Source organism: Flagellimonas sp. 389 (assembly GCF_018449435.1).
Taxonomy (GTDB): domain Bacteria; phylum Bacteroidota; class Bacteroidia; order Flavobacteriales; family Flavobacteriaceae; genus Flagellimonas.
Window position 1 is genome coordinate 1 of the sequence record NZ_JAHCMU010000021.1, and the last position, 57,671, is coordinate 57,671.

62 protein-coding genes and 1 tRNA gene (1 of these 63 running past the window's edge) are annotated in these 57,671 nt (G+C 39.1%); 42 read left to right on the top strand and 21 right to left on the bottom strand.

Annotated features, from left to right (window positions below):
• The first annotated feature begins 527 nt into the window (after positions 1-527).
• Positions 528-1,769 carry a gliding motility-associated C-terminal domain-containing protein gene (locus tag KIM67_RS16490; RefSeq protein ID WP_213832658.1) on the top strand — a complete coding sequence of 414 codons (1,242 nt, stop codon included), beginning with the start codon at positions 528-530 and terminating at the stop codon, positions 1,767-1,769.
• A 26-nt stretch (positions 1,770-1,795) separates the two neighbouring features.
• Positions 1,796-2,734: a type IX secretion system membrane protein PorP/SprF gene (locus tag KIM67_RS16495; protein WP_213832659.1), complete on the top strand. Its 939-nt coding sequence runs from the start codon at positions 1,796-1,798 to the stop codon at positions 2,732-2,734.
• A gap of 112 nt (positions 2,735-2,846) precedes the next feature.
• Here the strand turns inward: KIM67_RS16495 and KIM67_RS16500 are convergent, their stop codons facing one another.
• The 7 genes from KIM67_RS16500 to KIM67_RS16530 all read right to left on the bottom strand — a co-directional run bounded on the left by KIM67_RS16500 (position 2,847) and on the right by KIM67_RS16530 (position 7,793).
• Positions 2,847-3,086, bottom strand: a complete 240-nt coding sequence (locus tag KIM67_RS16500; RefSeq protein WP_213832660.1) for a hypothetical protein — start codon at positions 3,084-3,086, stop codon at positions 2,847-2,849.
• Positions 3,087-3,139: 53 nt separating this feature from the next.
• Positions 3,140-3,814 (bottom strand): ZIP family metal transporter, encoded by a 675-nt coding sequence (locus KIM67_RS16505; RefSeq protein WP_213832661.1) that lies wholly within the window; start codon positions 3,812-3,814, stop codon positions 3,140-3,142.
• A 140-nt stretch (positions 3,815-3,954) separates the two neighbouring features.
• Positions 3,955-5,034: a zinc-binding dehydrogenase gene (locus KIM67_RS16510; protein WP_213832662.1), complete on the bottom strand. Its 1,080-nt coding sequence runs from the start codon at positions 5,032-5,034 to the stop codon at positions 3,955-3,957.
• 106 nt (positions 5,035-5,140) lie between these two features.
• Complete coding sequence (locus KIM67_RS16515) at positions 5,141-5,584, bottom strand: nuclear transport factor 2 family protein (RefSeq protein ID WP_213832663.1); 444 nt, start codon at positions 5,582-5,584, stop codon at positions 5,141-5,143.
• Positions 5,585-5,603: 19 nt separating this feature from the next.
• Positions 5,604-6,017 (bottom strand): nuclear transport factor 2 family protein, encoded by a 414-nt coding sequence (locus tag KIM67_RS16520; RefSeq protein ID WP_213832664.1) that lies wholly within the window; start codon positions 6,015-6,017, stop codon positions 5,604-5,606.
• A gap of 119 nt (positions 6,018-6,136) precedes the next feature.
• A complete protein-coding gene (locus KIM67_RS16525; protein WP_213832665.1) occupies positions 6,137-7,141 on the bottom strand; it encodes an NAD(P)-dependent alcohol dehydrogenase in 1,005 nt (334 codons plus the stop codon).
• 73 nt (positions 7,142-7,214) lie between these two features.
• Positions 7,215-7,793 carry a TetR/AcrR family transcriptional regulator gene (locus tag KIM67_RS16530; protein ID WP_213832666.1) on the bottom strand — a complete coding sequence of 193 codons (579 nt, stop codon included), beginning with the start codon at positions 7,791-7,793 and terminating at the stop codon, positions 7,215-7,217.
• Between the two features lie 286 nt (positions 7,794-8,079).
• On the opposite strand from KIM67_RS16530, the gene KIM67_RS16535 reads away from it, so the two are divergent.
• From KIM67_RS16535 to KIM67_RS16590, 12 genes are all read left to right on the top strand, one after another.
• A complete protein-coding gene (locus tag KIM67_RS16535; protein WP_213832667.1) occupies positions 8,080-8,718 on the top strand; it encodes an NAD(P)H-binding protein in 639 nt (212 codons plus the stop codon).
• A gap of 762 nt (positions 8,719-9,480) precedes the next feature.
• Positions 9,481-10,701, top strand: a complete 1,221-nt coding sequence (locus KIM67_RS16540) for a site-specific integrase (protein ID WP_213832668.1) — start codon at positions 9,481-9,483, stop codon at positions 10,699-10,701.
• A 998-nt stretch (positions 10,702-11,699) separates the two neighbouring features.
• The gene (locus KIM67_RS16545) at positions 11,700-13,163 is read left to right on the top strand and encodes an arginine decarboxylase (RefSeq protein WP_213832669.1); all 1,464 of its coding nucleotides are present in this window, start codon (positions 11,700-11,702) and stop codon (positions 13,161-13,163) included.
• A 13-nt stretch (positions 13,164-13,176) separates the two neighbouring features.
• Entirely contained in the window at positions 13,177-14,115 is a 939-nt protein-coding gene (speB, locus tag KIM67_RS16550; RefSeq protein WP_213832670.1) for an agmatinase, read from the top strand.
• The gene (locus tag KIM67_RS16555; protein WP_213832733.1) at positions 14,102-15,079 is read left to right on the top strand and encodes a deoxyhypusine synthase family protein; all 978 of its coding nucleotides are present in this window, start codon (positions 14,102-14,104) and stop codon (positions 15,077-15,079) included. The genes speB and KIM67_RS16555 overlap by 14 nt, the downstream gene beginning before the upstream one ends.
• Before the next feature lie 2 nt (positions 15,080-15,081).
• Positions 15,082-15,348: a hypothetical protein gene (locus KIM67_RS16560; RefSeq protein ID WP_213832671.1), complete on the top strand. Its 267-nt coding sequence runs from the start codon at positions 15,082-15,084 to the stop codon at positions 15,346-15,348.
• 41 nt (positions 15,349-15,389) lie between these two features.
• Positions 15,390-15,698 (top strand): hypothetical protein, encoded by a 309-nt coding sequence (locus KIM67_RS16565; protein ID WP_213832672.1) that lies wholly within the window; start codon positions 15,390-15,392, stop codon positions 15,696-15,698.
• Between the two features lie 54 nt (positions 15,699-15,752).
• Positions 15,753-16,205 (top strand): NUDIX domain-containing protein, encoded by a 453-nt coding sequence (locus KIM67_RS16570; protein WP_213832673.1) that lies wholly within the window; start codon positions 15,753-15,755, stop codon positions 16,203-16,205.
• Positions 16,171-16,584, top strand: a complete 414-nt coding sequence (locus KIM67_RS16575) for a VOC family protein (RefSeq protein WP_213832674.1) — start codon at positions 16,171-16,173, stop codon at positions 16,582-16,584. Before KIM67_RS16570 ends, KIM67_RS16575 begins: the two co-directional genes overlap by 35 nt.
• Positions 16,585-16,646: 62 nt before the next feature.
• Complete coding sequence (rimK, locus tag KIM67_RS16580) at positions 16,647-18,071, top strand: 30S ribosomal protein S6--L-glutamate ligase (RefSeq protein ID WP_213832675.1); 1,425 nt, start codon at positions 16,647-16,649, stop codon at positions 18,069-18,071.
• A 1-nt stretch (position 18,072) separates the two neighbouring features.
• Positions 18,073-18,444, top strand: a complete 372-nt coding sequence (locus KIM67_RS16585; protein ID WP_213832676.1) for a hypothetical protein — start codon at positions 18,073-18,075, stop codon at positions 18,442-18,444.
• A gap of 24 nt (positions 18,445-18,468) precedes the next feature.
• Positions 18,469-19,053, top strand: coding sequence for an SET domain-containing protein (locus tag KIM67_RS16590; protein WP_213832677.1), 585 nt, complete (start codon positions 18,469-18,471; stop codon positions 19,051-19,053).
• Between the two features lie 26 nt (positions 19,054-19,079).
• On the opposite strand, the gene KIM67_RS16595 is transcribed toward KIM67_RS16590, so the two are convergent.
• The 4 genes from KIM67_RS16595 to rseP all read right to left on the bottom strand — a co-directional run bounded on the left by KIM67_RS16595 (position 19,080) and on the right by rseP (position 23,522).
• On the bottom strand, positions 19,080-20,231 hold the full coding sequence (locus KIM67_RS16595) for a DUF819 family protein (RefSeq protein WP_213832678.1): 1,152 nt from the start codon (positions 20,229-20,231) through the stop codon (positions 19,080-19,082).
• Positions 20,224-21,741, bottom strand: coding sequence for a M20/M25/M40 family metallo-hydrolase (locus tag KIM67_RS16600; protein ID WP_213832679.1), 1,518 nt, complete (start codon positions 21,739-21,741; stop codon positions 20,224-20,226). The genes KIM67_RS16595 and KIM67_RS16600 overlap by 8 nt, the downstream gene beginning before the upstream one ends.
• Before the next feature lie 253 nt (positions 21,742-21,994).
• A tRNA-Asn gene (locus KIM67_RS16605) sits at positions 21,995-22,068 on the bottom strand.
• A gap of 137 nt (positions 22,069-22,205) precedes the next feature.
• Positions 22,206-23,522 carry an RIP metalloprotease RseP gene (gene rseP, locus KIM67_RS16610; RefSeq protein ID WP_213832680.1) on the bottom strand — a complete coding sequence of 439 codons (1,317 nt, stop codon included), beginning with the start codon at positions 23,520-23,522 and terminating at the stop codon, positions 22,206-22,208.
• A 155-nt stretch (positions 23,523-23,677) separates the two neighbouring features.
• Between rseP and KIM67_RS16615 the strand changes: the two genes are divergently transcribed.
• The 8 genes from KIM67_RS16615 to KIM67_RS16650 all read left to right on the top strand — a co-directional run bounded on the left by KIM67_RS16615 (position 23,678) and on the right by KIM67_RS16650 (position 30,868).
• Positions 23,678-24,352: an SCO family protein gene (locus tag KIM67_RS16615; protein WP_213832681.1), complete on the top strand. Its 675-nt coding sequence runs from the start codon at positions 23,678-23,680 to the stop codon at positions 24,350-24,352.
• Positions 24,353-24,440: 88 nt separating this feature from the next.
• On the top strand, positions 24,441-24,683 hold the full coding sequence (locus KIM67_RS16620; protein WP_213832682.1) for a FeoA family protein: 243 nt from the start codon (positions 24,441-24,443) through the stop codon (positions 24,681-24,683).
• Positions 24,680-26,917: a ferrous iron transport protein B gene (gene feoB / locus KIM67_RS16625; protein WP_213832683.1), complete on the top strand. Its 2,238-nt coding sequence runs from the start codon at positions 24,680-24,682 to the stop codon at positions 26,915-26,917. Before KIM67_RS16620 ends, feoB begins: the two co-directional genes overlap by 4 nt.
• Positions 26,918-27,276: 359 nt before the next feature.
• Positions 27,277-27,801: an RNA polymerase sigma factor gene (locus KIM67_RS16630; protein ID WP_213832684.1), complete on the top strand. Its 525-nt coding sequence runs from the start codon at positions 27,277-27,279 to the stop codon at positions 27,799-27,801.
• A gap of 2 nt (positions 27,802-27,803) precedes the next feature.
• On the top strand, positions 27,804-28,595 hold the full coding sequence (locus KIM67_RS16635; RefSeq protein ID WP_213832685.1) for a zf-HC2 domain-containing protein: 792 nt from the start codon (positions 27,804-27,806) through the stop codon (positions 28,593-28,595).
• A gap of 44 nt (positions 28,596-28,639) precedes the next feature.
• Complete coding sequence (locus tag KIM67_RS16640; protein WP_213832686.1) at positions 28,640-29,392, top strand: hypothetical protein; 753 nt, start codon at positions 28,640-28,642, stop codon at positions 29,390-29,392.
• 65 nt (positions 29,393-29,457) lie between these two features.
• Positions 29,458-30,123: an ankyrin repeat domain-containing protein gene (locus KIM67_RS16645; protein WP_213832687.1), complete on the top strand. Its 666-nt coding sequence runs from the start codon at positions 29,458-29,460 to the stop codon at positions 30,121-30,123.
• Positions 30,124-30,154: 31 nt separating this feature from the next.
• Entirely contained in the window at positions 30,155-30,868 is a 714-nt protein-coding gene (locus tag KIM67_RS16650) for a hypothetical protein (RefSeq protein ID WP_213832688.1), read from the top strand.
• A gap of 8 nt (positions 30,869-30,876) precedes the next feature.
• Here KIM67_RS16650 and KIM67_RS16655 read toward each other — a convergent pair whose 3' ends face one another.
• The 4 genes from KIM67_RS16655 to KIM67_RS16670 are packed head-to-tail and all read right to left on the bottom strand — an operon-like array spanning position 30,877 to position 34,220.
• Entirely contained in the window at positions 30,877-31,269 is a 393-nt protein-coding gene (locus KIM67_RS16655) for a DUF423 domain-containing protein (RefSeq protein WP_213832689.1), read from the bottom strand.
• Between the two features lie 25 nt (positions 31,270-31,294).
• Positions 31,295-31,702, bottom strand: coding sequence for a DUF2141 domain-containing protein (locus tag KIM67_RS16660; RefSeq protein ID WP_213832690.1), 408 nt, complete (start codon positions 31,700-31,702; stop codon positions 31,295-31,297).
• A gap of 51 nt (positions 31,703-31,753) precedes the next feature.
• On the bottom strand, positions 31,754-32,188 hold the full coding sequence (locus KIM67_RS16665; RefSeq protein WP_213832691.1) for a hypothetical protein: 435 nt from the start codon (positions 32,186-32,188) through the stop codon (positions 31,754-31,756).
• Positions 32,181-34,220, bottom strand: coding sequence for a S9 family peptidase (locus tag KIM67_RS16670; RefSeq protein WP_213832692.1), 2,040 nt, complete (start codon positions 34,218-34,220; stop codon positions 32,181-32,183). The genes KIM67_RS16665 and KIM67_RS16670 overlap by 8 nt, the downstream gene beginning before the upstream one ends.
• A gap of 117 nt (positions 34,221-34,337) precedes the next feature.
• On the opposite strand from KIM67_RS16670, the gene KIM67_RS16675 reads away from it, so the two are divergent.
• From KIM67_RS16675 to KIM67_RS16690, 4 genes are read left to right on the top strand one after another with little or no spacing between them, the layout of a single operon-like run.
• Complete coding sequence (locus KIM67_RS16675; RefSeq protein ID WP_213832693.1) at positions 34,338-35,099, top strand: DUF6090 family protein; 762 nt, start codon at positions 34,338-34,340, stop codon at positions 35,097-35,099.
• Between the two features lie 25 nt (positions 35,100-35,124).
• Positions 35,125-35,883: an SDR family NAD(P)-dependent oxidoreductase gene (locus tag KIM67_RS16680; protein WP_213832694.1), complete on the top strand. Its 759-nt coding sequence runs from the start codon at positions 35,125-35,127 to the stop codon at positions 35,881-35,883.
• A 9-nt stretch (positions 35,884-35,892) separates the two neighbouring features.
• On the top strand, positions 35,893-36,372 hold the full coding sequence (locus tag KIM67_RS16685) for a hypothetical protein (protein ID WP_213832695.1): 480 nt from the start codon (positions 35,893-35,895) through the stop codon (positions 36,370-36,372).
• Between the two features lie 58 nt (positions 36,373-36,430).
• On the top strand, positions 36,431-37,123 hold the full coding sequence (locus KIM67_RS16690) for a DUF4386 domain-containing protein (protein ID WP_213832696.1): 693 nt from the start codon (positions 36,431-36,433) through the stop codon (positions 37,121-37,123).
• 43 nt (positions 37,124-37,166) lie between these two features.
• Here the strand turns inward: KIM67_RS16690 and KIM67_RS16695 are convergent, their stop codons facing one another.
• The 3 genes from KIM67_RS16695 to KIM67_RS16705 are packed head-to-tail and all read right to left on the bottom strand — an operon-like array spanning position 37,167 to position 39,183.
• Positions 37,167-37,676, bottom strand: coding sequence for a nuclear transport factor 2 family protein (locus KIM67_RS16695; protein ID WP_213832697.1), 510 nt, complete (start codon positions 37,674-37,676; stop codon positions 37,167-37,169).
• 29 nt (positions 37,677-37,705) lie between these two features.
• Positions 37,706-38,527, bottom strand: coding sequence for a ZIP family metal transporter (locus tag KIM67_RS16700; RefSeq protein ID WP_213832698.1), 822 nt, complete (start codon positions 38,525-38,527; stop codon positions 37,706-37,708).
• Positions 38,527-39,183 (bottom strand): metal-dependent transcriptional regulator, encoded by a 657-nt coding sequence (locus KIM67_RS16705; protein WP_213832699.1) that lies wholly within the window; start codon positions 39,181-39,183, stop codon positions 38,527-38,529. Before KIM67_RS16705 ends, KIM67_RS16700 begins: the two co-directional genes overlap by 1 nt.
• A 196-nt stretch (positions 39,184-39,379) precedes the next feature.
• Here KIM67_RS16705 and KIM67_RS16710 point away from each other — a divergent pair, with 196 nt between their 5' ends.
• Together KIM67_RS16710 and KIM67_RS16715 are read left to right on the top strand one after the other, a co-directional pair.
• Positions 39,380-39,682: an antibiotic biosynthesis monooxygenase gene (locus KIM67_RS16710; RefSeq protein ID WP_213832700.1), complete on the top strand. Its 303-nt coding sequence runs from the start codon at positions 39,380-39,382 to the stop codon at positions 39,680-39,682.
• 26 nt (positions 39,683-39,708) lie between these two features.
• Positions 39,709-40,851 (top strand): lycopene cyclase family protein, encoded by a 1,143-nt coding sequence (locus KIM67_RS16715; protein WP_213832701.1) that lies wholly within the window; start codon positions 39,709-39,711, stop codon positions 40,849-40,851.
• On the opposite strand, the gene KIM67_RS16720 is transcribed toward KIM67_RS16715, so the two are convergent.
• A complete protein-coding gene (locus KIM67_RS16720; RefSeq protein ID WP_213832702.1) occupies positions 40,848-41,831 on the bottom strand; it encodes a polyprenyl synthetase family protein in 984 nt (327 codons plus the stop codon). The two genes, KIM67_RS16715 and KIM67_RS16720, sit on opposite strands and share 4 nt — an antisense overlap.
• A gap of 122 nt (positions 41,832-41,953) precedes the next feature.
• Between KIM67_RS16720 and KIM67_RS16725 the strand changes: the two genes are divergently transcribed.
• From KIM67_RS16725 to KIM67_RS16755, 7 genes are all read left to right on the top strand, one after another.
• Entirely contained in the window at positions 41,954-42,493 is a 540-nt protein-coding gene (locus tag KIM67_RS16725) for an RNA polymerase sigma factor (RefSeq protein WP_213832703.1), read from the top strand.
• A gap of 12 nt (positions 42,494-42,505) precedes the next feature.
• Positions 42,506-42,901: a hypothetical protein gene (locus KIM67_RS16730; RefSeq protein ID WP_213832704.1), complete on the top strand. Its 396-nt coding sequence runs from the start codon at positions 42,506-42,508 to the stop codon at positions 42,899-42,901.
• Between the two features lie 232 nt (positions 42,902-43,133).
• A complete protein-coding gene (locus KIM67_RS16735) occupies positions 43,134-43,739 on the top strand; it encodes a TetR/AcrR family transcriptional regulator (RefSeq protein ID WP_213832705.1) in 606 nt (201 codons plus the stop codon).
• Positions 43,740-45,098, top strand: a complete 1,359-nt coding sequence (locus tag KIM67_RS16740; protein ID WP_213832706.1) for a TolC family protein — start codon at positions 43,740-43,742, stop codon at positions 45,096-45,098. It begins immediately after the preceding gene.
• A 23-nt stretch (positions 45,099-45,121) separates the two neighbouring features.
• Entirely contained in the window at positions 45,122-46,297 is a 1,176-nt protein-coding gene (locus tag KIM67_RS16745; RefSeq protein ID WP_213832707.1) for an efflux RND transporter periplasmic adaptor subunit, read from the top strand.
• Positions 46,298-46,315: 18 nt separating this feature from the next.
• Complete coding sequence (locus KIM67_RS16750) at positions 46,316-46,690, top strand: four helix bundle protein (protein ID WP_213832708.1); 375 nt, start codon at positions 46,316-46,318, stop codon at positions 46,688-46,690.
• A 31-nt stretch (positions 46,691-46,721) separates the two neighbouring features.
• Positions 46,722-50,231, top strand: coding sequence for an efflux RND transporter permease subunit (locus KIM67_RS16755; RefSeq protein WP_213832709.1), 3,510 nt, complete (start codon positions 46,722-46,724; stop codon positions 50,229-50,231).
• An 80-nt stretch (positions 50,232-50,311) separates the two neighbouring features.
• Here the strand turns inward: KIM67_RS16755 and KIM67_RS16760 are convergent, their stop codons facing one another.
• The gene (locus KIM67_RS16760; RefSeq protein ID WP_163416941.1) at positions 50,312-50,662 is read right to left on the bottom strand and encodes a toxin-antitoxin system YwqK family antitoxin; all 351 of its coding nucleotides are present in this window, start codon (positions 50,660-50,662) and stop codon (positions 50,312-50,314) included.
• Between the two features lie 372 nt (positions 50,663-51,034).
• Here KIM67_RS16760 and aspS point away from each other — a divergent pair, with 372 nt between their 5' ends.
• The 6 genes from aspS (at position 51,035) to KIM67_RS16790 (ending at position 56,588) form a co-directional block, all read left to right on the top strand.
• Entirely contained in the window at positions 51,035-52,783 is a 1,749-nt protein-coding gene (aspS, locus tag KIM67_RS16765) for an aspartate--tRNA ligase (RefSeq protein WP_213832710.1), read from the top strand.
• 117 nt (positions 52,784-52,900) lie between these two features.
• The gene (locus tag KIM67_RS16770; protein WP_213832711.1) at positions 52,901-53,440 is read left to right on the top strand and encodes a hypothetical protein; all 540 of its coding nucleotides are present in this window, start codon (positions 52,901-52,903) and stop codon (positions 53,438-53,440) included.
• Positions 53,412-54,242 carry a tetratricopeptide repeat protein gene (locus KIM67_RS16775; RefSeq protein ID WP_213832712.1) on the top strand — a complete coding sequence of 277 codons (831 nt, stop codon included), beginning with the start codon at positions 53,412-53,414 and terminating at the stop codon, positions 54,240-54,242. Before KIM67_RS16770 ends, KIM67_RS16775 begins: the two co-directional genes overlap by 29 nt.
• Positions 54,243-54,270: 28 nt before the next feature.
• Positions 54,271-56,052, top strand: a complete 1,782-nt coding sequence (locus tag KIM67_RS16780) for a chloride channel protein (RefSeq protein WP_213832713.1) — start codon at positions 54,271-54,273, stop codon at positions 56,050-56,052.
• A complete protein-coding gene (locus tag KIM67_RS16785) occupies positions 56,049-56,312 on the top strand; it encodes a hypothetical protein (RefSeq protein WP_213832714.1) in 264 nt (87 codons plus the stop codon). The genes KIM67_RS16780 and KIM67_RS16785 overlap by 4 nt, the downstream gene beginning before the upstream one ends.
• An 81-nt stretch (positions 56,313-56,393) precedes the next feature.
• On the top strand, positions 56,394-56,588 hold the full coding sequence (locus KIM67_RS16790; protein ID WP_213832715.1) for a cold-shock protein: 195 nt from the start codon (positions 56,394-56,396) through the stop codon (positions 56,586-56,588).
• Positions 56,589-56,638: 50 nt separating this feature from the next.
• On the opposite strand, the gene KIM67_RS16795 is transcribed toward KIM67_RS16790, so the two are convergent.
• On the bottom strand, positions 56,639-57,088 hold the full coding sequence (locus KIM67_RS16795) for a nucleoside deaminase (RefSeq protein ID WP_213832716.1): 450 nt from the start codon (positions 57,086-57,088) through the stop codon (positions 56,639-56,641).
• Between the two features lie 85 nt (positions 57,089-57,173).
• On the opposite strand from KIM67_RS16795, the gene KIM67_RS16800 reads away from it, so the two are divergent.
• Positions 57,174-57,671, top strand: partial view of a 1-deoxy-D-xylulose-5-phosphate synthase gene (locus tag KIM67_RS16800; protein WP_213832717.1) — the 5' end (the start) only. 1,278 nt of this gene lie beyond the right edge of the window; only the first 498 of its 1,776 coding nucleotides appear in the window; it begins with the start codon at positions 57,174-57,176; its stop codon lies off the right edge, out of view.

Consider the following 57,671-nt stretch of genomic DNA (forward strand, 5'->3'; position numbering starts at 1 on the left):
ACGGCGATGAGGACACCGCGGGGACAGATCCCTACAACGCGGACTCCGATGGCGACGGCATAAACGACGATACCGATACAAGTCCTTCCGACCCTTGCCTGCCGGCTCAGTCAGCGGGATATACAGGATACGACAGCACCAATGCCACATGGGCGGCGGCGGACTGCGACGGGGACAACGAGACCAACGGCGATGAGGACACCGCGGGGACAGATCCCTACAACGCGGACTCCGATGGCGACGGCATAAACGACGATACCGATACAAGTCCAAGCGACCCTTGCCTGCCGGCACAGTCAGCGGGATATACCGGGTACGACAGTGCCAATGCCACATGGGCGGCGGCCGACTGTGACGGCGACGGCACCGACAACGGCACCGAGGACACCAATGGCACGGACCCCTATGATGCGGACTCCGATGGCGACGGTATCAACGACGATACCGATACAAGTCCAAGCGACCCTTGTCTGCCGGCACAGTCAGCGGGATATACAGGATACGACAGCACCAATGCCACATGGGCGGTGGCGGACTGCGATGGTGATGGAAATCCAAATGGAACGGATCCCAATCCATATGCAGCCATATCCAATGATGATGTCGTCAATGCCAATGTGGGAATCATAAGTACCATAGATGTACTGGACAACGATGACTTTCCAGTTGGGAGCACAATTACGAATTTAGGTACAGGAACCGCTTCTGGTGCCATTACGGTGAACCAGGCATCGGGAGAAATCACATACATCCCGCTTGCAGGAGAGAACTCAAGTACGGTCACCATCGACTACCAGGTATGCAATGGTCCGGTATGCGAAACAGCCTCAATATTGATCTCGGTCCTTGATTGTGTCGATAGTGATGGTGATAATATCTGTGATTCCTTGGATACTGCCCCCAACGATCCTTGTATTCCCGATACCGACCCCAATTGGCGACCGGTTCCCTCCAGCGATTGTGACGGGGATGGTCTCACGTTCAACGAAGAAAGCAATATTGGGACCGACCCGACAACCGCCGATACCGATGGCGATGGAATTGACGATGGACAAGAGGTCAATATAGACAATACGGACCCATTGGATACCTGTGATTCCATCGGGGGCACTCCATCGGACCCCTCCAATTGTGATAGGGACTCGGACGGTCTCACCAATGACGAGGAAAATATGCTCGGGACCGATCCCTATGTGGCCGATACCGACGGTGACGGCATCATGGACGGCCAAGAGGTTTTGGACAATACCGACCCATTGGATGATTGTGACTCGGATAATGGAGTTCCTCTTGCAACGAGCGATTGCGACGGGGACGGACTGACAGCGGGCCAAGAGGAATCTTTGGGTACCGATGACCGGATTTCCGATACGGACGGGGACGGAATTTCAGATGGCCAGGAAGTCGAGGACGGTACCGATCCCCTGGATGCTTGTAGTTCACAGGGAGGAAGCCCTCCTGAAAGTGCGTCTTGCGATATCTCCATCGAAAGCGATCTGATAGATCTTAATTCCGGTAATGTCTTCCGGATCGTGAATATTGAATCCTTTCCCGACAATACCGTCAAGATATACAACCGATGGGGAGTGTCGGTTTTCGAGACAATGGGGTATGATAACAATGGGAACGCCTTCCATGGATTATCGAACGGTAGGGCGACATTAAAAAAGAGTGATGAGCTTCCGGCGGGTGTATACTTTTATGTAATCAGCTATGTGAGTGGGGACCGCACCCTTTCTAAAAATGGATATCTGTATATAAATAGATGATGACAAAGCCACCGTATTTCCAAAATATGAAAAACCTGATTGTACTATCATTTATTCTGTTAATTTCCACTACAGGTGTAGTGGCCCAACAGGATGCCCAATATACGCAGTACATGTACAATACCATTTCCATAAACCCGGCATATGCCGGCTCGAGGGGGGTGCTGAGTATTGCGGCACTCCATCGTTCCCAGTGGGTGGGTTTGGACGGAGCACCGACAACCCAGACCCTTAACGTGCATTCGCCCGTTTCGGAGCGAGTAGGATTGGGCCTGTCCATAGTAAACGACGAAATCGGGAATGGTACCAATCAAGACACCTATTTTGATGCCCATTTCTCTTACACAGTCCCCTTGTCCCCGATGGAAAACTTGTCCTTTGGGATAAAAGCGGGCGGACATTTGCTCAATATCGATTTTAACAGATTGAGAAACTACGATCCTTCTTTGACCCCTGCTGGCCAAGCCAACATAGACCGAAGGTTCTCCCCCAATTTCGGGGCTGGCGTCTACTATCATACCGAAAAGTTCTATGCTGGAGTTTCAGTACCCAACTTCCTGCAGACCGAACATTTTGACAACTCCGGTGAAAGCAGCTCGTTTTTGGCCAGGGAACGGATGAACTGGTACCTTATTTCGGGATATGTATTTGACCTAAATATCGATTGGAAATTTAAGCCTGCGGTGCTGTTCAAAGCGGTACAAGGGGCACCGATACAGGCCGACCTTTCCGCAAACTTTTTATATAGAGAAAAATTCTCTTTCGGTCTGGCTTATCGGTGGAGTGCCGCCATCAGTGCTTTGGCCGGCATACAACTAACGGAGAAACTGATGCTCGGACTGGCCTATGACCGCGAAGTGACGGAACTTGGCGGTTCACGCTTCAATGACGGTTCCTTTGAGGTATTTCTTCGTTATGAGATCTTTTCTTTGAAAAACCAAGTATTGGATCCTCGGTTCTTTTAAGGAAAATACAAAGCATCATTCCATATTTTCCGACCTGGACCACTGACTGCTCCACCCATATTCTGTCCAATCAAGATAACAAAATGTCATGGAATTATTGTAGGGGTCAAGCCTATTCCAGATGATAAATCCACAAGGCTCTTTGCTCCGATATCAATTCATCGTCGCCTTTAAAGGTTTTGCTCAAATCACCTTCATCAAAAGGGAAAAATACCCCATAATCGCCAAAAACCAAATCCTTGGCGATTTTAAATGGAAAATCAAAAATATTCCCATAGATTAAAGGGTGTCCCCGATTACACGATGGCCCCGGGTTCGTTAAAAGGCCATTTTCTTGGAAGTAATCATCCAAAGCTAGTCCATCACTCTTGTCGTAACTTATTTTGGCCCTCCTTTTGAGATTATCTAAATAAAATGGGCAATTGAAATACCCAAAAATATCGTTACCAGCTTGGACAGGTTGAACTTATGGCCTTCACCTGTTTCAAATAAAATAGTTGTAGAAATATGTAAGAAGACACCAATAACCAAAGCATTAACGATATCCAAATATTTTGTGGCCAATATCGTACTATTGGATATAAAGGTGCCCAAAGGGGTCATTACCGCAAATACGATCAGGAAACCAGCAATTTGAACTTTGCTATAGTTGGACCGGAATAAAAATGTGGTCAACAATGCCGCTACAGGAACCTTATGAATCAATACACCATACATCATGTCATTATGTTCGTGTATCGGGAACCCTTCCAAAAAGCTATGGATACAAAGACCGATGAAAAGCAACCATGGAAACCCTTTGTCTTTACTATGTACATTATCATGGCCATGCTCGGCCCCTCCAGAGAAAAATTCCAAAACTATTTGCAACAAAATACCCAACATTATAAAAAGTCCGGTCTGGTCGGCCTCTAAATGATGGTACACCTCTGGCAATAGATCAAAAAGTGTTAATGCCAAAAGAAATGCACCACTAAATGACAATAAGAGCTTTGTGCCTATAGATTTTTGTTTTTTGGTGATAATGGCAATGACTATACCAATGAAAATGGCAATGACCGGGAGTAAATACTTGTTCATGGGAATACTACTTAAAGTTTTAATCGAACGTTATGACGATATGATTTTTGTAATTAAAAGAGTGTCAAAAAAGATTCTTTTTAAAATCTTTTTCGACACATCGATTTTGTAGTTGCTTTGAATTTCCAATGCGAAAAGTATTAGGGACGCAGTGCCACTTTAAGTGTTCCCGATGTCCGGTCGCGCATTAAATCATATCCCTTCACTGCCTCCGACAATGGCAAAATATCGGTAAAGATCTTACTAGGGTCAATAATGCCCCTTTCAACTATTGGAAGTAATTTTTTCATATAGGCCGCTACGTTTACAACACCTGTGTGTATTGTTATGTTCCTAAACAATGCTGATGAATACGGCTGCTCGACTTGTTCATAAAGATGGCCAAACCCAAGAACGCTTATCGATGCTCCGGCTTGGGTCATTTCCATACCTTGTGCGATTGCTGTCTTGTTACCGACCGAATCGATAACAGAGTTTGCACCCCTTCCCTCAGTCAGTGACTTCACGAAAGCCACAGGGTCTTCATTTTTAGAGTTCACCACATGGGTTGCCCCAATGGTTTTTGCCAATTCCAATCGACTATCGTGACGCCCAACAAGGATAATGGTAGAGGGGCCAAATAATGTAGCGGCCATTACCGCACTTAGGCCTACAGCACCATCACCGATGACCACTACGGTCTCACCTGTTTTGATATTTGCGTTCAATGCCCCGTGATAACCGGTGGCAAAATTGTCCCCCAATGGAAGAACCTTGGTATCATATTCATCCCCGGTCAAACCTTTTGGAAGCTTGAACAGTGTGGAATTACCGTAAGGAACACGTATAAATTCAGCCTGTCCTCCTTGAATATCATCACCTCCGTGCTGTGCAAAAAGCGGTGTCCCAAATAATCCTCCATGGTCGCATGCCGAAGGTAGGTCACGTTTACAATAGTAACAATCCCCGTCCACGAACATGGCGGAGGCTATAACGCGGTCACCGACTTTCAAGGTATGGATGTCCTTACCTACCTGGTCTACGACACCCACAAATTCATGACCAATTCGCATCCCTTCAAATAGGACCATTTCTGGACCGTTTTGGGTGAATTCGAGATCCGCTCCGCAAATACCAGCAAGTGTGATACGTACGATTACGTCATCATCTTTTAATAATTGAGGTTTTGGTATATCCACGACCTCGATTTCTGCTCTTTCTTTATAAACTACTGCTTTCATAATTACTTATTTATTTTGTTTTTGCTGTGATCAGATTTTAAAAGAAAGCCCGAACGTGATCAAGCATCTTTCGGGCCTTCCTGTTGATATCAAATTGTTTCATGTATTAGTTGCGTGAATGCGAATCATAAACCTTTCCACTGATTTTCCATTTCCCGTCCTTTTTGTAAAGGACAAAGAAGTCGGTAAAACGGAATCCGCCCCAGTCGTAGAATTCAACTTTGGCCGCTGCAGCCGGTCCTGAAATATCGATCCATGCAATATGGTGCCCGACATTCTCGGAAGGCCCGCCTTCATCGACAATACCTTCAAACTGATCCGCGGTCACATTATATACTTCCCCGTCCACTGATCCCACAACATGGGCATGGGCATAGAATGCCGAACGGCTTAATTTGCCATCGCCTGTCTTGGCACTCTCTATGTAAGGCTGTAGGGCCTTTGCCACCTCCTTGTACGCATCAAAGCTCTGTTTTTCCTGCACTGTTCCCTTTTGTGCAAATGTGTTAAGGGCAATAAGGGAAAATACCACTATACTTAAGGTTCTCATCTGAATTTAGTTTTATGGATTAATTGTTTGCGTGCGAATCGTACACCTTTCCACTAATTCTCCATTTCCCGTTCTCCTTGTAAAGGACAAAGAAATCGGTGAACCTTAGCCCGGCCCAATCGATGAACTCTACCTTGGCCGCAGCTGCCGGCCCTGATATATCTATCCAGGCGATGCAGCTTTGTACTTCAGCGGATGGCCCACCCTCGTTTACCACTGCCTCAAATTCATCAGCCGTCTGGTTGTATAGTGTTCCGCCCACTGACCCAAGGATATGGGCATGGTCAAAGAATGCCGAACGGCTCAACTTTCCGTCACCTGTCCTGGCACTCTCGATGTAGGGCTGCAAAGCCTTTTCAACTTCCTTGTATTCATTGAAGCTTTGAACTTCATCTGCCTTTGTTTCTTTTGTCAATTCTGTAACTGTTTCCATTTTTCTTATTATTTATTGTTGTATTAATATTTACTATTTGAACTTTCGTTTAAAAGATGTTTTAAACCCTTAGTGCACTATCACCGTAATGAGTGTGATTTTTCTTTTTTTATGATTTATCAGTTTTTAAGGACTATCCGAAAGCGTGCTTTGCCCGCCTCCAGGTGCTGCATCGCCTCATTTACTTTTTCCATGGGAAACTCTTCCACCGTGGGGTAGATTTCATGCCTTGCACAGAACTCTAGCATTGTTTTGGTCAACTCGGGACTTCCAACGGTACTGCCGCCTACCGTTTTATCTCCAGCAATTAAACTAAAGGCCGGAATTTCCATGGGTTCCAATACCGCTCCAACGGTATGTAGTTTTCCTTTTTTTGAAAGTGCCGATAGATAGGCATTCCAATCCAGGTTGACATTTGTGGTATTCAGGATAAGTTTGAGTTTCCCCTGTACCGCTTCCAATTCTTTTGGATCTCTGGAGTTGATTACCTTGGACGCCCCCATGGCCAGGATTTCTTCTTTTTTATCTGGATTAGAAGAAAAGGCGATTACCTCACATCCCCAGGCTTTCAAGAACTTAAGGGCCAAGTGCCCAAGTCCTCCGATACCGATTACCCCAACAGCATCGGTAGGCTGTACACCTGCAATAACTATCGGGTTGAATACTGTGGCGCCACCACAGAACAATGGGCCTACCTTGCTCGAATCCATTCCTTTGGGAATTGGGATTGCCCATGACCAATGTCCACGAACATGGTCTGCAAACCCGCCGTGTCTGCCCACTATGGTCTGTTCTGCGGTATCACACATATTGTGGTCCCCGCCCATACAACTGGAGCAGCTCATACAGGAGCCTGAAAACCAGCCCATGCCCACTGTTTGCCCCACTTTCACGTTTTTTACTGAACTTCCTATAGCAATGACCTCACCCACTATTTCGTGACCAGGCACCAGGGGATATTCGGTCATGCCCCATTCGTTGTTCATCATGCTCAGGTCCGAATGGCAAACCCCGCAATGGGTAACTTTGATATCGACGTCTTCCGCCCCGATTTCACCTAGTTCATAGGTGTACGGTGTCAATTTTCCATTGGGCTCTTGAACTGCGTATGCATTTACTTTCATCTAATTCTATATTATTTATGATTGTATTTCTATTTATTATTAGAACGTTCGTATATTAAATATCAAAAAAAAATCAGCACTCGATCATTTTCGTCATAAAGGATTTGAACAGCCGGTATGACTCATCTTTTCCAGCAGCCTTCATGCGTGTCATCACGCCCTGTCTACTTGTTAAAAAGAATACGGCCATTTCTGAAGCTTTAAAATCTTTGGAAAAAGCTCCGTTCTCTTGGCCTTCCAAGAAAAAACGCTCAAATATGTCCTGCCATTTTTTGTAATTGCCATCGGCCACCTTCTGGATGAACTCGTTCTGTCCGGCTATCTCACTGGTGAGGGTACCGACCATACATCCTTCCTTGCATGCCGTGGACTCCAATCGCTCCAATTCCTCATTGAAAACGGTTTCCAATCTCGTTTTATGCGGTGCATCACTTTCCAGTAACCTCAAAGTAAAGTAAGCGGCTACCTTGTCCCCATAATGTTCAAGTACTTTGGCGGCAAAGTCTTCCTTGCTCTTGAAATAGTAGTAAAATGAACCACTTGGAATCTCGGCGTTTTCCAAGAATTCCCTAAGTCCAAGATTGTGGTACCCTTTCTGGCTCAAAACTTTTACCCCGGTCTCCAAGGCCCTATGTATATTCTCTTTTTTCATTTTAATATTCGAACAGTCGTATACAAATCTATGCGCTTACAAAAGAAATAAAAAAATGTTTGTTTTTTTTCCCATTTGCAACTTTTCATATTCAAGGGTTGTCCGTAATGGCATGGATAAAAACACGACAGAAGTCGGTAGCTATCTCAAAAAAACACATATATATGATTAACTATCAAAGGTTTACTTTAATGCCTCGTTGAAAAGGGTTATTGTAGAGGCTTAGATAAACTTATGTGGTTTTTAGGAAAAAGTTAAAAAAAATTAGGAACAAAAAAAAATTGAAATGAAAGTATTGGTAATAGGATCAACGGGCAGGGTCGGCCGTTTGTTGACCGAAAAGTTACTTGAACAGGGCCATACCGTTGTGGGGACTTCAAGAGGGGAAGAAAGACTGTTTGAATCGGATAATTATAACCAGATCAACCTGAACCTGCTCGACGATACAAAGGACATCGTGAACACGATTCCCAAGGATGTAGGGGCGGTTTATTTTGTGTCGGGCTCACGTGGCAAGGATTTGTTTCAGGTAGACCTGCACGGTGCCATTAAGACCATGCAGGCCGCCGAAGAACTCAACATACCCCGCTATATTTTATTGAGCACCCTTTTTGCGCTCGATACTTCCAAATGGCACATTGGCGATATTGACCAGCTTAGGGATTATTATGTTTCGAAACATTATGCTGACCAATGGTTGACCAAGAACACTGGGTTGAACTATTCCATATTGCAGCCCGGAAACTTAAAAGAGGTTCCAGGTACTGGCAGGATCGATACCAACGTGGAAGAAATGGGCGACAATTCCATTACGGATGTGGCAGATACCTTGGCCGAGCTATTGGAAGCTCCATCCTCGTACAAAAAAGTGATTACGATGCACAGCGGGAAAACACCTATAGCACAGGCCATCGGAGAACTGTAACGTTCATCTATCCTATCGGTCCTTTATCCCCCAAGAGGATATCCAAAGTAAAAGGGAATATTGAGAAAAAGGTCGAGTTGATGGCTACTTTTAAGAAGCAACAAGTAACGGGGTGACGGTATCCGATAAAGGAAGATTATACGAGACCATTCCCCACTTCTACCTAAATGATCCCGCCAAAAATTGTGAAGTAATAATCTCTTCTCTCCAATTAACAATTATCAATAACATTTAATTGGAATTTGATTGAAAACAATAAGAGGTTAAATATAACATGCCAAAGTCTATTTAATTTTGAAATATTTGGGTAAAGTTAAGGTTGTTGGAATTTAATAGGGCTTCTGAATTCTTCGAAGGCCCTATCTTTATTGCTCTGTTTCTATTACTTTGTTCGAATTGAAGACCCCCTGAATAAAGTCAGTTTAACATTGGTAATATCCTATCATCTATTATTTATTAACTTATTGTATATCAATTATTTGAAAAATATCTTTCATTTAAAAATCATATATTTTTATGAAAATAAAAAAGGCTTCAGAGATGAAAACACCCTAAAGCCTTTTGTTTGCTAAGCTCTTCCTCTTGGGCTCGAACCAAGTACCCTCTGATTAATAGAAGTCAGATTTTATTAATTAATTAGTTCAATACAAATTATAAATAATTGATTATAAATAATTTAATATTAATTAAACTGAATTACATTCGTTTTATATCAAAGAAGTATGTGCAAATTATGTGCAATTTTTTATATACTTTTAAAGTATGAGAACAAGCTTAAGTTTAACCTTGGATACAAGACGGGAACGAAAAGACAGTTCATTTCCAATTATCATAAGGGTTGGTCATTTTCAAAGAACCACCTCTATATCCACCGGCCAATCTGTTCCAAAAATGTATTGGGACAATTCAAAAAAGCAAGTTAGAAAGTCTTATAAGGGTGCTATTTCGGTTTCTTTTCTAAACAATCTCCTAAAAGCGGAATTGGCAAGGGCTCAAGAAATTGTTAATCGGCTCCATTATAATGGCGAGCTGGATTTCTTGTCCATAAAACAGTTAAGGGAAAAAATAATTAAGCAATCAAAGTATGAGTCATTTTTTGAATTTGGCACGTCCAAAGTTAAAGATCTAAGAACTGCTCAGCGTTTTGGTACTGCTAGAAATTACGAGGGAGTATTAAATATTCTGAAAGTCTTCCTCAAGGGAAGGGATTTAAAATTTAATGAAATAAACCATGATTTTTTGAAGCGTTTTGAAAACTACCATCTTTCAAAACCAAACAATACTCAAAATGGGCTCGCTTCCTATATGCGTACCATAAAAGCAATCTATAATAGGGGAATAAAAGATGGCATTGTTGACAGAGAGTCATATCCCTTTTATAACTATCAAATTAAGACTACACCCACAGAAAAGAGAGCTATTAAATTAGAATACATTAAGAGAATTCTTGAACTTGACCTTAACGAAGAGCATGAACTTTTTCATTACAGGAATTATTTTCTATTATCATATATGACAATGGGCATGTCATTTATCGACATAGCCTTTCTAAAAAAAAGTAACATCATTGATGAACGGATTAAGTTCCAACGCAAAAAAACCTCTAAGAGGTATGACATCAAAATAACTGCTCAGATGATGTCCATACTTAAATATTACATTGAGGGAAAGAAAAGTACTGAGTTTATTCTACCAATATTAAAAAGGGATAGCCTTGAACTTCAGTACAAGGATGCTCAGTGGGCCTTAAAGAGATATAACAAAGGCTTAAAGGCAATAGCCCAGCTTTGCGGTATTGAAGAACGTTTGACCTCATATGTTTCCAGACATAGTTTTGCCACCCACGCCATGCTCAAAAACATTCCTCTTCCTGCAATATCTTCAATGTTAGGTCACAGTAAATTATCCACTACACAAGTTTATTTAAAATCACTCCCTAATGAGATTCTTGATGCTTACCATGAGGAGCTTGTCATAAATTAAATTTCTTTTGTTCGTATACGAAAGATATCATTCTTGGGGTATACCAAACTGATAATGAAAGGTGATTGTCCCATTTCTTACCTTAAAACTTTGTGCATGGATCCTGTTTTGATTTTATAGCGTTCCGACAGATAAGCGTTGAGTAAAATCAAAATAGGGCACATCTACAATGCCATTAATATCTTCTTATGAAGTCAGGGTGAACTTAAATTTTTCCCTCTTCAAATAGCAACAAACAACATCAAATTTTATTTGAAGGAAAAAGTCCATGAAATGGAAACAAATTGAAGTAAATAATATTTTTTACAGTAAAAAAAACCAGTGTTTACTGGGCTTCCCGAACTTTTTACAGTAAAAAGTCTTCTTTGTCAAATTTTACAACTATATAATTTATTGAAAATCAAATAGTTAAAAATTGTAACATCGCTTTAGCGTGTTACCCTCTTGCTTTACATTCTTCGTCCTGCAAGCAGGACAAAAAATGCAAACATCGAGTATTTTCCGCATCAATCATATTCATCTAAAACACTTCACATATTATTGATTTCTATGACTTGAAAAATATAGTCTTATAACGATTACGAATGAAGTCATTTGATATTAATCGAAGCCAAATTCTTCAAAGAATAGAGCATGAGCATCTAACAAACTGCCTTATGAATAATCAACTTTTGAAAATATTAATATGAAAAAGTTTGAGGATTGATTTTTTTACTAAGTTTACTTTAAGTAAATGAGTCCAACTAATCGGACGCATTGCCTTTTGTTTTGAAAACTTTTTTCAAGTTCGGGCCAATGGGGATAAGGAAGTCTACCCAAGAAGCCGTCTTAGGGATAGGACACCGAATAATAGGGCTGACTTCCGAAATGTTTTCTTCTTATCGTAAGTTGTATTTACGAATCTTTGGTTCTACACCTGACCGGTTTTTTGTATTCCGTATTTGAGTATGGATTGTTAGCTCAGTCCTTAAATACTCTTTTACAAACACAAAATGCAGATGAAGACCAAATACATCGATTTGATCGAACAGACTTTTGATTTTCCACAAGAGGAGTTTCAACTTGTGGAGAACAACTTACATTTTCATGGAATTGACCTTATGACATTAATTCGCCGTTATGGGTCACCACTTAAGTTTACCTATCTTCCCAAGATTTCAAAAAACATACAGCGTGCCAAAAAGTGGTTTGCCGCAGCTATGGACAAACATGGTTACGGAGGTAAATACTATTATAGCTATTGTACAAAAAGCTCACATTTTGAGCATGTTCTGAATGAAGCCCTCAAGAACAATATCCATATTGAGACTTCCTCAACCTTCGATATTGATATTGTGGAACACCTAAAAGCTGAGGGCAAGATTTCAGATTCTACTTATGTGCTATGTAATGGCTTCAAAAGGGATGAATATGTTGGAAAAATTGCCCGTCTCATAAACAATGGCCACAAAAACTGCATTCCCATCATCGACAATTATGAAGAACTCGATTTACTTGGAAATGATATTCATGGAAATTTCAAGGTAGGTATCCGGATTGCTTCTGAAGAAGAACCCAAGTTTGAGTTTTATACTTCAAGATTGGGCATAGGATACAAGAACATAGTTCCTTTTTATGAAAATGCAATTAGGGAGAATCCTCAGGTCGAGCTAAAAATGCTACACTTTTTCATTAATACTGGGATTAGAGATACGGCCTATTATTGGAATGAACTTTTAAAGTGTCTAAAAGTTTACATCAACCTAAAGAAGATATGCCCAACGCTCGATAGCTTAAACATCGGCGGAGGATTTCCCATAAAAAACTCCTTGGCTTTTGACTACGATTACGAGTATATAGTTGATGAAATCATTAACCAGGTAAACCAGGCGTGTACAGAAGCCAACGTAGCTGTTCCAGATATTTTCACGGAATTTGGAAGTTTTACTGTAGGGGAAAGTGGTGGTGCGATTTATGAGATTTTATATCAAAAACAGCAGAACGATCGGGAGAAATGGAATATGATCAACTCCTCGTTTATTACCACCATGCCTGATTCTTGGGCCATCAACAAGCGTTTCATTATGCTAGCTATTAATAGGTGGAACGAAGAATACGAAAGGGTTTTATTGGGAGGACTTACCTGTGATAGTGACGATTATTACAACTCGGAACAACACTTGAACGCCATCTATTTGCCAAAATTCAAAAAGGACAGGCCCCTATATGTCGGCTTTTTCAATACCGGAGCGTATCAGGAATCCATTGGTGGATTTGGTGGACTTCAGCATTGCTTGATTCCACAGCCTAAGCACATATTGATAGATAGAGATTCTGAAGGAAATCTAAACACCCGTGTTTTTGCAGAACAACAAACCGCTGGTGATTTTTTATCAATCCTCGGCTATAATAAACCTAAAGTTGTTCAATCAAAAAATATGAGGAAAAAACCAATGGTTAATCGACCATTGGCAATCAAATAAGAATTAAATAGAGATGGAATCAAAAGGAACATATGCAGGGATACCAGAAGAATATGCCATTTCGGATAAATCTAAGGTAGTACTTATTCCGGTTGCTTATGATGGCACAAGCACTTGGGGAAAAGGCGCTGATGATGGCCCTAGGGCATTTTTAGAGGCTTCGGAAAATATGGAACTCTATGACATTGAAACTGATAGTGAGGTATACCGGGAAGGAATTTATTTAGTTGAAACATTGGAGGGTTTCGATTCTCCTGACACCATGGTGGAAACCGTCCACAAAATCGTTAAGGAATACGTCAGCCGAAAAAAGATAGTAACTATGGTTGGTGGAGAGCATTCCGTTTCTATAGGAGCTATTAGGGCCTTCAATGAAACCTATCAAGGACTCACGGTACTCCAAATAGATGCTCATGCAGATTTGAGAAAGGAGTACAACGGTTCCAGGTACAACCATGCCTGTGCCCTGTATGAAGCTTCACAAACAACCAACCTTGTACAGGTAGGGATTCGAAGTATGGATATCTCTGAGGTGACGGTAATGAATCGTGACAATGTATTTTTTGCCCATGAAATGGTCACGGATGATTTTTGGATGGACAATGTTCTGGATTTGATGACGGAGAACGTCTATATAACCTTCGACCTGGACGCTCTAGATCCCTCGATTCTTCCATCTACCGGAACGCCAGAACCTGGTGGGCTTTTTTGGTACGAGACCCTTGAATTTTTAAAGCGGGTCTTTAACGAATGTAATGTAGTAGGTTTTGATATTGTGGAGCTCTGCCCTAATAAGAAAGAGAAATCTTCCGATTTCTTAGCAGCTAAATTGTATTACAAAATGTTGAGCTACAAATTCGAACAGAATTTGGACGAAATAGAGGATGAATATGAACAGTCGGAAAGTTTTGAAAAATTTGAAAGGAATGGTGACGAATATGACGAAAAGTAAAGGGGAAATATCCCAGTTTTTGGAGAAGCACTTTTTACATTTTAATGCAGCGTCACTGGTCGATGCAGCAAAAGGGTATGAGGTGCAATTGGAAAAAGGTTCTAAAATGCTGGTTTCACTGGCCGGAGCAATGAGCACGGCAGAACTCGGCAAGATTTTTTCCGAAGTGATTCGCACAGAAAAAGTACATATCATTTCATGCACCGGAGCCAATTTGGAGGAGGACATTATGAATCTAGTGGCCCACTCCCATTATAAAAGGGTTCCCAATTATAGGGATTTGACCCCACAAGACGAATGGGATTTGTTGCAAAAGGGTTTAAATAGGGTAACGGATACCTGTATCCCTGAGGAAGAGGCATTCCGAAGATTACAGGAACATATCTTCAAAATATGGAAACAGGCTGATGAAAATGGGGAACGGTTGTTCCCGCATGAGTTTATGTACCGTCTTTTATTATCTGGCGTTTTAGAAGAACATTACGAAATCGATATACAAGATTCATGGATGTTTGCTGCTGCACAAGCCAATTTGCCAATGGTAGTGCCTGGATGGGAGGACAGTACCATGGGCAATATTTTCGCCAGTTACGTTATTAAAGGAGAGCTCAAGGCCAGTACCATGAAATCAGGCATTGAGTATATGACTTTTTTGGCAGAGTGGTACAAAAACCATAGTAAGAATGGCATAGGTTTTTTTCAGATAGGTGGCGGTATCGCAGGAGACTTCCCAATTTGCGTTGTACCCATGCTCTATCAGGATTTAGAGGAAACCGATACGCCGTTTTGGAGCTATTTCTGCCAGATAAGCGATTCCACTACCAGCTATGGTTCGTACTCCGGTGCCGTGCCCAATGAAAAAATAACTTGGGGCAAGTTGGATATTGAAACACCAAAATTCATTATTGAAAGTGATGCCACTATTGTGGCTCCATTAATTTTTGCTTACCTATTAAACATGTAATTATGAAAAGAGTCATTGTAGATTATAAAAAGCTTGATTCGTCTTTATTGGATATGTTGGTGGAAAAATACCCAGACGGTTATGGAGATGGTGACATCATCAGTTTTAGAAATGCGCAAGGAGATTGGGTTGAATGTATTGAAGTTACAACTGAGGACACCATGTACCTGGTAAAAGTGAGCAAACGACTCACAACGGCTATGGAAGAATATGATTCCGATGAGGATGAAATTGAAATTAATGAGGCCAAAAATTTTGAAGAGGAATAAGTTATTGTGTTAACCATAATGAATATTTAAAATAAGGAAATATGAAAACAGTTTTTATCATTTTTATGGCACTGGGAATATCAATTTCTGTGCCTATACAACAGGAAGAGTTCATTATTGAAGCCACTTATATTGGTGTGGAAGAAGGCATTTACACCTTTATCGACGATGACGAGTTGGAATACGAGTTTTCAGATATCGACATAAAAGCTTCTAAGAAGTATGACTTGGATTCTGGCAAGTTTATTGGGAAGAAATTTGAGGTTACTTATTGGATGGATACGGAAACCGATGAAAATGATGACGAATATGATGTGTATATCATCGTCGGGCTCGATTTGATTAACTAGCTCAAACTTTGGGGGTGGGAAAACGACCCATCCCCTTTTTATCCTTTAGAAGGAATGAAGAAGATAATAAAATCTCGATTACTTGCTGTTTCAGGGCACAAGGTGCTAGTACTTGAAAAAGTAGGGAAACCCTTAAGGTATACGCTCCCAGGAGGTGTGAAAAAGCGAAAAGAAACTGAAAAACAAACCCTTATCAGGGAAACGGCAGAAGAAATAGAGCTCCAATTGACAGAGGAGCAAGTACATTTTTATATGTCGCATATAAATAAAATGGAAACAGGGGTGGTTATCAAAAACTATTACCATGTCCATTTTGAACCCTTAAAAATCAAAGTATTGGAAAAGCATAAGTTTCAATCCGCACTTTGGTTGAACTGGAAGAAAGTGATCGGGTTTATGGATAAATCAGATAGGTTGGCCGTAAAGGCATATTTTAAAAATTTAAAAACAAAGAACAAAAACATGAGTAAAAATGAACGCACAATTTCATCTCGCATTGCCATGTAAGAATATAGAAGAGACTAGAAAGTTCTATGCTGACATAATTGGAGCAAACATAGGCAGGAATACCGAGAAATGGATTGATATAAATCTTTTCGGAAATCAGCTAACATTCACTGAATCGGGTCATTTTAATTTTGACTTTAAAAGTTACAAACTTGATGACTATGTTCTGCCAACTTTTCATTTTGGCATTATTGTTCCCATTGAAGCATGGGGAGAGTTCTATGGACGACTTTTTCAGATGGACCTGGAAGTTACCACAGAAGCCACATTTATGCACCAGAAAGTTGGAGAACATCTTTCATTCTTTGTTCAAGACCCAAATGGCTTTATGCTAGAATTCAAAAGTTTTAAGGATTCAGGAGAGGTTTTCTCCAAGTAGTAAATAATGAAATAGGGCACTGAACTTCAGTTGCTCGTTCAAATATTATAAGCAAACGCGTTTTGACAGAAATAGATTTTTTGGGAAGTGAGGAATGGTGCCAACTAGAAGAGTTGGGTATACCTGCGGTTAAGGCAAGAGTGGACTCTGGAGCCAAGACTTCCTCAATTCAAGCTAATAAGATTAAGATTTTTAGCAAGGATTTGGAAGAATGGGTAAGATTTGAAGTCAACCCTATCCAAGATAATCGAAGCATATCAATTTTATGCCAGGCCAAACTTGTCGATATCCGCAATGTTAAAAGTTCGGTTGGTATTTCGGAAGAGAGACCAGTAATTAAAACCAATTTAAAGTTAGGCGGAAAGAGCTTTGAGATTGAGGTCACTTTGGCAAATCGCAATGCCATGGAATATAGGATGATTTTGGGAAGAGAAGCGATTAATGGACGATATGTAATAGATTCATCCAAAGGGTTCTTTCAAGGTAATTTTTCCGATGAAGGGATAAAGGAGCTATATCGACCTTTTGAAAATAACAAGCAGGGTTTGACCATAGGGTTATTGGCCAGTAATCCAAACTTATATAGCAACAAAAGACTGATTGAAGCTGGTGAGGCAAGAGGCCATGAAGTTATTTTTCTTAATGTTGAGAATGCGTACATGAAGTTGGATGCCAGCTCACCAGAGGTTAGATATCGTGGAGGCAATATTCTGGATAAGTTTGATGCGGTAATACCCCGTATTAAACCATCTATAACTTTTTATGGATGCGCCTTGCTTCGTCAGTTTGATAACTTGGGGGTTTATTGTCTTAACTCATCAGACGCGATAAGTAAATCCAGGGATAAATTATATGCTTCACAGCTTTTCTCAAAAAACGACATACATATTCCAATTACTGGATTTGCCAAATCCCCGATGGATACCAAGGATTTGATACGTATGGTCAATGGGGCACCTCTAATTATAAAATTACTTGAGAGCACCCAAGGAGTGGGGGTTGTACTGGCAGAGACCAATAAGGCGGCGGAAAGTGTCATTAACGCGTTTAAAAGTGTACAAACCAACATCTTGGTTCAAGAGTTCATAAAAGAGGCCAACGGTCAGGATATTCGATGTTTTGTAGTCAATGGCAAGGTTGTGGCGTCTATGCAACGACAGGCCCAAAAAGGTGAGTTTAGGGCGAATATACATCAAGGTGGAAAGGCGTCTTTGATTAAAATTACTTCGGAGGAGCGAAAATTGGCAGTTAAATCTGCTAAAATGCTAAATCTTGATGTAGCTGGGGTAGACCTTATCAGGTCAAACAGAGGGCCCCTTTTGTTAGAAGTGAACTCGTCCCCCGGATTGGAAGGAATTGAAAGTGCTACTGGTTTAGACATTGCCAATGTTATGATAGAGACCATTGAAAAAAAATTAAACTACGGCCGATTAAACAGTGCCGATAAACACCCAAAAAAGTATGTAGAACCTCAAAAATCAGCTTAAAATGAACCAAAATTACGATAAGGACTATTACTCAAACCTATCTTATGAGATTAGAAGTTGGAAGTCCTCATTAAAGCATCTTGAGAATGAATTGATGTTCATTGAAAGGCAGCTGGAACAAACGGATTCCCCAGCGGTGAGTATAATACTGGCAATGAAGAAAAGAACAAAAAGCTTAAAAAATTTGTTGCAAAACTTGAAGCTTGAAGTCATTTCCTATGAACACCTTTCTGAAAGTGGTTTCAAAAATAGCTCGATTGCCCCTAAAGATTTAATTGAAGAGGAGCAGATGGATTTGCGCAAGAAATTAGAAGAGTTTCAAAAGAGCTTCAAGTTTCATAAGGCGAGAGTACTACGTTTTACGGGGAGGTAATATTCTAATTTCAATTTAGTTAAAATGATACATCCAGATACTGAAGTAAAATTTATCAGTAGTGAGGTGGGGTACGGATTGGTTGCCAAAAAATTTATCCCCATGGGAACCATTACCTGGGTTATGGATAAGTTTGATCAGGTTATTCCCCAAAAGATTTTTCATTCCCTGGAAACAAAGTATAAGGAAATTCTAGACACATATGCTTTTAGAGATTATAAGGGCAACCATATCCTATGTTGGGATAATGCTAGATACGTTAACCATAGCTTTAAAGCTAATTGCTTGAGCACTGCCTACGATTTTGAGCTGGCCATTAGAGATATTTACCCTGGGGAAGAATTGACCGATGACTATGGGTACTTGAACATAAATGAACCTTTTCGCGGTCGAGATGAAGGCACAAAGCGAAAAATTGTGTATCCCGATGATGTGGTGAAGTACTATAAAATCTGGGACAAAAAGCTGGCAAAAGCGTTCATCAAGATTTCAAAAGTGAATCAACCGCTTCGTTATATGATATCCCCAGGAAAATGGTCAGAGATCAATCAAATCGAGAAGGGGCAAAAAGAAATGGATTCAATTTTAAGGTGCTATTTTAAAAGCTAAATTACTGATTGTAAGTCATTTTTTATTTAGAATAACTGAAATAAAAATATGGTCAGCATTCCCCAGCCAGTTCCTGTTACCATGCTCAAAATGGCTAGGACTATGGCATGTGGCATCAATTCCTTTTTATAGGCCGAGGTTACCGCTGGAGCAGTTGAAATGCCGCCCAAATTGGCCATACTCCCAATAGCAACCCAAGCAATATTGGTTTTAAGCAAACGAGCGGTAAATAACATGGCCAAAAAATGAAAGACCAACCAAAGTACTACCAAAAAGACCAAAACTGCTGGAAGCGACAGATTGTCAAAGTTTAGCTTCAAGCCTAAAATGGCCATAATTAGTACAATGCAAAATCCTGCCATTTTTAAAACAAGGTTATGGTTCCAGATGGGCATAACATTTCCCAAAATCAATCCAACTATCGATAAAACAACTACACTTGCCAAGAAAGACAATGAAAGAAATGATGTCATAAACATTATTGACAAAATCGTACCAATGGTTAAAGTATTTACTGTCCATGGACTATTATTTCCAGAATATTGAGGAATCTCAACGATAGGAAAGTTAGGGTCGATTCCCCATAGTTTATTAAGGCGATTACTTCTTTTGATGAACTGAAACATCAATATCGTCCAAATATTGACCAAAATATTATCGAGTACCAAAATGGAAAGGAAAAGTGCTTCAGGTGTTTCAGCTAGTTCCTTTAAAACCAGTTGACTGGTACTGCCACCAATCCAACCACCTACTATGGGAACAAGTCCCTTCCAATATCCCTCCGTGATAAAAAGCACGGTATTCGATTCATTGAAAACTCCGAACAAGATGACCAATAATACTGGTAAAGTTGCAATCACCAAAGACCCGACTCCAAAGACTACAATTGGTTTTACTCCGACAATTTTAAGCTGTTTAATGGACAGGGCACTCATCACTGTAAGTATGGTAAATGGAATGACCCATGATTTACTTAGGTCATGGAGTGCAACTTTTGATAAATCGATACCTGAAATATGGGTGAATGTTGCCGGCAGCACATAGGCAAAGAGGATTGCTGGGAACCAATCAAGTATCAGCGTTATCCATCTATTTTTTATTTTGCCAACCCAAAGAACGAACAAAACGGTGACCAGTACCACTATGGTTGCAATCCAAAACAAGTTTGTACTAATCATATTTCTGTGTTAGGGTACCCAAGCACATTTTTAGTCCTTCATGAAAATTCCCCAAACGCAGATTTTCATTAGGTGCATGGATGCTATTATCTGGATTGGGTATGCGAACCGATATAGCGGGAATGCCCAATTCAGAAATAAAAGGAGCAATAGGCTGTGAGCCTCCAGTGGATTGCATGCGGATAAAGTTGCCTTCGCCAAAAACATGGGCCATGGCAGACCCTAGCCAATTTCCAAGATGGGAATCCAATGGGGTTCTAAATGGCCGGGACCCAATCCGGGATTCGATTTTAATTAGTTTCGCATATTTCTTTCTCTCATCTTCTGTAGGTTCTTGATCAAGAATGTGAAATTCTTTTGAGCGTATGAAATCTGTTACCAGTTGAATTTGTCGTTCCGCAGGTGTTTCGGGAACCAGTCGCATATCAATTTCAGCCAAAGCTTCCGAAGGAATTATGGTGCGTACCTCGTCTTCTACCCAAGCGGCACGTAATCCACGAACATTAAGTGAAGGATACTGAAGGGCTTCTTGGTAGGTTTTTCCGATGGCTTCATTTTTCGCTATCCCCAAAGTGGTCAACAATTCTTCTTTATTTTCAGGAACGGTATTGATCAGGTTTTTTTGGTCTTCCGTAAGCTCAATACCATCATAATAGCCAGGAATCAACACACGTCCCTCTTCGTCTTTCATTGAACCTAACAACCTTGATAGGTTAAAAACGGGATTCGGAGCATAATTCCCATATTGACCCGAATGTAGATTTTTATAGGCTCCGTAAACGGTTAACCTCATTGTTGCAATACCTCGTGCCCCAAAGGTGAGCGTAGGAAGGTTGGCAGGCGGGCGAGTACCGTCCATGATCAGCATGGCATCTGCGCTTAATCTGTTCCGATTATTTCTAACGAGTTCAGGTAAAGTCGGTGAACCCAATTCTTCCTGAAAATCCATGATGACCTTAATATTGAATCTTGGATTTATCTTTTTTTCATGTAAAATGCGGAGTGCCTGTATAAATGCAATAGCTGGACCTTTGGAATCAGATGCCGACCTAGCAAAAACCTTCCAGTCCGGATTAAATTTTTGGCTCAGCCTTTCCCAAGGTATATTGGTGCATTCATTTCCAATGCATTCTTTTAGTACTGGATCGAATGGATTTTCTTGGTTCCACTTGGAAAAATCTACGGGCTGTCCATCAATCTGAAGATAAAAGAGAATCGTTGGAGACTTTTTTAGATATGCCTTTTCGGCAAGTAAATGTTTTACTCCTTTAGAGGTCAAAAGTTCGGTCTCAAAATCTAAAGCTTTAAATACATTCTCGCACCAAGCTAGATTTAGGTCAATATTATCAGAATTTGATCCAATGTTGGGAAGTTGCAAAAACTCTTTTAAAGTAAACATCCCCTCCACAAAGTATTCATCAGCAAATTGATGAATTTTTTCTGCTTTCAGACCTTGTCCAAAGCTTGTTGAGAATACTAGAAAGATAAAGAATACTAGAGCTTTTTTCATTTACGGAATTTAAGAAATCTTTGAATCGAATTCTCAAAATCTATTGTATAAAAAGCTTAGGCGAATTTTTCAAAGGAATTTGGTTTCTTATCTAATTTCCTTTAAACTAGCTACAGTAAAACCGTTTCAAATAAAATTCATTCCCAATTGAAACGAAATGATATTGGGGAAAATCTAAGGTCAATTATGTGCAAATCGTGTGCAAATAAAAAAGGCTTCAGAGTTTAATTTCTCTAAAGCCTTACTATTGCCGCTCCCCCTCTTGGGCTCGAACCAAGGACCCTCTGATTAACAGTCAGATGCTCTAACCAACTGAGCTAAGGAGGAATATTTGTCTTAAGCGGCTGCAAATATAGCAGTTTCTTTATTACGTTACAAACAAAAAACCTTTTTACGCCTTAAAATATTTTCTAAAAATTCACAAAAAATAGAACGTAGTATGGAAACACGCTAAATATCAAGATTTAAAGAAAACGCTTTACCAGATTCCAAATATCGTTACCAAAAATTACGGCCATAAGACCCATTAAAATAACAAAACCTACTATCTGTCCTCGCTCCAATACTTTTTGACTTGGCGGTCTTCCACTGATCATTTCATATAATAAAAACATGACATGCCCGCCATCTAAAGCAGGGATGGGCAATATGTTCACAAAGGCCAACCAAACGGAGAACATGGCCATAAAACTCCAGAAAAAGGTCCAGTTCCAAGATGTGGGCATCATTTCGACAATCCCTATAGGTCCTTTTACTTGCTTATAGGCACCTGTTTTGGAATTGAATATTATTTTGAACTGCCTTACTTGATCAGTTAAAACTTTGATAGTTCTAGTGAAACCAGCTGGAATTGCCTGAAAAAAACCAAAAGTATCCGTAGTTCTAAGGTCATCATAATCTGGATAAACCCCTATTTTCGCCTCTTCTGGAACGTTAACTGTGATGGTTTTTTCCTTTCCATCATTGAGTACCAGAACATCCAGTTTTTCGTTGGGTGATGACTGAACAATATCGGTAAACTCATCCCAAAATTCAACTTTTCCGCCATTTATACGCAAAACCTCATCACCAGCAACAAACCCAGCCTCTTTAGCGACCGATGAATCCAATACAGCCAATATTTTGGCTTTTGATCTATATCCAATAAAGTTTCGTCCCTGCGATTCAAGCACTTCTTTTTTGCCTTCGTCGGTCAGTGGAAACGTTAACTTTTCACCATCCCTGTCTACTGTTACTTCGTCTCCTAAGATAATGTCGAGAACAGCCTCATTGAATCGTTTGGAAGGTTTTCCGTCTACAGAAACTATTTTATCCCCGGTCTTTAATCCAAGCTTCTCTCCTATTGAATCTACTTGGATTCCATACTTCAAACTTTTAGAAGGAATATAGGTGTCACCGTTATTAAAGAGTAAGAATGTGTAGATAATCCATGCAAGAAGAAAATTAACCACTACTCCCCCAATCATTATGATAAGACGTTGCCATGCTGGTTTACTACGAAACTCCCAAGGTTTTGGCTCCTCTTTCATTTGTTCGGTATCCATGCTCTCGTCCACCATACCGGCGATTTTCACATAACCGCCCAAAGGCAACCATCCAATACCATAGACGGTCTCCCCTATCTTTTTCTTGAACAGGGAAAATTTAACATCAAAAAAGAGGTAAAATTTTTCAACTTTGGTTTTAAAATATTTAGCGGGCAGAAAATGTCCCAACTCATGCAGAATCACCAAAACAGAGATAATCAATACAAACATCACTATCTGTGTAAAAATACCCATCGACAACTATATCTAAATTTAAGCCCACAAAAGTAAGCTTTTAACACTTTCCTAAAAAAGATGACCATGTCAATTAACGGATTTAAGAAAGTTTTAGCACCAAAACTTACACTTTATCTTGAAGAATCTGCCCCACGGTCGTAATTTTGAAGACTATGCGCTCATTTTTCTCAAAATACAAATTTTTTGGGGTTGTCCTAATACTCCTTTCCGCTGTTATCATCTATTTATTTTACAATGCATTGCAGCCTAAAAAAATGCTTCCCGTTTTTCAACCTTCAATGGTAAGTCAAGAATTGGTCGATAGCACTTTGCACTACAAAAAAAAGTACCATACCATAGCCGATTTTGAATTGATCAATCAAAATGGTGATGTGATTACCCAAAAGAATTATCAAGGCAAGATATATGTGGCAGATTTCTTTTTTACCACCTGCCCCACCATCTGCCCCATTATGACCAAAAATATGGTGCATATACAAACCTCAATTTTGGATGATGACAATGTACTGTTATTGTCCCATTCTGTTACCCCAGCCATTGATTCCGTACCCCAGTTAAAAAAATACGCCAAAGAAAAGGGCGTTATTGACAAAAAATGGAATTTGGTCACTGGTGATAAAAAACAAATCTATGAGCTTGCTCGAAAATCTTATCTGGCAGTAAAAACCGATGGCGATGCCGGCCCTTATGACATGATTCATACCGAAAATTTCATTCTAGTGGACAAGGAACGACGAATACGCGGCTTCTACGATGGAACCAATCCTGAAGAAATAGAGAAGCTTCTTGCAGATTTGGATATTTTAAAAACAAGCTATTCAGAATAATTAAGATTGTCTTTTGAATATTTGGAAATCGATATACACTTTTTTACCTATTTTTGCGCTTAATTAAAATTAATCTAAATAAGATTTTGTGGCCACAGTTACCGACCTTAAACAAGGGCAAAAGGGAATTATACGCGATTTTTTAGGAACTGCTCTTCCTATAAAATTATTGGAATTGGGATGCTTGCCCGGTAACATGGTGGAACTGATACAGACAGCGCCTTTAAACGACCCTATTTACATTAACGTAAATGGAAGCCACATAGCCATAAGACGTTCTTTGGCCAAACTTATTGAACTTGATGTTATTGAAGACTCCGCAACCCTATGAGCAAAAAAATCAACGTTGCACTTATTGGGAATCCTAACACCGGAAAAACTTCCGTTTTTAACCAACTTACAGGATTAAAACAGAAAGTAGGCAACTATCCAGGCATTACGGTCGAAAAAAAAGAAGGAATCTGCAAACTACCCATGGGTGTCAAAGCCCATATTCTTGACCTACCTGGCACTTATAGTCTAAATACTACTTCATTGGACGAAAGCGTGGTCATAGAGCTTTTGTTAAATAAAAACGATAAAGATTACCCAGACGTTGCCGTTGTCATAAGCGACGTCGAAAACCTGAAAAGGAATCTATTGTTATTTACTCAAATAAAGGATTTGCGGGTTCCAACGATTTTGGTCATCAATATGTCCGATAGGATGTCCAGGAAAGGGATTACACTTGATGTTGAGACCTTAGAAAAAAAACTGGATACAAAAATTGCACTGGTAAGTACCAGAAAACGCAATGGCATTGCGCGCATTAAGGAGTTAATTGCCGACTATACAGCATTGTCCACTTCACCAAATGTAAATACCGCTAGAATTTCCCCCGAATACTTTGAGCGTTTACAGAAAGCTTTCCCAAAAGAGGATTTGTACAAACTTTGGTTGGTTATTACTCAAGATGTGAATTTTATGCGTATTGAGAAGAAGCGGATTCAAGATGCCACTTCATTTTCTACAAAATCCAAAGCAGAGCTCAAAAAACTACAGCATAAAGAAACTGTATTACGTTACAAATTTATTAATGACACTTTAAAAGAAACCTACAATGTAAATTTTCAAGCCGCTAAAGGATTAAGGGCTTCCCTTGACAAAATCTTGACTCATAAGATTTTTGGCTACATTATTTTCTTTGTCATTCTACTCACTATTTTTCAGGCTATTTTCGACTGGAGCACCTATCCCATGGACTTTATCGACGAGCAATTTGCAATGGCTGGGGAATGGATCAAAAACACCTTACCTCCTGGAGTATTTACAGATTTATTGGCCGAAGGTATTCTTGCGGGCATTGGAGGCATCGTCATCTTTATTCCACAAATAGCCTTTTTATTCTTGTTCATTGCACTACTTGAAGAGACAGGGTATATGAGTAGAGTAGTTTTTCTAATGGATAAACTCATGCGTCCTTTTGGGTTAAGTGGTAAAAGTGTTGTACCGCTTATATCAGGTACGGCATGCGCCATCCCCGCAGTTATGGCGACCAGAACCATTGAAAACTGGAAAGAACGGTTGATTACCATTTTAGTAACACCGTTTACCACCTGTTCTGCCAGACTACCGGTTTATCTTATCCTTATTGCCCTGGTAATCCCTGAAGGGCGATTTTTAGGATTAAGCTATCAGGCATTAACATTGATGCTCTTATATCTTTTGGGATTTGGAATGGCCATTTTTTCAGCCATGGTATTGAATAAGATCCTTAAAATAAGAAGTAGTTCCGTTTTTATGGTAGAAATGCCCACATACAGGCTTCCACTAATAAAAAACGTTGCCTACACTGTTCTGGAAAAGACCAAAAGTTTTGTTTTTGGGGCAGGAAAGATTATTCTGGCAATTTCAATCGTGCTTTGGTTTTTGGGCTCCAATGGTTATTCAAAGGATTTTAAAAATGCGGAAGAAATCGTAAGCAAAAGAATTGAGGAACAAGGATTGTCCACCTATAGCAAAAATTACATTCAGAATAATATTACTGCATATAAGCAGCATACAAAATTGAGTGTCGTCGACCAGTCTAATGCCATTGGATTAAAATCACTACAAGATTCTGTGCAAATAATGACAAATATTCTTAAAGAAAGAGCAAGAGCACAGGAAATAGCAAGCTACCGATTAGAACATTCATACATAGGTAACTTAGGTAAGACTATAGAACCTTTGGTACGACCATTGGGCTATGATTGGAAAATAGGAATCGCAGTAATCACCTCTTTTGCAGCTAGAGAAGTATTTGTAGGTACTTTGGCAACCATTTATAGTGTTGGCAATGATGAAGAAGAAACCATTAAAAGTAGAATGGCTGCCGAGCTGCACCATTCGGGGAAAAAGCCCCTTTTCAACTTAGCTTCAGGAATTTCTTTAATGCTATTCTACGCTTTTGCCATGCAGTGCATGAGTACCTTAGCTATTGTAAAAAAAGAGACCAACTCTTGGAAGTGGCCCTTGTTACAATTACTAAGTATGAGCATTATTGCGTATCTTGTAGCATTGACCGCTTATCAAATTCTTAACTAATGGATCTTCTGCAACACTATTTGATGTACCTGACCTTAACCGTCGCGATTGGATATTTGTTATGGAAATTTGTGCTGCCCAAGTCTTTGGTTTCAAGTAAAAAAAAGACTTCAAAATCTTGTGGGCAAGAAGATTGTGGATGCAACTGAATACTGGTTGATGGTTGATAAAAAATCTACTCTTTGCGTATTTCGCACTTTTTCCTATTTCATACTTTGTACTTCCCGCCTCGTACTTTAAACGATATCAACATTCAAATCCCTCCTTCAGAAAATAATTTTTCAAAAAAGTTTCACCGCTGTGTAACCTTTTCTAAATTCCTGATTCTATAGCATAACAACACCAATTAAAAAGAAGATTTGAAAGAGCTTTCAGATGAAATGATAATGCAAAAAGTTGCTTTGGGCAATCTGGATTTGTTAAAAGTTCTTTTTGACCGACATCATAAACATATATATAATTTTTTGTACAAAATGTCGGGAGACAGTATGTTGAGTGAGGATTTAACACAAGATGTCTTTTATAAGTTGATCAAGTACAGAAGTTCGTACAAGAACGGGTCTTTTCTGTCGTGGTTGTTTACCATAGCGAGAAATAATTTAAAAACCCACTTTACCAGAAACCATCGAAACCATGATGATATCGATGTACTTGAATTTCAACCTGTAGAAAATGGGGAAACTGAAAAAGAAGATTATTCGCATTTACAAAACGCACTCAATAAGCTAGATTCAGCAGATAGAGAACTCATCATCTTGAACCGGTTTCAAGAAGTGAAGTACGAAGAACTGGCAGAAATTATTGGAAGTACCCCGGGAGCTGTAAAAACAAGGGTCTGTAGGGTATTAAAAAAACTTAAGAATATTTATTTAGAAAATATATAGCTATGAAAAACAATCATGTCTCGGATTTGCTCCCAGAATATCTGGACAATACATTGAGCGATAGCGTTAAGCAGAAAACGGAACAACACCTAGCAAACTGTATACAATGTAAGCTAGAGCTGGACGAAATGAAACTCTTGTTCAATGCCTTTAAAAACGATGCTATAACTGTTCCTTCAGATAGGCTATCGGCCAAGTTTGAAGCAGCTTTAAACCAAGAAAAATCCGCTACCGCAAAAGTAGTTTCAATTGCTCCCAAAAAAGAAAAGTCCAATTGGGCATCCAATTTACTCAAGGTAGCTGCGAGTATTGCATTACTGGTTACTTCTTTTCAAATAGGTAGGGTGATACAATCACAGAAAAACAATCAAGAGTTGGTTGTTCTACAAGACGAGACCCTTCAATTTAAGCAAGCTGCAATGCTTTCCCTTATGGAAAACCAGTCCGCCAGTAAACGCATACAGGGTGTAAATTATATTGAAGAATTTCCAAACCCCGACGAAGCTATCGTAAAAGCATTAACAGACCGATTGCTAAACGACGAGAACGATAATGTACGTTTAAATGCCTTTGAGGCGCTCTCAAACTTCACTGCTTCAGAAACCGTAAAGACCGCATTCATAAAAACGTTGGAAAAAGAGAAAAACCCGAGCATACAGGTCGCTATTATACAAGCATTGGTCAAAATACAGGAGAAGAAAGCCATAGCTCCTATGCAAAAGTTGCTGGAACAAGAAGACACCCAGCCGTTTATTAAAAAAGAAATAACAGAAGGATTACCAAAAATTATATAAACACACGTGCTGAGCATTGTCGAAGCATCAAAAAACGAAAAATCATGAAACAGTTAACACTAATTTTATTCGCATTGGCCATAGGAACAAGTGCTAAATCCCAATCAGATTACACCAAATCCTTAAGTGGTATCGAATGGGTGAAGATCGAATCAAAATCGGACATTATACTAAAAACACATACTACGGATGAACTATTGATAAAAAACAGTAGAAGCTCAGAAGTATCCCAAAGGGCGAAAGGCCTTAGACTTATTGGCGAAGGAGGCTCCGACAATACCGATGTTGGTTTTTATGTAGTACAGGATGGAAACACCTTAATCGTCAAAAACCTGAGAAAGAATGACGAAGGGGAAATCTACTTGCCCAAGGACCAAAATGTATCGGTTAAAAGCACATGGAATGGCGACATTGAGATGAGCGGCTTTCATGGAGAAATCGAAGCAGATGCGGAATTAAACGGTAGTATAGAGATCTTGGACGCAAGAGGTCCTGTTACCGCCAATGCCCTAAACGGAGAAATAACCGTAGTCTTTGGAAAGGTAAATCAAGACTCTCCCATCTCTATTTATACAACAAATGACGAAGTGGATGTCACCCTCCCTTCGGATACTCCATCAGACTTGGTCATGAGTACGACCAATGGAGATATTTATACCGATTTTGAGCTTACGCGGGAAGAAAAGGATGGACTAAAATCAATGTCCGGCAGAAAAGTAAAAGCAACGATCAACAATGGAGGAGTGAATATCTCACTAAAGTCCACCAATGGAACTATTTATCTAAGAAAAAAATAAGCTGTACAGAGCGAAGTCGAAATACTTGTGCTGAGCAAAGTCGAAACATCAAAAAACAAACAATCATGAAAAAAACTAGAACCTTATTTTTAACCGTATTCACGTTACTTGGATTTCTTAGCATGCTATCCCAGGCCAAAAGAACAGATGTCGATTCTTGTAAAACCTTGCTCAAAGCGATTGAAGCCAATGAAGCAGAAGAAATTATACAACTTCTTGAAACCACCGACCCAAATTGTACGTGCCAATGGAACAGCGATCCACGAACACCTTTGGTCTTGGCAGGAAGAATGGGGAATCTTAAAATCGTAAAGCAGTTAATAACCTTAGGTGCAGATGTAAAGTTCCATAGTAAAGGAGATGAAACCCCATTGATGGCAGCCTCATTAAATGATAATCTGGCACTTGTTGACTATTTGATACAACAAGGCGCTATGATAAACAGAGAACTTTCTGGTGATGGCACTGCACTGTTGATTGCCGCAAGAGAAGGTAATTATGAGGTCGTGAGCTACCTTATTAAAAATGGTGCCAAAGTCAATACTATCGTGAGAGGTGATGGTACCGCATTGATACAGGCTGCAAAAAACGGTCATAAAAGGGTCGCAGGACTTTTATTAAAAAACGGGGCAAATCCAAAGCTGGAGGCCCCAGGTGATGAAAACCCCATGTACCACGCGCTTGTCTCCAATGACGAGAAAATGGTTTCCCTTTTAAGAAAGTACCTGTAAGAAAGTTTATAGCATCAAAAAACGAACAATCATGAAACAATTAGTAATACTACTGATGGTAGGTTTTCTATACCTACCGTTGAATGCCCAAAGAATCATTGAAAAGAATATTGGACTTAACAACCGGACCGTTTCCGTTGATGTGAAATTCGCTTCGGACATCAAAGTGAAGACATGGGATAAATCTACGGTATACTTTAAAGCAGAGATAATGACCGAGGGTGAAAAATATCTTGACCTGTACAAACTCGATGTAAAGGAAAGCTCCAGTTCCATCACAATTACTTCAGAGACAAAAGCAATTTTTAAGGCACTCCAAGAAGAGCGCGATAAAAACAGGCCAGATGGAAAAAAACGTTATTATTTTACCAATCAAATGTATCAGTTTGATTATACCTTGTACGTGCCCAAAAATGCCAATTTCTCCGTGAGCAGCATCAATGGGGATTTAAAAGCAGAAATCATTGAAGGGGATTTTACTGCCGATTTGATCAATGGCACTATCGATATCAAAAAATACAAGGGAGACTTAGATTTAAAAACCATCAATGGAGAGATAGATGTAACACTCACAGATACTACGCTCAGCGCAGAAACAGTTCACGGGCAAATCTATGCAGATGAAAAACTGGACTTGCAGGTGACCGACCGCCACGTTGGTCAAAAAGTCAAAGGTAACTTTGGAAACGCCACCAACAGCTTGCGGTTAGATACCGTAAACGGGAACATGTATCTTAGGCTTTAAAATGATATTTACAGTATTGGAGCGATAAAAGAATAGAGCAACAAGGCCCAACCAATCACTAACAACAAACCTCCCAGTGGTGTAACGGGTCCAAGAAAACGAAGTTTTTTTCCGTTGGCAGCGTTTAGACATAAACCATAAATACTGAAGGAAAATAACAAAATGCCTATAATGAAACAATAGGCGATATAGCTATCTAAAGATTGGTCAAAGCCTAAATTGAAGCTCAGTATGACGAGCAAAATAGCATGGTACATTTGATATTTCACCCCAGTCTCAAAACTATGGAGGAGTTCTGGGGTGAGTTTCTTTTTTAGGTCATGTGCACCGAATGCACCAAAAATAACCGCCAAAAGTCCGTAAAGAGCACCCATAACTTGGGCCAGTAAAATCGTTTCCATAAGAATGTCGTTGCTTAATGTAAATTTATAAGTCTATGCGAATTTCAAAGTCCGAAGTTACTCTAAAAGCACATTCCTCATATTTTGGGGGACCAAACGTTTTCATTTTGGCATTGGAAAAGGCTACTTTTTCTTTGGGAATCCCCAACCAATTGGTATCCAACTCGTCATTGCCATTCTTATCATAAAACAGTGCTATGGCATACTTTCCAGTGGGGATATCATCAATTTTTAAACTGACCTTTCCTTTTTTGGCAGAGGTGCTTCCAGATTTAAAAACACCTTCAAACTTTAAAAAAGTTGCATCAGAATCATAAACTGCCACGTTAATATTTCCCTCTTCCGAAGGAATGTTGGTCACATTTACCGTAATCGTATGTTGTGAAAGCAAAAAGACAGGAATTAAAAAGAAGGAAAAACAAATAAGTCTCATAGGTACTATTGGTATCAGCTTTTTTTAGAAAAACACATATTGTGCCAAAACTTAATTGGGGTCTTTGAGTTGTGCCAGTAATTCAGCATCTAATTCCTCGTAAAATTGTTGGGTCTGCAAGCTATCATTAAAATTTAGATACGTCTTTAACGAATCATGATGGACCAGCTTTATTTTTTGTTGCATTAAATCATCTACAAAAACATAAACTTTGGTCTGTGTAATGGAATCGTTGAACACTCCCTTCTCCTTTGCCATCCAAGAGAATCCGTTAAAACGTTCCATTTCGGGTAGTTTATCGACCAATAAAAGACTGTCGATTTCCGCTATTGGGATGTTCTGGTAATAGATGCCAGATAGGATTCTAAGCTCCCCTTCTTCAATTTTATGCCAGTTTTTATAGTGTAGGATAAATGCAAAAACGCAAACAACGAGTGTTACAACAATTATGATATTCCACAACCAATGCCGTTTCTTTTTATTCATTTTTGTTCGCTGTTCTATACGTATCGAACCAAGCAATCGTATGTGTAATTTTGGCAATCAGATTACTCGGTTTGCTTGCAATTCCATGGCTTGCACCTGGAATTTCGACCAAAACGGTTTCAATTTTGCGCAATTTTAAAGCGTGGTACAATTGTTTGGCCTCACTTGGTGGCGTTCGCAAATCGTTCATGCCTACCATTACCATAGTTGGGGTCTCTATATTACCAACGAGCGAAATTGGTGAAAATTTCCAGTAATGCTCAAAATTTTCCCACGGCTGTCCTTCGTATCGCGAATTGGCATAGCCAAAATAATTATCGGCGACCAAGGTCTTACTGATCCAGTTCATGACAGGTTTTGCGACCACTGCTGCCTCGAATCTATTGTTCTTCCCTATCATCCAAGCGGACATTATTCCACCGGCACTACCACCCGTAACAAACAACTGATCTTCGTGAGCGATTCCCATTTTTATACAATGGTCCACGCCGTCCATAGTATCGTCATAATCTTGCCCTGGATAGTTACGGTATAATAAATTGGCGAACTCTTCTCCGTAACTTGTACTTCCGCGAGCGTTTGGATAAAAGACAACGTATCCTTCAGAGGCGTAAAGCTGCATTTCAATGGAAAAACGATCTCCGTAATTAAGAATTGGTCCTCCGTGGTTTTCTACCATAAACGGATATTTTTTAGAGGCATCATAGTTTGGGGGATAAACTACCCATCCTTGAATATCCCTACCGTCATAAGAAGATTTGTACCATACCTCTTCCACCTTTCCTAAAGTTCTATATTTTAATAATCCACCATTTAAATCTGTAATTTTTTTAGGTGTTTTTGCCTTTGGGCCAATAATCGCAAGTTCTGCAGGGTAATCGGGTCTTGAATGGGTATAGGCAATAGTACCGCTGTTGGAAACACTGTATGAACCACTACCATAAGGCCTTCCAAGGGTAGTTCCTCCTCTATTGTCCGCTAGCTTGGTTACTTTTCCCGAGGTAGTTACATGGCCAACCTTTCCATTGCCTTTATCATCATAATTAAAGTAAAGCCCATTGCTCTTGACATCCCAAACTAATCCAGAAACACTCCTATCTAAATTGTCCGTAATGCTTCGCTTATTGCCACCATCACTATCCATGAGGTATAATTTTCGTGTTTGATAGGCTTCCCGTTTATCACCATAGCTGATGTAAGCGATGTGTTTTCCGTCTGGAGATATTGCGGGAGCGCCGTCCGGTCCATCCCTATCGGTCAAAGCGACTATCGTTCCATTTTCTACATCGACCGAATAAATCTCACTATTACGAAAACGGTATTCCCAATCTTCTACCCGATTGGCTGAAAAGTAAATTTTGGAACCATTGGACGCCCAAGATAGTGTGCCTCTGTGATGCCAATCTCCCGATGTAATCTGCCTTGCCGCACCTCCATTTGAAAGCATAACAAAAATATGGTTAAACCCTGGCTTTATATAGCCGCGGCCATCCGCTTCATGATAGACCCTGTCCGTAATTCGAGGGGAATCTGCCCACTTTGCCCCTTTTGGTTTTTTGGGAATCTTGGCAATCACTGGTGGTGCTTTGGGAACGTTCATGGAAAAAGCCAATTGCTTTCCGTCTGGTGACCACGTTAAAGAACTGGGACTAAAAGGCAGTTGGGTCAGCTTGGCAACTTTGCCTGAAGCTACCCAATACATGTAGATTTCAGAACCTTCGTCCGTACTACTGGTAAATACAATCCTATCTCCTGTGGGCGACCATTTGGCACTGGACTCGTTGCCTTCCCTTGTCGTCATTTTTTGGTGTTGGCTACCATCAGTTTTTATGAGCCATAAATTCCCGGCTGACCTATCTTCCATGATATCAAAGCCCATTCTGCGGTATACCACCCATTCCCCATTTGGCGAAATCTGGGGGTCGGATACATATTGCAGATCAAAGACATCCAAATAGGAGAAATGCTGTTTTTGACCCGTTGAAAATTGAATTGAAAAAAGGGATACAAGTAGTAGAAAAAAAGTACGCATGTCAGGCTGTTTTTGTAGTTTTTAAAGGTAATGGAAAGAAGTGATTTCAACAACATCGCCATAAACGTTAAACCTAAAGTCTAACTTCTTATTTTTATCATACGTAGCCAACCCATTATGATTAAATTTTTTCGACGCTTACGAAAGAAATCATTTGTTGAAAACAAATTTTCAAAATATCTGCTATATGCCATTGGTGAAATTGTGCTTGTGGTGATAGGTATTTTGATAGCGTTGCAAATCAACAATAGAAGTGAATTCAAGAAAGAGCGGAAGCAGGAAATATTGCTGCTCAGTAATTTAGCGAATGAAATTGGTTTGGATATTCGACAGATCGAGAACAATACAAAATTATCGACCGAAAGATTGACAAGGCTTGACAGTGCCATTCATTTACTGGAAAATCCTACGAACATAGATAAATCTTCCTTTATCTCTAAGTCATTTGAATTCGTTTTTGATAATTACTTTAAAAGCAACAGTGGCATATTCGATGAAGCGGTGTCTTCAGGTAAAATGAGTTATATTCAGAATGAGCAATTGCGACAAGATATCTTTGATTATTACCGCAATGCCAATGAAAGTGATAATGACGGTACCACCCGCCAAGTGACGGACGAATTGATTACCCCAATTTTTGTGGAAACCTTGTTCATGAACCCAGAAGGATTCGCCACCTTGGGAATGAGCGTCCAAAATATCGCCGATTTGGAAAGTATAGATTTTAATGTACTTAAAGGAAATAGGGATTTTTGGAAAATGGTACTCTTAAAATTTGGAAGCAATAGGGAACAAATGGTGCGATGGGAGCGAATAGCACTGCAAGCACAGGATGTGAAGCAGCAAATAAATAAGGAATTATCAATTTTAAATAATTAAATTCTCGAGAACAAATATTTAATCAATGGACTTCGAAAACAAGAATGTATTGATAACAGGTGCTTCACGCGGAATAGGAAAGGCTACTGCTATCGCATTTGCAGAAAAGGGGGCAAATGTTGGCATCAACTACAAAAGTAATACAGATACAGCAGAAAAGGCAATGGCCAAACTCGCCGGAAGCGGTCACTACATATTTCAGCAGGATATTGTGGAGAATGACGGTCCTGAAAAACTCATTAACGACTTTGTCTCGCATTATGGCAAATTGGACATTTTGGTTAACAATGCGGGCATCTCTATTTTTCATACAATTGATGAAGTTGATTTTGACCATTGGACATCAGCTTGGGAAAACACCTTCAAAACTAATCTTTTCGCAGTTTCAAATTTGTGCTATTGGGCTGCAAAAGCCATGATGCAAACAGGAGGCGGCCGTATTGTAAATGTTTCTTCTAGGGGTGCTTTTAGGGGAGAGCCAACCAAACCGGCCTACGGTGCTAGCAAAGCTGCATTGAATTCCATGAGCCAGTCTTTGGCAAAAGCATTGGCGCCCCATAAAATCTATATTGGTGTTGTGGCCCCCGGTTTTACCGAAACAGAAATGGCCGCTGTAACCTTGACCCCTGCCGAACGGGAAAACCTGCTTAGGGAATCTCCTTTTCAGCGTATGGCACAGCCAAAAGAAGTAGCTCATGCCATACTTTTCTTAGCTTCGGAAGGTGCTGAGTATTCTTCAGGAACAATTATTGATGTTAATGGGGCTTCTTATTTAAGGAGTTAACTTTGCATTATGAAAGCAGCTACCGTTGTCCAAATTAAAAAAGAGCTTCAACATCGAAATCCTGAGGAGTTATTGGAATTATGCCTTCGCTTGTCAAAATTCAAAAAAGAAAATAAAGAGTTATTGACGTATCTCTTGTTCGAAGCAGATAATGAAGAAGGGTATGTCCAGACCGTTAAGTTGGAGGTTGATGCATTGTTCTCTGAAATTAATACCAACAGTTATTTCTACATTAAAAAGAGTGTTCGAAAAATCCTTAGAAACCTCAAAAAGTATATACGTTACTCAGGAAACAAGGAAACAGAAGTGGAACTGTTGCTATATTTCTGTCAAAAACTCAAAGACTTTAGGCCTTCCATAGAGAGGAACACAACCTTGACAAATCTATATGAGCGACAACTAACCTATCTACAAAAAAAAATCGCTCTACTGCATGAAGATTTACAATATGACTACGGATTATTGCTAGAAGAATTAAAGGGTATATAGGCAACCTTTTAGTAAAAAAATACGTCTCTTCTTATAAAGACCATCAAACCTTTCGTCTATGGAAGCCAATAAGAGAACAGCCCGTATTGCCGGATTAATCTACTTTTTAGTTGTTATAACCGGAATTTTCGGTTTACTGTATGTCCCATCTCAACTCATAAGCTGGAAAAATCCTGCTGAAACAATAGAAAACCTAAAATCCTCAGAGTTTTTGTTTCGCATGGAAATATTGACCGGATTACTATGCTATAGCTTCTTTTTACTATTACCATTGGTTTTATATGAATTGTTCAAGGGTATAAACAAGAATGTGGCGTTATTAATGGTTGTCTTGGCCGTCGTAAGCATTCCTATTTCTTTTGCCAATATGGTACATAAACTTGATATTCTTACGCTATTGAGTGGTGCTGAATATCTTGCTCCGTTTTCTCCTGAACAAATTCAAGCCCACGTTATGCAATCATTAAGGTCATATAATTATGGTAATTTAGTGGCACAGGTATTTTGGAGCCTATGGCTGTTCCCTTTTGGATATTTGGTCTTCAAGTCAGGTTTTTTGCCTAAACTTTTGGGTATTTTTTTAATGATAGGTAGTTGTGGTTATTTTATGGATGTTTGTGGCAGAATCCTTTTTTCAAACTATGGCGATTTCCTTATTTCCGATTACATTACCATACCTGCCAGCATAGGGGAAATTGGTACATGTCTTTGGTTATTGATTATGGGAATAAAAACAACTAAAGCTCAGTAAACACCAATTGAATTTAAAAGTTTACTCCTAAAAAATCAAATAGCTAGAACTTTAGAAAATCTTTCTTGGCCAAATCCGCTGCCGTTATAGTTTTACCGTTGATGCTCGTAGTATCCCAATCTTGGGTTATCTTCCAAGTGCCATCAATTTTTTTGAGCACAATATGAAACTGCCCATAGCTATAATTGGTCTCACCATTTTTGTCTGAAAACCCAATTCTGTAAAATCCTACTTCATATGATACAGTTTCATTGGTATGCCTACTATCGAACCAGAAGTCCAGCGCAATAGACATTCCATCTGCTTTATTTTTTTGAAACCGCTCCAGATTTCCGGATTTAAAAGTATTCTCGGTATCAATTCCTTGTGGGGTTACTCTTAGTACCTCATCTGCATATATTGCATTGAGTGCTTCACCGTCCAAGGTTTCAAAAGCTGTTTTGAAAGGTTTCCAAACTTCCATATCGATTTCATCTTGAATTGTATTTTTGGCAGTCTGGGAATAGCCAAAAAAAGCAGTGAACATAAAGAGTATCAAAATCAACTTGCGCATAATTCAATCTTTTAGAATGTACTTTATTGTTACCCTAGTCCTACATCAAGAGTCATCATAATGATAAAACCTCCTATGAAACCCATCGTAGCTATATCTGTATATTTATCTCTTTGGGTCTCTGGGATTACTTCTTCCACCACAACAAAAATCATGGCTCCTGCCGCAAAGGAGAGTGCATAGGGTAAAATAGGTTCAAAGGTGAGTACTGCCCAAGCTCCCAAAACGGCTGCAACGGGCTCAACCATTGCCGAAGCTTGCCCAAACATAAAGCTTTTGGCCCTGCTCAATCCCTGTCTACGAAGTGGCATTGCCACTGCAAAGCCTTCTGGAAAGTTTTGTAAGCCTATACCTAAAGCCAGTGCAACTGCCCCACCAATCGTTGCACCATCAAAACCAGCGGCAACGCCTCCAAAAAGTACTCCAACAGCCAACCCTTCTGGGATATTATGCAACGTAATTGCTAAAGTCAACAAGGTTGTTCTATGCCAAGGTGTTTTTACCCCTTCGGCTTCACTTTCCTTAAAATTTATATGTAGATGGGGAAGTATTTTATCCAAACCAAAAATAAATGCTGCTCCCAACAGAAATCCTACTGCCGCGGGAATCACTTTTACAAAGCCTTCTCCTTTGCTCATTTCAATTCCTGGTGCAAGCAGGCTCCAAAAACTCGCTGCCACCATGACGCCTCCCGTAAAGCCAAGCATTCCGTCCAAAACCGCTCTATTCATGCCCTTAAAGAAAAAGACTAAAGCTGCTCCAGCAGCTGTTAATCCCCACGTGAAAAGTGTAGCATAAAAAGCTGCCAAAATGGGGTTTATACTTTCAAAATATTGGATTACTTGTTCCATCAGTCGTTCTTTTTAACATAAAGGTTAGATGCTATTTGATGGGATATTTGAAGCTCTTTACCCTCCATTTTTATATGCAGGGATTCATCAAAATCTTCTCTTTCCAAAACTTCTATCGTTTTGCCCAGTGCAATATTGTACTTGTCCAAAAACTTCAAAAAAGCAGAGGAAGTATCCTTCACTCCTACACAAACTCCCTTGGTATTTATTGGTAGCTCGCTCAATAATTGTTTGTCCCGTTCTAAAAAGATTCCATCCTTTGTGGGGATAGGATCTCCATGGGGGTCATATTTTGGAAAGTCCAGAAGCTCGTCTAGTTTGTCGATCAACTTCTCACTTTTAATGTGTTCCAACTGTTCGGCCACTTCATGTACTTCATCCCAAGAAAAATCTAATTTTCTTACTAAAAAGACTTCCCATAAACGATGCTTTCGTATGATAGAAAGCGCTGTTTTTATTCCAAAATCGGTCAAGGAGACTCCTTGGTATGGCTGGTAATTTAAAAACCCTTTGTCCGCCAATTTTTTGGCCATATCCGTTACGGAAGATGGCTTTGTTTCCATCTGTTCGGCAATAGCATTGGTGGCGACAAGCGTAGGGGTATTTCCTCCTAAATGAAAGATGGCTTTGATATAATTTTCCTCAGAGCGGGTCATAAGAATATTTTTTCAAAAATACATTTTTATTTATAAAAACAAATTTTTAGACGTCTCTAAATTCACTTTTGCTATAATGTCAAAAAAATATTATTAAATAAAAGTATAGGCATAAGTCACAGAGGAAAGCTATGTTTGTTAAAGAACTAAGGTAATTGGAATACATTCATTCTTAACGAATAGTAAACAACGCATTATGATTGCACGTATATGGCATGGAACAACTAAGGCAGAACACTACCAAGAATACACCGCCTTTATGAAATCCAAGGCGATACCGGATTATAGAAAAACAAAAGGTTTTATAAAGCTTTCCTTTTTGAGAAGGATTGAAAGGGATATTGCACATTTTAACTTAATAACCTATTGGGAGAGTCTTGATGTTATCAAAAATTTTGCAGGTGATGATTTTGAAATTGCCAAATACTACCCACTTGATAGTGAATACTTACTGGAATTTGAAGAAAAAGTGACGCATTATGAAGTTTTTGCGGAGTAGAACTTTCCATTCCTTATTTTTGATGAATGCCTAACTACGATTACATTATTATTGGCGCTGGAGCTTCGGGGCTTCTATTGGCCAGCGCTTTTGGAAAAGATGACTTTTTTTCATCCAAATCCATATTGATAATTGATAAAGATGATAAGACCAAAAATGACCGTACTTGGTGTTTTTGGGAGAAAGGCAGTGGTAAATTTGATGAACTCATATACAGAAAATGGCCAAACATTTTTTTTGCCGGTAAAAAGCTAGCGCTTTCAACACCATTGCATCCGTATTGCTATAAGATGCTTCGAGGAATCGACTTTTATAACCAATATATAAGTGAAGTCAAGAATTCTGCGAATGTTACTTGGCTGCACGACAAGGTCATCGATATTCAAGACAACGAAAATGATGTAACGGTCGTTACCGAGACCGAGAGCCATACCGGGGGAAAAGTCTTCAATAGCCTCTTTGATTATAAACAAGCCAAAAACCAAAAAAAATATCCTGTTCTACAACAGCACTTTGTAGGCTGGTTCGTTAAAACAGAAAAACCGGTCTTTAAACCGGATGAAGCGACCTTTATGGATTTTTCAATTCCACAGAAAGGAAACACACGTTTTATGTACGTGCTTCCTTTCTCAGAAAACGAAGCACTCTTGGAATACACCTTGTTTTCCGATACTCCACTTGAACGTTCGGAATATGAAAAAGGTATCATGGATTATCTGGAAAATAAATTGGAATGCCCCAACTATACTATTTTGGAAAAGGAAAGCGGTAATATACCCATGACCTGCTATGAATTCAACAAACATAATTCCAATCGTATCTTACACATTGGTATTGCTGGAGGATGGGCCAAACCAAGCACAGGGTTTACCTTTTACAATACCAACAAAAATGTAGCTGCATTAATCAATCATCTAAAAAAGAAAAAGCCGTTAAAGCAATTTGCTAAAAAGGATAAATTTTGGTTTTATGATTTGTTGCTATTGGATATTCTTCACAAAAACAATCACTTGGGGCAATCTATATTTGAATCACTTTTTAAAAGGAGAAAAGCGTCGCTCATTTTAAAATTTTTAGATAACGAAACCTCATTCTGGGAAGATTTAAAAATTATGTCGGCACCCAAACCGCTTCCATTTATAAAAGCACTTTTAAGCAGGATTTTTTAAACTGTCCGTTTCATAAGGTTTTCACCAAACTTTTTCAACACCTGTTTATTCGATTCTGAAATATTGATAGCGTTCAACGCATCAAAAGCTTTCTGGGTATAATCGGATATGGCAATGTTGGTCTCCTCAACGGCACCACTTTCCAAAAAAATCGATTTTACTGTCTCAATTTTAGAAGCGGCTTCTTTTGGCCTAATGGAATACAGGTGCATAAGACCTTCTTTTTGTTCTTTTGGTGCCAGCTCAATTGCTTTTAAAACAAGAAAGGTCTTCTTGTTTTCTATTATATCTCCTCCAACCTGTTTTCCAAAAGATTCAGGATTTCCAAAAGCATCTAAAAAATCGTCTTGCAATTGAAATGCCAATCCAAGGTTTTTTCCAAAATCGTAAATGGCATTAGCGTCCTCTTGCGGAGCATTGGCGATTATGGCGCCCATTTTCATTGCAGCAGCAACCAAAACAGCTGTTTTGTATTCTATCATTTTTAGATACTCGGGAATGCTTACATCGTCCCGTGATTCAAAATCCACATCATACTGCTGTCCTTCGCAGACTTCTATTGCGGTTCTGCTAAACAAAGAAATCAACTCTTTAAAAACGTTGGGCGGATAGCTTTCAAAAAATTGGTATGAATTGATAAGCATGGCATCTCCTGATAAAATACCTGTGTTGATATCCCATTTTTCATGCACTGTGGTTTTTCCCCTTCTAAGTGGGGCATCGTCCATAATATCATCATGGACCAGTGAAAAATTATGAAACATCTCTACGGCCAATGCGGCATTCATGGCATCTTTGGACTTACCACCAAACAAGTCAGTTGTCATAAGTGTTAGTACTGGGCGCAGACGCTTACCGCCCAGCCCCAAAATATAGTTGATGGGTTCATAAAGGTTTTTAGGTTCTTTTGATTGGATTTCTTGGGCTAGGTGCGAAACAAATTGTACCCTGTAGTCGTCTATAGTTTTTGAGTTTGCCATAGGTCAAAAATACTGTCAATAAAGAAATGACAAACAAAATTTAAAAAAAGTTTATTTGAAAATGCAATAGATTTGAAAATGTTCGTCTTTACAATTGAAGACAGCAAACAGCCTTTTTTTGAATGGTTTCCAATAAAGACAATTATAAAAAACTTTCCACTTTTTTTAGTGAAGAATACAGTTCTTTAAGAGGGTATGTACATTCAAAAATAACGGATACCACAGAACGTGATGCAGAAGACATTATTCAAGATGTAGCGCTGCGCATATTTTCCAGGTCGGAAGATGCTTCACCCATAACCAACATTGCTGGCTTTGTTTACAACGCTATCAAAAACAGAATCATCGACATTATGCGGACGGGAAAAAGGGTAAGACAAGAAAATGATGAAATTGACAGACTTTGGGCCGACTTTGCAGAATTATTTTATAGTAATGCCGACAATGCCTATCCCCCAGGCTTAAAAAATGCCTTAAAATACGAGATAGAAAGCTTAAAGCCAGTCTATAGGGACATTATTCTAGCCATAGACTTTGAAGGATATTCCTATAGAGAAATATCGGAGCAGACCGGCATTTCGCAAGGTACGTTAATGTCCAGAAGGCATAGGGCACTATCTATATTATCAAAAAAATTAGAACAAGAAAAAACAAGCACATAAAAAATTTAGATTATGGAGAAACGAAAAAAATACGAGAGAAAAATAGAGAAGTATGTCACCAAAGGATTTAAAATACTGTTTATGATTTTGATTGGCATCATGTTCATATTTTTAATGGGCTATGTTCTTATGCTACTTTGGAATTGGTTGATGCCCGATATTTTTGGACTGAGCACATTGAGTTATTGGCAAGCAATGGGATTACTGGCATTGGCCAAAATAATCTTTGGTTTTGGCAACAAAGGTGGAAGCAAAAACCATAAAAAGAATAAACACCAAAGCAAACTTAAACGGTTTTGCGACTCTAAAGATGAATTTTCCGACTGGAAACATTACGATGCATTTTGGAAAGAAGAAGGTAAGTCTGCTTACACAGATTATGTAACCCGTAAACAAAAAGAAGAATGATCCCCAAAAAAAGACTTGCCTCCTTAAAGGCCAGAATGAGAAGCAATACAGGACATTTTTTCATGTATTCAAGAAAAAAAACGACAATTCAGTCCAAAATCAATTCGCACTTTCGTCTCTATAGTATTCATTTAGATATGAAAGCTGAAAATGAATAAGACGTTAAAAAAATGTAAAACTTTAGAAACTTTTTTTGTTTCTAAAGTTTCCATATATATTTTAGCGCCCTGTTATGCGAGAAAAAATTTTACACAAAGCAACGGAATTGTTTTTAAATCTGGGGTTCAAGAGTGTTACCATGGACGATTTGGCCAATGAAATGGGAATCTCAAAAAAGACGATCTACTCCCATTTTGACAATAAGACCAAATTGATAGAGGAAAGTACAATGGATTTATTCTGGTGTATTTCCAATGGCATTGACGAGATTCTGACCGATAAAAAAAACCCTATTGAGGAACTGTATGAAATAAAAAAGTTTGTGATGCTACATTTAAAAGATGAGAAATCGTCCCCGCAGCATCAACTGCGAAAATACTATCCAAAAATTTTTGAAACTCTAAAAAAGAAAGAGTTTGAAGTAATGCAAAAATGTGTGGTCGATAATATAAGACGAGGAATGGAAATTGGAATATACCGCGAAAATCTGAACATACAATTTGTGGCCCGCATTTACTTTTCGGGCGCGGTAAGCCTTGGCGACTTGGACCTTTTTCCGTCAACCATGTTCACAAAAATTGAACTCGAAGACTATTACTTAGAATATCATTTAAGGGGAATCGTAACCCCAAAAGGAAGAAAAATATTAAACTCAATCATCAACTCAAACCAAGAATAAATGCGAACAACAATTATTAGTCTACTTTTAATTTTGCCGTGGTTTTCACAGGCGCAAGAAAGTACAAATAGTTTTAGCCTAGACGAAGCTATTATATATGCACTACAAAACAACTATAAGGCCATCAATGCCGATAGGGATATTGTAGATGCCCAAAAACAAAAGTGGGAAACCATTGCTGGAGGATTACCCCAGATAGATGGTGCCGTTAATTATCAAAATCAGTTAAAGCAGCCTCAAGCGCAATTCCCATCAATTCTAATTCCTGAAGAATTTTTACCGCCAGGAGTTGTACAAGACCCTAATGTCTTTGTCCCTATAATATTTGGACAACCGCAACAAGTAACTGCAACCGCAACATTGAAACAACAGATTTTTGATGGCTCTTACATCGTTGGCGTACAGGCTACAAAAGCATTTTTAAGCTACAGTCAAAACAACAAGGAAAAAACGGACTTAGATGTTCGTAAAGCCGTAGTTGAAGCTTATGGCAATGTGCTTCTGGCTCAAGAGAGTGTTCTAATTTCAGAAAACAACAAGGCTACTTTAGAGAAAAATCTTTACGAAACCAAACGCATTTTTGAGAACGGTTTAGGAGATGAAGAAAGTGTAGATCAACTGCAGATTACCCTTTCTTCAGTTGAAAATCAACTTAAGAATGCCAAACGTTTGGAAAAGATTACGCTGCAAATGCTAAATCTAATGATGGGATTGCCCATAGAATCTCCAACAATTCTTACGGAAAACTTGGATGATCTGGCCCAAGAAAAAATAGATTTGGGATTGTTGGATACCGAGTTTAAGATGGAAAACAATGTTGATTTTAAACTTGCCGACAATTTAAATGAACAACGCTTTTACGAATTAAAATTGGCCAAAAGTAGAGCTTTACCTACACTTAATGCTTTTATTAACTATGGTGGACTATCATTTGGGGATAGTTTCACTTTTTTGGATAGCGGCCAAGAATGGTTTGGTTTTTCAACTTTTGGGGTAGATTTGAACATCCCAATTTTTAGTTCTTTTAAAAGAAGCGCAAGTACCCAAAGGGCAAAAATTGCTTTGGAAAAAGCAAAAACACAACTTACAGAAGCTGAGGAGCAAATTCGTCTTCAATTGGAAAATGCTAAAAGTGACTACATTTTGTCCATAGAAGAATACGGTACTTCAAAAGAAAACCTGAAACTTGCGGAACGAATCGAGAACAAGAACCAGATAAAGTATTCAGAGGGTATTGCTACCAGCTTCGAATTAAGACAAGCACAAACACAACTCTATACAACCCAACAAGAGTATCTACAATCCATGGTAGATGTAATCAATAGAAAAACAGAATTGGAAACCATATTGAATCAATAATCAAAAAAGAAAACCATACCATCATGAAAAAAATATTATATCTCGTACTCGCAATAGTTTTTCTATCCTCTTGTGGAGGTGGTGACAAAACCTCTGTTGAGAGTGTAATTGCTGGAAACGATTTGGCAACCATACGTACAAAACGAAGTGAAATCTCTGAACAGCAGAAGATTTTGGAAAATCAAATCCGTTCATTGGATTCCGTAATTGCTACTTTGGATGTTAATGAAAAACTGCCTTTGGTTACCACTATAAAGGTAAAGGCAGAAAAATTTGACCACTATCTGGAGCTTCAAGGTGACGTAATGACCAAACAAAATGTGCTCATCTATCCTGAAATATCTGGAACATTGAATCGGGTTTATGTCAAAGAAGGACAAAAAGTTTCCAAAGGTCAGTTACTAGCTTCAATAGACGATGGAGGTTTATCGAGCCAATTGGCACAAATGAAAACACAATCCGAACTGGCCAAGACCACTTTTGAGCGACAAAAGCGACTTTGGGAACAGAACATCGGTTCAGAGATTCAGTACTTGCAGGCAAAAACTACTTACGAAGCACAAGAAAGTGCTGTAAAACAAATGCAGAGTCAAGTTTCCAAGTCCAACATTAGAGCACCATTTTCAGGGATCATAGATGATGTTATAAAAGACCAAGGAACTGTAGTTGCTCCCGGTCCAGGTTCGGAAGTTTTTAGAATTGTGAACCTTTCTAACATGTATATAGAAGTAGAAGTTCCTGAAAGCCATTTACCCAATGTAACAGCAGGGAAAAATGTAAATGTCTATTTTCCAGTATTGGGAGATAGCGTTTCCACCAAGGTTAGGCAGACAGGCAATTTTATAAATCCAAGCAACAGGTCTTTTACTGCAGAAATACCAGTTCCAAGTAAAGATGGTAGAGTAAAACCCAACTTAACTGCAAGGGTAATGATCAATGATTATACAAATGAGAGTGCCATTCTGATTCCTCAAAGTATTGTATCTGAAAATGCAGAAGGAGAACAGTATGTATATGTGGTCGAGGGTGATTCGGTCTCCACTGATGCCATTGCCAAAAAGACCATTATTACAACAGGAAAAACGCAAGGAGACTTTGTAGAAGTACTTTCTGGAATAAATAATGGTGACGGCATCATCGATGAAGGTGCCAGAAGCGTAAAAGAAGGGCAAAAAGTGAAAATCAAAAAGAGCATTTAAGTCTTTAGTCGATAGTCCATGAATTCTATCCATTTCTCTTTTGAAGATTTAAAAGTGTATCAAAAAGCACTTGATTTTGTAGATGATGTATATGAACTCTGCAAAAAATTCCCAAAAGAGGAAACCTATCGACTTACATCTCAATTTATAAGAGCTTCCACATCTATTGCTCTCAACATTGCAGAAGGCGCTGGAGATACTAATGCCCAGTTCAATAGATTTTTACAAATTGCTATAGGGTCTATCAAAGAAAGTGTTGTTTGTATTACTATAGCACGTAGACAAGAATACATTTTAAGCAAAGAAGAAGTAAAAATGAAAAAACAACTTGTCGAATTGTCAAAAATGCTTGCCAGTCTTCAAAAATATCTTAAAAAAGAAATAAAAAACTAACGTCTATCAACTATAGACCAAAGACTAAAATATGAACAATCAAAAGAAAAAAGTAGATAAGGAATTTAAGCTATCGTCTTGGGCTATCGACAATAAAACAACCATGTATGTTTTAATTGCTGTAATCTTATTTTTGGGGGCTTCGGCTTACTTTAGTATGCCAAGGGAAAGCTTTCCAGAGATAAAGGAAACCAAAATCTACATTAGCTCCATATACCCTGGGAATACTGCTGAGGATATTGAAAAATTGATTACCGATCCACTCGAAGATGAGTTGAAAACTGTAAGTAACGTAACCGAGATTACATCTACATCGCAAGAGGATTATTCCATGATCATTGTTGAGTTTGATGAAAAGATTACTGTTGAAGCTGCTTTACAAAAAGTAAAAGACGAGGTAGACACCGAAACTGCTGGTGAAGATTGGCCTACCTTCAATGGGGCTAAAGTAGAGCCCAATGTCTTTGACTTGAGCATGTCCGAAGAAATACCAATTCTCAATATCAATATTTCCGGTGATTATCCAGTTGATAAGCTAAAGGAATATGGGGAATATTTAGAAGATGAAATCGAGGGCTTGCAGGAAATAAAGCAGGTAGATATTAGAGGGGTTCAGGAGAAAGAGGTAGAAGTTGCAGTGGACATCTATAAAATGATGGCTGCACAAGTAAGTTTCGATGATGTTATCAATACGATCAGTAGGGAAAACATGACGACCTCCGCAGGTAACCTTATTACGAGCGGACAGCGAAGAACCATTAGAATAGTTGGTGAAATCGACAAACCCAGTGAGCTTGAAAATTTTGTTGTCAAAGCCGAAAACGGTAATCCTATCTATTTAAAGGATATAGCAAAAGTGTCCTTTAAAGAAGAGGATAAAACAACGTTCGCAAGGGAATTTGGACACCCAGTAGTTATGTTGGACGTAAAAAAGCGTGCCGGCAAAAACATGGTTGCTGCGGCAGAACAAATTCAAGTCATCGTTGACAAAGCTGTAAAAAACGTATTTCCACAGGATGTAGAAGTGACCATTGCAAACGATCAATCCTCCAAAACCATAGGTCAAGTAGATGATTTGGTGAACAACATTATTTTTGGGATCATTCTGGTGGTTACGGTACTTATGTTCTTTCTGGGATTCAAGAATGCATTGTTTGTTGGTTTTGCCATCCCAATGTCCATGTTTATGTCCTTAATGATTTTGAATCTTTTGGGGTACACCATGAATACCATGATTCTTTTTGGATTGATCATGGGGCTTGGTATGTTGGTAGATAACGGAATTGTTGTTGTCGAAAATGTATACCGCTTAATGGATGAGGAAGGTATGTCGCGCGTAGAAGCGGCTAAAAAAGGGATTGGGGAAATCGCGTTTCCTATAATCATATCTACGTTGACAACGGTAGCAGCGTTTGTTCCGCTTGGTCTTTGGCCAGGAGTGATGGGGCAGTTTATGATCTACTTCCCTGTAACCCTTTCCGTAGTTCTTGGTTCATCACTATTTGTTGCTATCTTTTTTAACTCTGTATTGGTCTCCAAGTTTATGACCACAGAGGACAAAAGTATGCCGTTAAAACAAATTATTAGAACTACCTCAATTATGGGCGTAATAGGACTACTGATTTTGATTTTTGGCGGAGCCTACCGTGCACTGGGCACTTTAATGTTGTTTACAGCTATCTTACTGTGGATTTACAGACTTTTCTTAAGAAATTGGGCGAACGGGTTTCAGAACAAGATTTTGCCAAGATGGGAACGCCTTTATGAAAGAACATTGCGCTATGCTTTGTCTGGCAAAAAAGCAATTTTCATTGCTGTTGGAACCTTTGTGCTTCTGTTTGTAGCCATAGCTGGGTTTATATTCTCTGCAGCGACCCAACGGACAGCTATTGAATTTTTCCCAGATAATACTCCCAATCAAATTACGGTTTACATTGAATATCCAGAAGGTACCGATATTAAAAAAACCAATGCCATCACAAAAGATATAGAAGAGCGGGTTTATAATATCATCAACCAAAATACCTACATGAACGCGGATTTCAACTTTTTAACAGAAAGTGCGGTATCACAGGTTGGAGAAGGAGCCGGAAATCCAATGACGGATGGAGGTTCAGCTGCAGAAATGCCCCATCGCGGAAAGATAACCGCTACGATGCGAGAATATAAGTTTAGAGAGGGAGCGGATAGTAATGAACTCATGAAACAGATTCAGGAAGCATTAAAAGACATCTATCCAGGTGTTGCAATTTCTGTAGAAAAGGATGCCGTTGGTCCGCCAGCAGGTTATCCTATCAATATTGAGCTAGAAGGTGATGATTATTCAGAGTTGATTGCTACTGCAGAGAAAATGCGCAATTACATCAATTCAAAGAATATTCCAGGTATAGATGAGCTTAAGGTCGATGTGAACAAATCCAAGCCTGCCATGCTTGTTGAAGTTGATAGAAAGAAAGCGGGTGAACTCGGTGTTGCTACTGGACAAGTTGGGCAGCAATTACGCAATTCAATCTTTGGGGCCAAAGCTGGCATCTATAAAGAAGATGGTGAAGATTACGATATCTATGTTCGTTTCAATGAACAGAATAGGTACAATACGAGTGCAATCTTCAACCAAAAAATCACGTTCAGGGATGCATCCTCGGGCCAAATAAAGGAAGTTCCTGTTTCTGCAGTGGCAAAACAAGTGAACAGTTCTGGTTTTAGCGCCATAAAACATCGTGATGTTAAACGTGTTGTTACGGTTTATTCTGCACTTGCTCCAGGGTTTAACGATGCGGGAGTGGTCGTAAGCAAAGTTCAGGACGAAATGAAGAACTTTGATGGACTTCCTGCAGATATCAAAATTGACTATACGGGTCAAATAGAAGAGCAGGAAAAAGAGTTTTCATTTTTGATGGGTGCTTTCTTTACTGGGCTTGGATTGATTTTCTTTATCTTGATTTTCCAATTCAACTCGGTTTCAAAACCTGGAATCATCATGTTGGCAATCTTCTTGAGTTTGATCGGAGTGTTTGGAGGAATTGTTGCTACCGGTAGCGCATTTGTTATCATTATGACTATGATGGGCATCATCTCATTGGCAGGTATCGTGGTCAACAATGGTGTAGTGTTATTAGATTATACACAATTAGTAATCGATAGGAAAAAAGTCGCATTAGACCTTGATGATGATGAATTATTGGAAAAAGAGGATTTTATGGAAGCTGTGGTAAAAGGTGGAAAAGCAAGGTTAAGACCTGTATTGCTTACCGCTATTACTACTATTTTAGGATTAATTCCTTTGGCAACAGGGTTCAATATTAATTTCTTTACGTTCTTTAGTGAATTTAATCCCAATATCTATTTTGGTGGAGATAATGTCATTTTCTGGGGACCCTTGGCATGGACCGTCATTTACGGACTATTAGTGGCTACGTTCTTAACCTTGGTAGTTGTACCAATTCTTTTCAGCCTTGTCTACAGAATTAAAGTAAGGATTAGAAGAAATAGAAATAAGAAAGAGAACGATAAAAAAGGAACTCTGGAGATAGCGGCCTAGACCTAATTTAGTTTGAACACAAATAAAAAGCCCTGACCGTAAAATACGGTCAGGGCTTTTTAGCACACTTAATTCTAAAATTATTTGTCCACCGAAACCAATTCAGATTGATTCCAATTTTTTACGTTGACAATACGATTATCCGCAAAATCGACCTCTTTCAATATCTGACCTTCCCAGAAAAACCATTTCCCGGCTCGCTTACCTTCATTGTACTTACCAGAGGCAATTTTTTTACCATTTGTATCGTACTTGAACCATTGTCCATGTAACTTACCTTTTAATAAATAGCCTGTTTGGGCTATCTCACCGTTTTCGTGAAAATATGTAGCTTTTACCATTTTCCCCACTTTTTCCAAAGTCGGTTCTGTACCTTGAGCATATATACAGACCGAAAACATCACCGCTAAAAAAAATATTGCTTTCTTCATTATGATATGGGTTTTAAATTATTTCAATAACATTAACGTTACAAATGTAAATATTATTTTACGTTAATTACATGTTTAAATAACAATAAATTTACATTAAATTAACTTTAATCTCATAAAACTTTGATTTTTAAATACTTAATTAAATAAGAATTATATGAAAAAGAAAAAAACAACGAACAAATCTTACTTTTAATCCAAGAAAAACGATTGTAATCTTAACGCCACATCTCAATTACATGATGACTGTCAAGTTATTTCATCGTCCACTACTTCCAAAAAACATCAATGGCACATTAAGATTCAGAAAATGACCATAACTGGCAATTAATATGGACATTCCTATTAAATTTGCCGCTCAGATTAAAGACTATGTACAGAAGCAATACTTGCGGTGAACTCAGAGCAGCGCATATCACATCAGAAGTTACGTTAAGTGGATGGGTACACAAGGTAAGGGATAAAGGTTTTGTGGTTTGGGTAGATCTGCGCGATCGCTATGGCATTACGCAGTTGGTGTTCGACCAAGACCGCACTGCCAAAGAACTTTTGGACAATGCAATAGCATTAGGAAGAGAAACCGTAATACAGATTAAGGGCGAGGTTATAGAAAGAGCTTCCAAAAACCCTAATATTCTTACGGGAGATATAGAAGTACTTGTTTCAGAGCTTCAAATCCTGAATGAATCTATTCTGCCGCCTTTTACTATAGAGGATAAGACCGATGGTGGTGAGGACTTGAGAATGAAATACCGTTACTTGGACATACGAAGAAATCCAGTAAAGGACAACCTAATGTTTAGGCACAAGGTTACCATGGAAGTCCGTAAATATCTATCTGACAATGGATTTATTGAAGTAGAAACACCGTATTTGATAAAATCCACTCCCGAAGGTGCACGTGATTTCTTGGTGCCCAGTAGAATGAACGAAGGGCAATTCTATGCGCTCCCACAATCACCGCAAACCTTTAAGCAATTACTAATGGTCGGTGGAATGGACAAGTATTTTCAAATTGTAAAATGCTTTAGGGACGAGGACCTACGTGCAGATAGGCAACCTGAGTTTACACAGATAGATTGTGAAATGGCGTTTGTAGAACAAGAAGATATTCTAAATGCTTTTGAAGGATTGACGAAGCATTTACTTAAAGAAGTACATAGTATAGATTCTGGGGATTTTCCAAGAATTACCTATGATGATGCCATGCGATTGTATGGTAACGATAAGCCCGATATTCGTTTTGAAATGAAGTTTGGCGAACTCAACACCTTGGCCCAACATAAGGGTTTTAATGTATTCAATTCAGCTGAATTGGTAGTGGGTATAGCCGTTCCCGGAGGTGCTTCTTATACGCGTAAAGAAATTGATAAGCTTGTAGATTGGGTCAAACGGCCTCAAGTTGCAGCTAAGGGCATGGTCTATGTAAAGTGTAATGAGGATGGCACTTATAAATCCTCGGTAGATAAATTTTACGGTCAAGAAGATTTGGCCAAATGGGCAGAAGCTACAAATGCAAAATCAGGAGACCTTATTTGTGTACTGTCAGGAAATACCAATGAAACCAGAACGCAATTGAGCGCACTCCGTATGGAACTTGCTGAACGTTTAGGACTTAGAAAACCGAACGAATTCGCCCCACTCTGGGTCTTGGATTTTCCATTATTGGAGCTGGATGAGGAAACAGGCACCTATCATGCCATGCACCATCCGTTCACCTCACCAAAACCTGGACAATTAGAGCTATTGGAAACCAATCCCGGAGACGTAAAGGCCAACGCCTACGATTTGGTATTGAACGGTAATGAAATAGGTGGTGGCTCCATTCGTATTCATGACAAGAAAATACAGGCTACCATGTTCAAGCATCTTGGTTTTACTCCCGAGGAAGCCAAAGCACAATTCGGGTTTTTAATGGATGCCTTTCAATATGGCGCCCCTCCACACGGCGGAATTGCTTTTGGACTTGATAGGTTGGTCGCTATTTTGGGTGGACAGGAAACTATCAGGGATTTTATCGCATTTCCCAAGAACAACAGCGGAAGAGATGTAATGATAGATGCCCCTGCAACGATTGATAACGAACAATTGAAGGAACTGCATTTAAAACTTGATTTATAATATTTGCTTAACTTCGCAGCAACCTCATTAAAAATTTCAGCCTCTAGTTAAAATATGTGAGTTTATGTCTTCGATTAAAATCAGAATCGATGTATAAAATAGTATCAATTTTTAAAAGTGGTTAAAAAATCAATATTACCAATAGTTACCGTATCCATATGGATTGTAGGTGCCATGTCCTGCAACAAAACGGTTGATAAATCCAGTGGCTCTTCAACAGATTTCAAAAAATATGTCCATAATGTGGAGTACATAAGCCCTGATGAGGCTCGACTGAACGAAGGCTTTGAACTATGCAACGAACGTCGAATAGGTCAATATTATAATCCAGAAAAAGCCACGTACAGCAAAGGTAAGAATGGCCTGCGAAAATTTATTCTCACAAATTATACCAACAAGGGGTATTCGGACTCAGGATACCTTAACATCAGATTTGTGATCAATTGCCACGGAAAAGCAGGAAGGTATATCATACACGAAAACGATTTGGACCTCAACCCCAAAAAGCTGAACGAAGATATGGTGGAGCAAATTTTTCAGTTGACAACCCAATTAAAAAATTGGAACCCCAATTTTATTCGAGATGAATTTTGGGATTCCTACATGTACTTATCCTATCGTATTGAAAATGGAGAAATTATTGAAATACTGCCTTAGCCTTTATCTGGTCATACTCTCTTTGGCTTGCCATGAAAAAGAGCCTGAACTAGATGCATCACAACGAAGAGCCCTAGCAGAGGAAGTTTTTAAAAACGGTTCGCATTTACCGCAAGGTTCGGCAAAAAGCATGACTAGGATAGAAGCAGCTATAAAGATTGATACCACGTATGCAGAAGCTATTCAAGAACTCTCGGTTGCATATCTTAAAAGGGGCATGCCACATAAATGGAGGCCAATTATAGACCGAGCAGTTTATTACGATGCCAAAACTTGGCAACCATGGCGGGGTTATCTCTATTTATGGTTTTATCGAGATTATGAAAAGGCCATTGCCGACTTTAATGCTTCAGATACCTTAACGCCCCATATTGATTATCCGCAAGGACATAGTGTAGATTTTTGGAGGGGCATCGCTTATTTAGGATTGAAGGATTATCAGAATTCCATAGCCTATTGGGACAAGCACATCACAAAAGAAACCATTGATTCCGGTGAAGATTGGGTAGAATTGGAAGCATTCCTGTACCGCGGCATAGCACATTATGAATCTGGCAATACGGATAGGGCTATAAAAGACTTTGAAAAAATTCTGCGATATTTCAAATCCTCTGCTGACGCAAAATACTATATGGCTAAAGTTTTCCTTGAACAAAAGCAATTCAAAAAAGCAAGGAAACTTGTAGAAGAGGCGAAAGTGGATTTTAAAAAAGGATTTTACAACAATAGAGTTTATGTAGAGGCCCTGCGACAAATTTATTGGGAAGATTTAGAAGCATTGAGCAGTAGTATTGATGACTAAATCAGTACTTTTAATCAACCTTAACCCCATGCCGAACACCAAAAAACTTCTCACAAGATTTTTAAAATGGAGGTACAAGCACATCTCCAACAAAACTTTTGTGCACATTATGAGCTTGGTAGTAGGTTTTTTAGCAGGGTTGGTAGCCGTAACCCTTAAAAACACCACCTATTTTATAGAAGCACTTTTGAAAAAAGGCATTGTTTTTTCCGAAAACCAATTGTACTTTATTCTACCTACGATTGGTTTGACCTTAGTCTTTCTGTATGTAAAATTTGTAAACAAAAAACCGATACAGCACGCTGTCTCCTCCATCATTTTTGCACTATCAAAAAAAGGTGGACTATTAAAAGTAAAAAATATTTATGCTCCTTTGATAACAGCCCCTTTGACCGTTGGTTTTGGGGGGTCGGTAGGATTATTGGGACCTGCGGTAAAATCAGGGTCAGCCATAAGTTCAAACCTTAGCAGATTGTTTCATATAGATACAAAAACACGCTCGTTGCTTGTAGCTTGTGCCTCTGCCGGTGCTATCTCCTCTATTTTTCAATCCCCCATTGCAGCGATTATTTTTGCTGTAGAAGTATTTACCATGGATTTGACCATGCTATCTATGCTTCCTTTGCTTTTAGCATCGATTTCTGGGGTACTCACCTCCTATTTCTTTTTGGGGAACGAAGTGCTTTTTAGTTTTTCACTATCCGAAGGTTTTCAACTAGAGGATACCTTCTTTTATATTCTTCTGGGTGTTGGCACTGCTTTTTCCTCTATATATTTTACCAAAATGTACTTTGGCATCTTCGATATCTTTAAACGTTTTAAAAGTCCAAAATATAAACTTTTGGTAGGAGGTATTGCCATCGGAATCATGCTTTACGCAGTACCGCCTTTATATGGTGAAGGTTTTGGATTTATAAATAACTTGTTGGACGGCAATCATGTAAAGGCCTTGGGCAAAACCCCTTTAGACGCATACATGGATAATATTTGGGTCGTTATTGCCTTATTGTTCGGGATTACCATCTTTAAGGCCATTGCCATGACGACCACTTTTGCCGCTGGAGGTGCAGGAGGCATTTTTATCCCTACAATGGTTATGGGAAGCGCACTTGGAAATGCTGTAGCCAAGGTCATCAATAATCTAGGGCTGGGTTTTGAAGTTTCTGAAAGCAATTTTACCCTTATCGGTATGGCAGGATTGATAGCAGGTGTTATTCATGCCCCTTTAACGGCGATTTTTCTAATAGCAGAGATTACAGGTGGGTATCAGCTTTTTGTCCCGTTGATGATTACCGCATCCATCTCCTATTTAATTACTAAAAATGCGCTGGACTATACCATTTACACCAAGGAATTGGCAAAAATTGGGGCGATTTTGACCCATGATAAAGATCAGATGGTGCTAGGGATGCTAGAAATGGAAAACGTTATAGAGAAAAACTTTAAAGCTGTTCGACCAGAAATGTCGCTTGGAGAAATGCTCCATAAATCCGTATCCAAATCCAATCGGAACATTTTTCCCGTGCTTGATGCGGAAGAAAAACTAATGGGCATCATTGTTTTGGATGATATTCGGGAATTCATGTTCGATACAGAACTCTACAACACCCTTTATGTAAAAAATATAATGCATGCTCCACCTGAACAAATCTTCTACGACGTTGATAGTATGAAACAAGTAATGCAAAAGTTTCAAGATAGTGGGGCATGGAATTTGCCGGTAATAAAAGAAGGGAAATATGTAGGTTTTATTTCCAAATCAAAGTTGTTGACCGCATATCGAAGAAAACTAATCAATTTTACGAAATGAAATTCAAGATAAAATATCTTATAGCCATCATTGTATTGGCTTCATTTTCTTCAATTGGCTATGGTTTCAGTATTAAAGAAGAAAATTCTCCCAAAGCCAATAAATTTATCGGGTTTGGTACCCTAGGACTTTTCTTCGTTGCCATGCCACTTTTTTTGATTAAAGAAAGTAGGGGGAAAAGCATGAAAGATTATATGCTGACTAATGAAAACATTAAAAAAATGCAGGGTAAAGACCATAAAAACCCTGAAAATCAATAATTTTCGTAAGATTTAAAGCTTAATTTACTTTCATACATTCAAAATATCCTACTTTAGTATTTTAACAATTTATTTAATTTCATGACTGGTACAGTAAAATTTTTCAATGAGTCCAAAGGTTTTGGGTTCATTACCAACGACGACACAGGAAAAGACATTTTTGTTCATGTTACGGCATTGAACGGAGTGGAATTGAACGAAGGCGACAAAGTAGAATACCAAGAAGAAGAAGGGAGAAAGGGAACGGTTGCTGCACAAGTGCAGGTAATCGAGTAAAATATTGTATTCTTGATTTGATTACGACCCTGATGCATGCATCAGGGTTTTTAGTTTAAGTTTCTTTTCTGTACAAAAAAACGTTTCAAAAGTTGTGAAGCTTCATTTTCCAAAATACCGGCAATTATTTTTGTTTTGGGATGTATGTTCGTTCCCATTACATTAAAACCTCTTTCTAAATCGGCCGCTCCGTATACAATTTTAGAAATTTGACTCCAATACAGTGCGCCGGCACACATTTGACAAGGTTCGAGAGTAACATACAATGTGCATCCATGTAAATATTTACCGCCCAGAAAATTCGAAGCAGCGGTTATGGCCTGCATCTCTGCATGTGCCGTTACATCCTTTAACCGTTCAGTAAGGTTATGAGCCCTTCCAATGATTCTATTATCTATAACCACCACGGCGCCTACCGGCACTTCACCATTTTCAAAAGCAATCTCGGCCTCCTGTAAGGCCTTTCGCATAAAGTAGTTATCGTCAAACGGGTTCTCCACTATTTTTCTGAAATTTTATAACAAGGCTAAGCTAAGCATAAAATAGTTTTTGCCGATTAATAGGTACTTTTGCTTTTTAGTTTCCTTGAAAAAGCTTTTAACACATATCAATACTCCAAATGACCTCAAAAAACTATCGCTAGATGAGCTACCTCAACTTGCCTTAGAATTGAGGGAATTTATTATTGATATTGTTTCCACCAAAGAAGGACATTTAGGAGCAAGTTTGGGGGTTGTAGAACTTACCATTGCACTACACTATGTTTTTGATACTCCGAATGACAAACTGATATGGGACGTTGGACACCAGGCTTACGGCCATAAAATCTTAACTGGTAGAAAAGCGGATTTCCACACGAACAGACAACTAGGAGGCATAAGCGGTTTCCCAAAACGTAGTGAAAGCAAATTTGATGATTTTGGTACGGGACACAGTTCAACTGCTATTTCTGCCATTCTGGGTATGGCCATGGCCTCAAAAATATCCGGCGAACATTCCAAACAACATATCGCTGTTGTTGGTGATGCTTCCATAGCCAGCGGAATGGCTTTTGAAGGATTGAACCATCTTGGGGTTACCAAT

Coding starts and splice junctions, on each gene's coding strand:
- KIM67_RS16495 (WP_213832659.1), top strand. CDS start 1,796: ATGAAAAACCTGATTGTACTATCATTTATTCTGTTAATTTCCACTACA.
- KIM67_RS16505 (WP_213832661.1), bottom strand. CDS start 3,814: ATGAACAAGTATTTACTCCCGGTCATTGCCATTTTCATTGGTATAGTC.
- KIM67_RS16510 (WP_213832662.1), bottom strand. CDS start 5,034: ATGAAAGCAGTAGTTTATAAAGAAAGAGCAGAAATCGAGGTCGTGGAT.
- KIM67_RS16515 (WP_213832663.1), bottom strand. CDS start 5,584: ATGAGAACCTTAAGTATAGTGGTATTTTCCCTTATTGCCCTTAACACA.
- KIM67_RS16520 (WP_213832664.1), bottom strand. CDS start 6,017: ATGGAAACAGTTACAGAATTGACAAAAGAAACAAAGGCAGATGAAGTT.
- KIM67_RS16525 (WP_213832665.1), bottom strand. CDS start 7,141: ATGAAAGTAAATGCATACGCAGTTCAAGAGCCCAATGGAAAATTGACA.
- KIM67_RS16530 (WP_213832666.1), bottom strand. CDS start 7,793: ATGAAAAAAGAGAATATACATAGGGCCTTGGAGACCGGGGTAAAAGTT.
- KIM67_RS16535 (WP_213832667.1), top strand. CDS start 8,080: ATGAAAGTATTGGTAATAGGATCAACGGGCAGGGTCGGCCGTTTGTTG.
- KIM67_RS16540 (WP_213832668.1), top strand. CDS start 9,481: ATGAGAACAAGCTTAAGTTTAACCTTGGATACAAGACGGGAACGAAAA.
- KIM67_RS16545 (WP_213832669.1), top strand. CDS start 11,700: ATGAAGACCAAATACATCGATTTGATCGAACAGACTTTTGATTTTCCA.
- speB (WP_213832670.1), top strand. CDS start 13,177: ATGGAATCAAAAGGAACATATGCAGGGATACCAGAAGAATATGCCATT.
- KIM67_RS16555 (WP_213832733.1), top strand. CDS start 14,102: ATGACGAAAAGTAAAGGGGAAATATCCCAGTTTTTGGAGAAGCACTTT.
- KIM67_RS16560 (WP_213832671.1), top strand. CDS start 15,082: ATGAAAAGAGTCATTGTAGATTATAAAAAGCTTGATTCGTCTTTATTG.
- KIM67_RS16565 (WP_213832672.1), top strand. CDS start 15,390: ATGAAAACAGTTTTTATCATTTTTATGGCACTGGGAATATCAATTTCT.
- KIM67_RS16570 (WP_213832673.1), top strand. CDS start 15,753: ATGAAGAAGATAATAAAATCTCGATTACTTGCTGTTTCAGGGCACAAG.
- KIM67_RS16575 (WP_213832674.1), top strand. CDS start 16,171: ATGAACGCACAATTTCATCTCGCATTGCCATGTAAGAATATAGAAGAG.
- KIM67_RS16585 (WP_213832676.1), top strand. CDS start 18,073: ATGAACCAAAATTACGATAAGGACTATTACTCAAACCTATCTTATGAG.
- KIM67_RS16590 (WP_213832677.1), top strand. CDS start 18,469: ATGATACATCCAGATACTGAAGTAAAATTTATCAGTAGTGAGGTGGGG.
- KIM67_RS16595 (WP_213832678.1), bottom strand. CDS start 20,231: ATGATTAGTACAAACTTGTTTTGGATTGCAACCATAGTGGTACTGGTC.
- KIM67_RS16600 (WP_213832679.1), bottom strand. CDS start 21,741: ATGAAAAAAGCTCTAGTATTCTTTATCTTTCTAGTATTCTCAACAAGC.
- rseP (WP_213832680.1), bottom strand. CDS start 23,522: ATGGGTATTTTTACACAGATAGTGATGTTTGTATTGATTATCTCTGTT.
- KIM67_RS16615 (WP_213832681.1), top strand. CDS start 23,678: ATGCGCTCATTTTTCTCAAAATACAAATTTTTTGGGGTTGTCCTAATA.
- feoB (WP_213832683.1), top strand. CDS start 24,680: ATGAGCAAAAAAATCAACGTTGCACTTATTGGGAATCCTAACACCGGA.
- KIM67_RS16635 (WP_213832685.1), top strand. CDS start 27,804: ATGAAAAACAATCATGTCTCGGATTTGCTCCCAGAATATCTGGACAAT.
- KIM67_RS16640 (WP_213832686.1), top strand. CDS start 28,640: ATGAAACAGTTAACACTAATTTTATTCGCATTGGCCATAGGAACAAGT.
- KIM67_RS16645 (WP_213832687.1), top strand. CDS start 29,458: ATGAAAAAAACTAGAACCTTATTTTTAACCGTATTCACGTTACTTGGA.
- KIM67_RS16650 (WP_213832688.1), top strand. CDS start 30,155: ATGAAACAATTAGTAATACTACTGATGGTAGGTTTTCTATACCTACCG.
- KIM67_RS16655 (WP_213832689.1), bottom strand. CDS start 31,269: ATGGAAACGATTTTACTGGCCCAAGTTATGGGTGCTCTTTACGGACTT.
- KIM67_RS16660 (WP_213832690.1), bottom strand. CDS start 31,702: ATGAGACTTATTTGTTTTTCCTTCTTTTTAATTCCTGTCTTTTTGCTT.
- KIM67_RS16665 (WP_213832691.1), bottom strand. CDS start 32,188: ATGAATAAAAAGAAACGGCATTGGTTGTGGAATATCATAATTGTTGTA.
- KIM67_RS16670 (WP_213832692.1), bottom strand. CDS start 34,220: ATGCGTACTTTTTTTCTACTACTTGTATCCCTTTTTTCAATTCAATTT.
- KIM67_RS16675 (WP_213832693.1), top strand. CDS start 34,338: ATGATTAAATTTTTTCGACGCTTACGAAAGAAATCATTTGTTGAAAAC.
- KIM67_RS16680 (WP_213832694.1), top strand. CDS start 35,125: ATGGACTTCGAAAACAAGAATGTATTGATAACAGGTGCTTCACGCGGA.
- KIM67_RS16685 (WP_213832695.1), top strand. CDS start 35,893: ATGAAAGCAGCTACCGTTGTCCAAATTAAAAAAGAGCTTCAACATCGA.
- KIM67_RS16690 (WP_213832696.1), top strand. CDS start 36,431: ATGGAAGCCAATAAGAGAACAGCCCGTATTGCCGGATTAATCTACTTT.
- KIM67_RS16695 (WP_213832697.1), bottom strand. CDS start 37,676: ATGCGCAAGTTGATTTTGATACTCTTTATGTTCACTGCTTTTTTTGGC.
- KIM67_RS16700 (WP_213832698.1), bottom strand. CDS start 38,527: ATGGAACAAGTAATCCAATATTTTGAAAGTATAAACCCCATTTTGGCA.
- KIM67_RS16705 (WP_213832699.1), bottom strand. CDS start 39,183: ATGACCCGCTCTGAGGAAAATTATATCAAAGCCATCTTTCATTTAGGA.
- KIM67_RS16710 (WP_213832700.1), top strand. CDS start 39,380: ATGATTGCACGTATATGGCATGGAACAACTAAGGCAGAACACTACCAA.
- KIM67_RS16715 (WP_213832701.1), top strand. CDS start 39,709: ATGCCTAACTACGATTACATTATTATTGGCGCTGGAGCTTCGGGGCTT.
- KIM67_RS16720 (WP_213832702.1), bottom strand. CDS start 41,831: ATGGCAAACTCAAAAACTATAGACGACTACAGGGTACAATTTGTTTCG.
- KIM67_RS16725 (WP_213832703.1), top strand. CDS start 41,954: ATGGTTTCCAATAAAGACAATTATAAAAAACTTTCCACTTTTTTTAGT.
- KIM67_RS16730 (WP_213832704.1), top strand. CDS start 42,506: ATGGAGAAACGAAAAAAATACGAGAGAAAAATAGAGAAGTATGTCACC.
- KIM67_RS16735 (WP_213832705.1), top strand. CDS start 43,134: ATGCGAGAAAAAATTTTACACAAAGCAACGGAATTGTTTTTAAATCTG.
- KIM67_RS16740 (WP_213832706.1), top strand. CDS start 43,740: ATGCGAACAACAATTATTAGTCTACTTTTAATTTTGCCGTGGTTTTCA.
- KIM67_RS16745 (WP_213832707.1), top strand. CDS start 45,122: ATGAAAAAAATATTATATCTCGTACTCGCAATAGTTTTTCTATCCTCT.
- KIM67_RS16750 (WP_213832708.1), top strand. CDS start 46,316: ATGAATTCTATCCATTTCTCTTTTGAAGATTTAAAAGTGTATCAAAAA.
- KIM67_RS16755 (WP_213832709.1), top strand. CDS start 46,722: ATGAACAATCAAAAGAAAAAAGTAGATAAGGAATTTAAGCTATCGTCT.
- KIM67_RS16760 (WP_163416941.1), bottom strand. CDS start 50,662: ATGAAGAAAGCAATATTTTTTTTAGCGGTGATGTTTTCGGTCTGTATA.
- aspS (WP_213832710.1), top strand. CDS start 51,035: ATGTACAGAAGCAATACTTGCGGTGAACTCAGAGCAGCGCATATCACA.
- KIM67_RS16775 (WP_213832712.1), top strand. CDS start 53,412: ATGGAGAAATTATTGAAATACTGCCTTAGCCTTTATCTGGTCATACTC.
- KIM67_RS16780 (WP_213832713.1), top strand. CDS start 54,271: ATGCCGAACACCAAAAAACTTCTCACAAGATTTTTAAAATGGAGGTAC.
- KIM67_RS16785 (WP_213832714.1), top strand. CDS start 56,049: ATGAAATTCAAGATAAAATATCTTATAGCCATCATTGTATTGGCTTCA.
- KIM67_RS16790 (WP_213832715.1), top strand. CDS start 56,394: ATGACTGGTACAGTAAAATTTTTCAATGAGTCCAAAGGTTTTGGGTTC.